The organism is Corynebacterium sp. LaCa54 (assembly GCF_046717495.1).
Lineage (GTDB): Bacteria > Actinomycetota > Actinomycetes > Mycobacteriales > Mycobacteriaceae > Corynebacterium > Corynebacterium kefirresidentii.
In genome coordinates this window covers 1-57,671 of the sequence record NZ_CP177115.1, presented here as the reverse complement: position 1 = coordinate 57,671, position 57,671 = coordinate 1, and the positions used below count along the sequence as shown (strand labels likewise).

Below are 57,671 nucleotides of genomic sequence, written 5' to 3'. Positions count from 1 at the left end.
TGCGCGGCTTCATGGAAATGCAGACCACCCCGCGCGGACAGATCTTCGCGGGCAATACCGTGTTGGCACAGTCGACGCAGAACCCAGACGAGACCTACTCGCGCTCCTACCCCATTGATTCACCGGCCTTTGGCAACTTGACCGGCTACCTGTCGAGCCAATTTGGTGCCTCGGAACTAGAGTCCTCCCAAAATGACATCCTCAATGGCACCGATGATTCATTGATGAAGCAAAACTGGCTCGATGCTCTGGCCGATAAGCCGAAGCAGGGCGCAAATGTAGAGGTCACCATCGATCCTGCACTCCAGCAGGCTGCCTATGATCAGCTTGTGGGCCCGGGTTACGAGGGCTCTGCGGTTGCCATTCAGCCTTCCACCGGCAAGATTCTGGCTATGGCCTCCAACCCTGGCTATAACCCGAATGATCTGATGGGCGATTCCGCTGAAGATGTTTGGGCCAGCCTGCAAGAGCAGGAGGGGCAGCCGCTGGTCAACCACGCCGGTGCAGAAACGCTACCTCCCGGTTCAATTTTCAAGATCATCACCGCCGCGGCCGGTCTGAACAACGGTTTTAATCCTTCCTCCACCTTGACCGGTTCCAATGTCATTACCTTGCCAGACACGGTGACGGAGCTGACTAACTATGCCAACCAAAAGTGCAACGGCCAAGATGCGGTGACCCTGCAGACCGCCTTTGCACTATCGTGCAATACCGCTTTTGTGGAGATGTCGGAGCAGCTTGGCGCAGATGAGTTGCGCAAGTATGCCAAGGCCTTTGGCGTGGGAGAAAACTATGACCTGGGCGTCTCCACCTCCGCCGGTACCTTGGGCGATTTGCCGGATGGGGCGGCCACGGCGCAGTCCGCCATTGGTCAGCGCGATGTCACCATGACCGCGCTGCAAGCCGCTGTTATGGCGGGCACCGTGGCCAATAAGGGCACCCGCATGCAGCCTTACCTGGTCAATCGCATTACCGACTCCCAGATGAAGGACATCCGCACCACCAAACCAAAGAAGGCGGACCAGGCGGTTAACGAGGAAACTGCGGCTACGCTTACTGATTTGATGTATGCCTCGGAGCGTTCCTCCGCTGGATATGATGGCAATGGCTTTGCTTCCAAGACCGGTACCGCTGAGCATGGCGAGGGCCTAGCCCCGCACGTGTGGTACGTTGCCTTCGATCCGGAGCGGGATATCGCAGTGGGCGTCGTGGTAAAAAATGGTGGTAACTTAGGTGAGTCCGCGACGGGCGGCAAGGTTTCCGGCCCAATTGGCCGCGCTATCCTGCGCGCATACCAGGGGGAGCAGTAATGAATAGCGCCGAGAATAAGGAACATCTCCAGGCACTGATTGGCAGCGACTACGAGCTGCAGTGGGTAATCGGCCACGGCGGAATGTCCACCGTGTGGTTGGCCGATGACACCCGCAATGATCGGGAGGTCGCACTCAAGGTTCTACGCCCGGAATTTTCCGATAACCAAGAGTTCCTCTCGCGTTTCCGCAACGAGGCGAAATCGGCCGAATCTATTCAGTCCGAGAACGTGGTAGCTACCTATGACTACCGCGAGCTGGAAGACAACGGCCGCAAATTCTGTTTCATGGCCTTGGAATACGTCCGTGGCGAATCCCTTGCAGACCTGCTGGCGCGCGAAAATACGCTCCAGGAGGAGCTGGCTCTCGACGTCCTCGAGCAGGCTGCACATGGCCTGTCCATCATTCACCGCATGGAGCTCGTGCACCGCGATATTAAGCCCGGCAACTTGCTCATTACGCAAAATGGCCAGGTCAAGATCACGGACTTTGGCATTGCCAAGGCGGCCGCAGCCGTGCCGCTTACTCGCACCGGCATGGTGGTAGGCACCGCACAGTATGTGTCCCCCGAGCAAGCACAGGGAAAGGATGTCACGCCGGCTTCCGACGTCTATTCGCTCGGCGTCGTTGGCTATGAAATGCTCGCCGGCAAGCGTCCCTTTACCGGAGATTCCTCCGTGTCCATCGCCCTGGCGCATATCAATCAGGAGCCGGATCCGCTATCGACAAATATCAGCGCCCCGGCGCGCGAGCTCATTCGCATTGCGTTGCGCAAGGATCCGGCCACCCGCTACGCCGATGGCAACGAGTTCACTCTAGCCATCTCCGCAGTCCGCTTGGGCAAGCGCCCGCCGCAGCCCAAGTCTGCTCCACTAACGCAGCGCGCACCAGAACCATCGCCGTCCGCCTCGACGGAGATGCTGGGCAACGTCGCCCAACCCACCACGATCCATCCGGCAGCGGGAACCGCTCCAGTTAAGGAATCGAAGGGTGGCTCCTCCTTTCTGAAGGGCCTGGGCATCACCTTGCTCCTCGCGGCCTTGGCCGGCGGTGGTTACCTTGCCTACCAGCAGCTAAGCGATAGCGAGGGAACGAGCGCACCCTCCAGCACGCCGGAAACCTCGGTGGTTACGGAGTACCGCGATCCCACCACCACCCACCAAGACACCCCGGACGAAGATACGGAAGAGGCCCCAGCACCGGTGACGGTGACAGAGACCGAGCCGCAGGAGACGGAGCAAGAAGAGACTCCGCGTACTACTCACCGTGAGACACCCACGCGCCACTCGCCCACCCACCAACAGCAGCCCCCGGCCCTACCGACGCAACAGAATCCGCAGGATACGCACGTTGAAAACACACCTGAGCTGGATACTCCAGTAAACTCGCAGGCTAATGAGCTCCCCGGAGACTTGGCTGATTTACTGACACAGGAGGGTGACTAAGCGATGGTCAATGACCGCTATCGGAGAGGCGAGATCATCGGCGCCGGCGGCATGTCTGAGGTCTATGCTGCCGAAGACACTGTCCTAGGCCGCCAGGTTGCGGTAAAGATGCTCCGCCCGGAAATGGCGCGCGACGTCAATTTCCGGGAGCGTTTTTACCGCGAGGCCCAGAACTCGGGCAAGTTGAATCACCCCAATATCGTGGCGGTTTATGACACCGGGGAAACCGAGCTGGATGGCATGACCATCCCGTATATCGTCATGGAGCGGGTCAATGGACGCACCCTGCGCGATATCATTCGCGAGGATGGAGCACTATCCGCCCAGGAAGCGGCGGATATCCTCAAACCGGTAGCGGATGCACTGCAAGCCTCGCACGAAGCCGGCATTATCCACCGCGATATCAAGCCGGCAAATATTATGCTCACCAACACCGGCCAGGTGAAGGTGATGGACTTCGGCATCGCTCGCGCCTTGGATGATTCCACCTCGGCGATGACGCAAACCTCCGCCGTTATCGGCACCGCCCAATATCTTTCTCCCGAGCAAGCCCGCGGTAAGAATGCGGATGCCCGTTCGGACGTCTATGCACTGGGCTGCGTGCTCTACGAGGCCCTTACCGATCAGACCCCATTTGAGGGCGAAACCCCGTTTGCGGTTGCTTATCAGCACGTACAGGAAGAGCCGACACCACCGTCGGAGCTCATCGCGGATCCTTCACTAACCCCCACCCAGCGCGTCAACATTGATTCGGTGGTGCTTACCGCAATGGCGAAGCACCCTGCGGATCGTTATCAATCCGCCTGGGAGATGGCCGGCGATTTGGAACGCCTGCGCAATGGACAGGTCACCGCGGCAGCGCGCATGCATGTTAATGAGGACGAGGTCGAGCAGCCTACCGAGATGGTGGGTGCCGCTGCGGCCCCCGCGGCAGCGCACCGCGCACCGATTCAATCCACCCGCCCCTCCGAAGAGGATGACAAGCAGGGCGGCGGCTGGATGAAGTGGTTGGCTGCCTTCTTGGCTGCCCTTCTAGTAGCTATCGTGGGCTACTTCGCATGGGATTTCTTCTCCAATGACAAGGAGGATCCCGAAAAGCCACGCCAGACCCAATCGGCCCGCGAAGACAAGATCACCGTGCCCGAGGTGGAAAACCGGCCGCGCAACGAGGTGGTTAAGGAACTCGAAGACATGGGCCTGCAGGTTACCGTCAATGAGGAAGCCAACCCGGATATCCCTCGCAATAATGCCATTCGCATCAACCCCGCCCCGGGTTCCGAGCTGCAAAAGAATGCCTCGGTAACGTTGACTGTGTCCTCCGGTAAGGAAATTACAGATGTCCCGGACATCACCGGCATGACCTTGGATGAAGCCTCCCAGGCCCTCGAAGAGGCCGGCTTGGCACTCAACTCCGACGTTTCGGAGGAAAACGATGAAACACCAGCCGGCCAAATCATCAAGCAGGATCCGGCCGGCGGCACGCAGCTGTCTAAGGGATCGAAGGTACGGGTGACGGTGTCTAAGGGCGTCGAAAAGAAGCGCGTGCCCAATGTTTCCGGCATGAATGTAGAAGATGCCCAAAGCCGCCTCGAATCCAATGACTTTGATGTAGACGTGCGCGAAGTCGATTCTTTGGAGCCGAAGGGCACGGTGCTGAGCGTATCCAATGAGGGCGCGGAGCTGGAAAAGGGCAAGCCGGTCACCGTTGAGGTCTCCAATGGCATGCTCTTTAAGGCTCCTGACCTGGTAAGACAGAGTCAGAAGCAGGCCGAAGATGAACTCCGCGCGGCTGGCTGGACTGGCCAGCTGGTGCCGGGCGAGCCCGTGCCTACCGGCGCTCTGGTGGATAACAATAAGATTGGCTGGGCCTCTGTGAATCCAGGCGATACCATGCGCAAGGATCAAAACATTGAGGTCCGCCTGTGGAATTTCGACCCCGCTGCACTTCTGCCGCAGCCATAGCTGCTGGTATCCTAAGGTCTCAGTACGAACTTAGATAAGAACTTAAATCTAGAAAAGGTATCTTATGCCGAAGTCAAAGATTTCTCAGAGCTCCTCCGTCCCTACCTCGAGCTCTGCTACCAACCGCACCCCCGTCAAGATCAATTCGGAGGGCACCCCGAAGTGGTACGTAGCCATCATGCTGGGCCTGATGGTCATCGGCTTGCTGTGGCTCGTGGTCAATTACCTCGCTGGCCAGGACATCCCATTCATGGCGGACCTCGGCGCTTGGAATTATGGCATCGGTTTTGGCTTGGCCATCATCGGCCTGCTGATGACCATGGGGTGGCGCTAAGCTAGACCTCCCAGCCTGTTCCCTCGCTCCCTGCTTCCTGTAGGTGGCGAGGGTTTTTCATATCTAGGAGCCACATGTCTCGCCACATTTTTGCTGCTGGCCTCATCATTTCTGTGGCCTACGCGGCCGTGCACATCGCGTTTGCCGACCCCACCCTACTCACCGGCGCCGCTCCCCTCCGCCTTTCCGTGCGCAACTACCTAGGCAATGTCCTGGGCTCGGGCATGGTGTGGGGAATCTTTAGCTACCTCATAGGCAAGAATTATTCGGGCCGGTGGCTCAAGGCACTCCTGGCCGGTACGGGAATTATCGTCTTGATGCTGGCCGTGCACTACGCCTTGCTCGTGGTCTTCGGTGTGTACAACTGGCGCGAGGCATTTGAGTACAACGCCCAGTGGTTTTTCCTGGCTCTCCTCTCTGGACCAGTATTGGGGCTGGCCGGCGCGGCCTCGGCCCAGTTCCGGTGGTTCGACTATCTCGCCGTCCTAGGCTTCCTCCTCGAGCCTGTCATAGCAGGACTCGTCCCAGGCAGTTCCTACTTGCCCCGCACCACGACCATCCCTGGGTACTTCGCCGCTGCGACTCTCTGGCTCATCGGCGCGGGCCTCTTTTTCTGGCAGCGCCGCCTTTCCACCCGCTGAGTGCTTCCTCGGCGGCCCACCATCCCGGCATGCCGTGCACGCCAGCGCCGGGAGCTGCGGAGCTGGAGGCCATAAATACTCCTGGAGCAAGGCGATGCGGATGGGCCGAAAGGCGTGGCCGCAGCAGAGTTTGCAGCCCAGTCATCGCGCCGCCGGCAATATCGCCACCGACCAGGTTAGGGTTCCACCGCTCCAACTCGGCCGGGCTAGTGGCGTGGGTAGCCAGGATGGTATCCCGAAAACCAGGGGCAAAGCGTTCGATCTGCGCAGTAATCAGCTCGGTTACCTCACCCGGATAGCGCTCCGCATAGCCGCGCGGGACGTGCGCATAAGTCCACAGCGTAAGCCCACGGGAAGGGTCGGCCACGTATTGTTGGCAGGCCAATACTAGGGGTCGCTCGGGCATTCGCCGCTTGCCGACGTCCCCCTCTGCCCTACAGATCTCCTCCACCGTGCCTCCCACATGCACGGTGCCGGCTTGGCCCACGCGCGGATCGACCCATGGGACGGGCTCACTGAGATGAAAGTCCACTTTGAAGACGGCGCTGCCATATCGCCAGCGCGCCAGGCTCCGGCGAACACGGCTGGGAAGCTCCAGCCCACGCAGCCCCAGGATCTGCTGCGGGGTGAGGTTCAGGATGGTCGCATCGGCCTGAGGCAGCTCCCGCAGATCGGTGACCTCGCATCCGGTGTGGAGGCGGGCGTGGTGGGAACGGAGGAGGTTTAAGAGGGCGTCGATAAGAGCTCCGGTGCCACCCTCCACCACGGGCCAGCCGCGGGTCATGCCCAACCCGCCAAAGAGCAGGCCGAATGCGGAGGTAAGTGGCCTAGTAGGCGAGGTAATCGCATGTACCGCGCTGCCTGCGAAGAGGGCGCGCGCCTGTGGCGTATCGAATGCCACCCGCCCGAGCTGACTGGCGGGCGCGATGCCGGCCGCGCCGAACTGTGCCAAGCGCACGGGGCGATCGGGCCAACGCACCAACGGCGTTAGTGCATTCGCCACATGCTCATCAATGTGCCGGACAATGTGTCCGTGCAACCGCGTCCACGCGCGAGCATCGGCTCCCAACTCCGCGGCCGTATCCGCCAAAGAACTCTGCAGGATTCCGGCCGGGGCTCCCTCTAGCGGATGGGCCATGGGATAGGGGGCGTTAAGCCACCGCAAACCATGGGATTCCAGATCGAGGGCGCGGAACGCCGGACTCGCCACGCCAAAAGGGTGCCCGGCCGCTCCGAGATCCACAATCGTGCCCGGAAAAATCTCCGCAGAGGAGGCTGCCGCACCACCGGCCCAGTCGGTCCGTTCGTAGATATCCACACTCCAGCCAGCCATGGCCAAACGCGCCGCGGCCGTGAGTCCATTCGGTCCTGCGCCGACGATCACAGCGCGAGGTTGATAATCCACAATGCTCCTTATGCAGGTCAGTACCCAAATTTATCAGTCTTGCTCACACAGTGGGTAGAAAGTTATCCACAGGCTGTGGAGAAAGCCTGTGAAATGTGAATTTCACACAATTATTAACACCCTGTGGATAACTGTTTTCACGGACTTCCACAGGCGGATTTTCTTACTTTCGCACGGCCTAGACCAGCTTGATCAGGGAAAACTCCGGAAAAGCGTTCGGTAAATTACAAAAATGTAGTTATCCACATTGTGGATAAACATTGTGGAATTCTTTCGCACATGCTTTCCGGTGATCAAAATTCACAGTTATCCCCAAAACCCAGCTTGTTGGGCCAAGAACGCGACGAGTATCGCGGCCACCACAACAACACCGCCCCAGCGAAGAGAGGAGCTTTTTCGATAGAGAAAAAGGCTCAACACAAGACCTGTGCACAACCCACCCAAGTGTCCCCATAGGGATACGCCATTGGCCAAGAAGGTATAGGCCACGTTCGCCACAACCAGGGCGATGGGCGCGCGGAGATCGAGTCCGCGTTGACGATAAGCACCTACCAGCATGACCATGAGCGCGAAGAGCGCACCGGAGGCGCCGACGGTGGGGGTATTGAAGTCGAATTTCAAGATCATGGCGGACGCACCTAGGCAAAAGGTGAAATAAGCGGCAAGATACAACCCGGTGCCAAGCGTCCGCTCCACTTCCCTGCCTATGAGCAAGAGCATGATCATATTCACCGCCAAGTGCCCCGCGTCTAGGTGCATGAACTCCGAAGACAGCGCAGTCTGGGGGCGGAAGGGATAATCCGGTCCCCACAGGCCCCAATCCGCTGCGAGCGGGGAATCATAGAAGGTGGCTCCTAGCGTGCGCGCCTGCACCGCGGTAATCAGCCAAGCGATGATGCACACGGCGGCAATGAGTGCGGTCGCTGGGGTAGCGCGGACATAGTTTCTCACCATGGTCATGAAGTTGTCAGTCCTTTAGGCGGGGATCTAGCTGTGGATAACTCGGGAAAACTGCAACGAGCCCGCCGCCGCACGAATAATGCGGTGACGGGCCCGAGGAAAAAGGCGATTACGCGATATCGATGGACTCGATAACAACGTCCTCGTGCGGACGGTCCATGCGGTCGGTATCCACCTTGGCGATCTTGGAGACGACCTCCTGGGAAGCAGCGTCAGTTACCTCGCCAAAGATGGTGTGGTGGTTGTTCAGGTGCGGGGTCGGCGCCACGGTGATGAAGAACTGGGAACCGTTGGTGCCTGGGCCGGCATTAGCCATGGCCAGCAGGAATGGGCGGTCGAACTGCAGCTCCGGGTGGAATTCATCCTGGAACTGGTATCCCGGGCCACCGCGGCCGGTGCCAGTCGGGTCGCCGCCCTGAATCATGAAGTTATCGATGATGCGGTGGAAGATTGCACCGTCATAGAACGGGCCGGACTGCTCGCCCTTTGCATTCTGGGAGGAGTAGTCCTTCTCGCCCTTGGCCAGGCCGATGAAGTTTTCAACGGTTACCGGTGCATGGTTACCGAAGAGATCGATAACAATGTCACCGTAGTTGGTATGCATCGTTGCAGTTGCGGTCTTCTGAGTCATGCCAGCCATTGTAAAGAATTTAACGCGTGCCTGCCGCGCATGACATAACGCTGTCAGCGATCGCGCTAGCCTGAAGGCATGATTCGCGCGCTTCTTTTTGATCTGGATGACACCTTGCTCGATCACACCGGCGCGGCCCGAGACGCGGTGGATCAGTGGTGCCGCAAGCTCGGCCTGCCCGAGGGCCAGCATGCGCGGTTCGCGGCCATTGAACGAAAATGGTTTCAAGCCTATGAGCGCGGCGAGGTCTCCCACCACGGCCAGCGCGCGGCGCGCTGCCGCGAATTCCTCGGCCGGAACATGAGCGATGCCGAGGCGCTGGCCGCCTATGACGGCTATCTTTCCGCCTACCGGGAGCAATGGCGCGCCTTTGCCGACGCCCTGCCCACCCTCACCTGGGCCCTCGAATCCGGTTTTCAGGTCGGCATACTCACCAACGGCGAGCGCGAAATGCAGCAGGCGAAGCTGGAGGCTACGGGCCTTGCGCTTGCCGACGTCCTCCTCATCCCCACCGTCGACCTCGGCTGCCCCAAACCACAACGGGAGGCCTACCTCGCTGCTTGCCGCCAGCTCGAAGTGACCCCCGCAAACACGCTCATGGTGGGCGATTCCCTGGCCAACGACGTACAGGGAGCTCGCACAGCGGGTCTGCATGCGCTCCACCTCGACCGTACCGGTAAGGGAGATCTCAGCTCGCTTAGTGCGCTGAGAGAGGTTCTCCCCCAAAGAGCCAGCTGACCACGATGGCGCCCGGATCGATAACGCCCTTGCTGCGATCTCCCAGGTAGGAGGCGCGGCCTTTCTTTGCCGCGAGATCCTCGGTGTCGAGGGCGCCGGCATGGGCAGCGTCGAAAAGCGCCTGCAAGGTCTCCGCATCCGGATCCTTCACACCTAGCTCGCGGGCTTTTTCTGCAGCCGGAATGAGGGCATCGAGCATGGTGCGATCACCACGCTGGGCGCCGCCAAGCTCGTGGATTAGGTCAGCCGCTGCGTTGAGCCCATCCGCCAGCGACTCCGCCCGAGCCAATTCATTAAAGAGCGTGCCGAATACGGCGCCGGAGGTACCACCGGCGAGGACGAGCAGACGCTTGGCCAGCCCGGTGAAGATCTCGGTATCCGTACCGCGCAGGGGAAGCTTGATGCCACCGAAGGCAGCCTCCATGTTCTGGCCAAAGTCGCCGCCGCCGGCCCGGCGGTCTAGCTCAGTAAGCGCTTCAAAAGAGGCTTGCAGGCGTTCCACAAAGGCGGTGAGCCACTGATTCTCTTCGCCCTCGGTAGAAAGTTCATCCTGGAAGGTGATGGTGGCGGGTTCCACCGCCTTCGCGCGGCCCAGGGTGTGCGGCCAGGCGGGGGCGGCAGTGGGGGCGTCGACAAGCTCGAGCAGCTCCGCATCTGCCTTGAGCAGAGTAAAGGAAGCACCGTGCATATTGACCGCGGTGACATAGGAACCCACCAACGACCGGGCTACGGTGACGCCACGCTGGGCCAACTGCGCGGCGGCCTCACCAAAGAGCAAACTCAGCTCCAGCGGGGTGGTGCCGCCTAGGCCGTTGACCAGGCACACCACTTCATCGCCTTGACCCAGCTCAAGGGCTGGCACGATCTTATCCAGGACCTGATTTACGATAGCGCTCGCGCTATCTACCTGCTCGGTGTGGGTGCCCGGCTCACCGTGAATGCCCACACCCACCTCCATCTGGCCGGCTGCAAGATCAAAGGTCTCGCGGCCGGTAGTCGGCATAAAACCGGCACCCAACGCCACGGACATGCTCCGAGAATTATCCGCGGCGCGCTGCCCTAATTCAGCAACCTTATCCACGTCATCGCCGCGGTAGGCAGCAGCTCCTGCGACCTTTTCCACCAGGATGGTCGCACCCGTACCGCGGCGACCGGGGCCGTCCTCATTGCCATCGGTGGCAATATCATCGGCCACCAGCACCGTGCGGGTGTCTACCGCCTCGGCGGCGTTGCGAGCGACGGTAAAGTTCATGACGTCTCCGGTGTAATTCTTCACCACATGGACTACTCCCCTGCCCTGGTCAGCCCACTGGGTGGCCTCGCTGACCTGGACCGCGTTCGGGGAGGTAAAGAGCAACCCCGGGCAGGCCGCTGCGAGCATGCCCTGGCCGACAAACCCGGCATGCATCGGTTCGTGACCGGAACCGCCACCGGAAATCACCGCCACTGCCGGATCACCGTCCGCGGTGCGCAGCGGCGTGGAGCGGCCAATGAAGCCAACGTCGTGCCAGCGAGCATCGGGGTGGTTGGCGATGAGCCCAGCGAGGGCGTCGGAGAGAAAAGTGTCTTGACTATTACGGAATGCGGAGTGGTTCATACTCCCAGGCTAGTGATGTTTCTTACCCGGAAGCTAGGAGGAGAAAAGAAACATATCGGTTCCATTCGGACACCCAGTGGATTCGCAGCTACTTTGCAGTTTGCGGAGGATACTAAAAGAACCACTAAGAAAGGATCCGCACATGGATTTCTTGTCCTCCCTCCACAACCTTATGGACGCAGGTTCCCTGCTCCAAAGCTTTGGACCTTATATTCTGCTCGGCGTCGCCGTGGTCATCTTCATCGAGTCCGGCGTGCTTTTCCCGTTCCTGCCGGGTGATTCTTTGCTCGTTACCGCGGCCATCCTGCGCCACGAACTCGACATCAACGCCTGGCTGCTCTTTGTCGTGGCCGCGGTGGCCGCCTTTGCCGGCGACCAAGTGGGCTTCTACTTGGGCCGCCGCTTTGGCCGCAAGCTTTTCAAGGACGATGCCCGCGTTCTGCGCACCGAACACCTCGATAGCGCGGAAGACTTCTTCCAGCGCCACGGCCCGGTGGCCCTTGTATTGGGCCGATTCGTACCAATCGTGCGCACTTTCGTCCCCTTCGCCGCCGGCACCGCGGAAATGGGCTACTCCTCCTTCTTGCGCTGGAATATCCTCGGTGGCATCGGCTGGGTAGGCTCCATGCTGCTGGTCGGCGTACTTCTGGGCGGTATCCCGGGCATTGCTCACTCCATCGACATCATCATGCTGATTGTGGTGGCAATTTCCGTGCTGCCGATGATCATCGGGTGGATCAACAAGCGCCGCAAGGCAAAGCGCGAAATCCCGGCCAGTTAAGGGCTAGTTGCCCATTTCCCAGCCGGGATTCTATGAGGTTAAGAGGACTTAGAGGGAATCACGTACCTCATCGCGAGCCAGCACCATATTGCGCAAGGAGGCCTCGGTCTCCTCGTAGCCGCGAGTCTTAAGGCCGCAGTCTGGATTAACCCACAGGCGCTCGACCGGCACGTGCTTGAGCGCAGCGCGGATGAGCTCGGCCATCTCCGCCACGGAGGGCACGCGTGGGGAGTGGATATCGTAGATGCCCGGGCCAATCTCGGAATGGAAGGTCTCGTCGATATCTTCGAGCAGTTCCATGCGGGAGCGGGCCGCCTCGATGGAGGTGACATCGGCATCGAGGCCGGCAACGGCATCGATGATTTGGCCGAACTCGGAGTAACACAGGTGGGTGTGGATCTGGGTGGTCGGCTTGGCCTCGAGTGCAACGAGGCGGAAGGAGCGCACGGCCCAGTCCAGGTAGGCCTTGCGGTCTTCCTCACGCAAAGGCAGCAGTTCACGCAAGGCGGGTTCATCGATCTGAATGATGTCGATGCCGGCCTCTTCCAAGTCCCGGACCTCATCCGCCAGCGCGACGCCGAGCTGGTCCGCAGAGATGGACTGGTGGACGTCATCGCGCACGAAGGACCAGGCCAGGATAGTCACCGGGCCGGTAAGCATGCCCTTGACGTGGTGCTCCGAGAGCGACTGGGCGTACTTGGACCACTCGGTGGTCATCGCAGCCGGGCGGGAGATGTCGCCTACGACTATTGGCGGGCGGGTGCAGCGGGAGCCATAAGACTGGACCCAGCCGTTTTCGGTGGTTACGAAACCATCGAGCAGCTCGGCAAAGTACTGGACCATATCATTGCGCTCTGGCTCGCCGTGTACAAGTACATCGAGGCCGAGGCGCTCTTGCAGCTCGATGACGGACTTGACCTCATCCTTGAGGGCGGCGTTGTAATCGGCGTCGGAAAGCTCGCCCTTGCGGTGCGCCGCACGCGCTTGGCGGATTTCCTTGGTCTGTGGGAATGAACCAATGGTGGTAGTCGGCAGCTGCGGCAAGCCGAGTTCCTTTTGCGCCTCGTTGCGCTCGGCAAAGGCAGGCTCGCGCTTGACCTCGCCGGCCGGCAGCTTCTCGATGCGCGCCTTCACCGCCACATTGTGGATACGTTCAGAGTCAGCACGGGTGCGCACCGCGCGGTCGCTGATGTTGTACGCCTCCGGCGCTTCCAGTGGGCCCTGGGAGAGGGCTACGACTTCCTTGACTTTCTCATTGGCAAAGGAGAACCAGGTGGCGACGTCGGCCGGCAGCTTGGTTTCTGCCTCCACGGTGTGCGGCACATGCTGCAGGGATACGGAGGTAGATACGGAGAGGGAATCGAGGCTTCCCTCGAGGTCCTCGTACTTGGAGCGCAGGTCACGTAGGTTGGCGGCCCAGACATTGCGGCCGTCGATAAGCCCGGCAACCACGTGAGAGTTCAGCTTCTTCACGCGCTCAAGGTAGCCCTCATCGAGAGCCAAGGTGCCCACGGAAAGATCCACCTGGACGGCCTCTGGCTTAAGCTCCGCCAGAACGTCAAGGCCCTTGCGCGCAGAGCCATACGGGGTGGTGAGGTAGACCTGCGGGCGGTTATCCGCACCCAAGATGGACTCATAGGCGCTCTTGATGTGGGCAGCAAGCTCCTCATCGGTGGCAACGGTCAGGTCCGCTACCAGGGCAGGCTCGGCCAGCTGTACCCACTTCACGCCGGATTTATCCAGCTCGGCCAGTACCTCCTGGTAGGCCTTGACGGCATCATCCAAGCGGTCGAGCGGGGACTTGGTCGCGCCCTCGGCCTGCTTGGACAGGGCCAGCAGGGTAACCGGGCCGACGAGGTATGGGCGCACGGTGTGGCCTGCTGCGCGGGCTTCTTCCACTAGCTTGATAACGCGCTGTGGGTGCGCCTTAAAGTCCTGGTCATCAGAAATTTCTGGGACGATGTAGTGGTAGTTGGTATCGAACCACTTAGTCATCTCTAGCGGCGCGGTGTCCTTATTGCCACGAGCCAAGGTGAACTCATCATCCAGGGTCTCGCCGGCTACGGCGCCCACGGTCAGTGCGGTCTCGAGCACCTGGTCGTAGTAAGCGACGTCGGCTGGAATGGCATAGTCCTCAGTAAGACCGAGGTCGCGCAAGCGGTTATAGGTATCCAGGCGCAGGGAATGAGCGGCAGACTCAAAGGTCTCTGCATCGATGCGGCCGGCCCAGTAGGATTCCAGCGCACGCTTGAGCTCGCGGTTAGTGCCGACGCGAGGGTAGCCCTCAATCGTCGCCTTGGGGAAATTAGTGTTCGTCATTGCTTACTCCGATTCGAGATAACAGGTCTTGAGTGATGTCGGGATTGTTGTGGGTATAGATATGGAGGCCTTCTGCGCCCCCGGCCACGATGGTGCGGGCCAATTGGGCGGTAAGCTCCATGCCGATTTCGTATTCCTCTTCTGGGGTTTTCGCTGCCGCGAGCCGAGTACGCACCCTTTCGGGTACGGGCAGCCCGGACAGCTGCCCCATTCGTTCCAACCGGCGCAGGCTGGTCATGGGCATAATCCCCGGAATGAGGGGGATTTTCACCCCGGCCAACTCCGCCCGTTGGGCGAAGCGGAGAAAATCCTCGGCATCAAAAAAGAGTTGGGTGATGGCGAAGTCCGCGCCGAGGCGCTGCTTATTGAGCAGGACGTCGAAGTCCTCGTCCTCGTTTTTGGATTCAGCATGGCCGCTGGGATAGCACGCCACACTTACAGCGAGTCGGCCGGCAGCAAAGCGGGCCGCTTGGTGGCTTTCCAATTCCCGGATGAGGCGAACCAGTTCATCGGCATGCTGGAGGTAGTGCTCTGGCATGCCCCCTTCGGGGAGGTCACCCCGCAGAGCCAGCAGGCCACGAACTCCGGCATCTACCAAGCGATTGATCCACCCGATGAGCTCGTCGCGCGTCCCGGCCGTGCACGCTAAGTGCGCCAGGGGGCGCATAGAGGTGTTATGCGAAATCTTCTCAATGAAGGCCGCGGTTCCCTCCAACCAACCGGAGCGCTGAGAGCTGGTCACAGCGATGTAATCGGGGTGATAACTTTCCAGGACTTCTAGTAAGCGGTCGATCTTGGCGGCATCGGCATCGTGGCGCGGCGGGATTACCTCGAAGGAAAGGGCGAGGCGCTCAGGCACATGGGATTCCTCTTCGCTTTCATAATCCAAGGGCGCGGAAGCCGAAAGTCGCGGGCTCATGGTCACCTCCTTTGCTGGTCGTCGTCGGTGCGTTGACAAAAACGTACCAAGCTGTTCAGTTTGCGCGGTAGCGATTGTGCAATGGTATTACCATTGCAAGCCTGCAAACTGCGAGGTTGGCGAAAAATTGGCTGAATAATAATCGTATATTCTGAACCAAGCGGTCTATTTCTGGCACGTTCCCCCTGCACGCCTTCGCGCTCACGGTGGTACACCACCCGACACGTCACTATGCTGGGTGAAAGCGAATTGATAAATCTGAGTTAAGGAGTGTTCCACCCCATGAACCCCACGACACTGAACGTGGCCTTCAAGACCGCATCGAACCTGTGGAGCCAGTTCAACAACTACCGCGAAGAAAAGTCCCGCGAAGCCTACACCGCCCTAGAGGAGGCCGCGCAGAAGATGGACGAGCGCGATAACGGCAGCTTCGCCGAGTCCCGCCGCCAGGCAGGCGCCGTCACCCGCGCCGCGCACTCCCGCCTCGAGCGCGCCCTGGATGAGTTCAACAACTACCGCGAGGACGCCACCGAGCGCCTTAGTGACGCCAAGGAAGAGGCCACCAAGAAGGCTAAGAAGGCCCGCAAGCAGGCCAAAAAGGATTCTCAGAAGGCGCAGAAGAACCTTAAGAAGAAGTCCGCCAAGGTAGCCAAGAAACAGAAGAAGCAGAAGTCCTCCAAGGGCTGGATCTTCGCCGGCATTATCGCTGTGCTTTCCGCCGCGGCCGGTGCCGCCTACTACTGGCTGCGCTCCAACGACAAGCCATCCCAGACCCCACCGCGCGTGGATGACTTCCAGTCCGCTTCCCACACCGCCCCTGAGTCCACCTTGGTCTACACCTCCACCAGCGAGAATGACACCCAGTCTGACCTCGTTGAGGAAGGCGCTGTACGCGATGAGGAACTGCTGGGTTCCATCGACGAGCAGCTGGCCAAGCACCGCGAAGAAGAAGCTCAGCCAGCCGATACCACCCGCATTACCGATGACCACCAAAACGAGGGCAAGCACCGCCTGTAGGTCAAAGAATAAATACGCTTTCCACCCCGCCGTGGGGGTATATTCAGCGTTGCCTAGATCTCATTTCTTTGCTTAGACAAAAATCTCTTGATTGAATTCCCACATTAGGGATCTTTCTACAAGGAGATGAACAATGAGCTTTGAGACCCTTACCGTCAAGCTCAAAGACGGCGCAACGTACTACTTCCCAGCGGGTGCGGTGTCTAAAGACCCTTCCTCTCGCGTGGATAACCTGCGCTTCGCCATCGATAACGGAACCACTTTCCACTCCGTAGACGAGGCCGGTATCGAGCGCGAGTTTAACGGTCACGACGTCCGCAATTACCACCTAGCCTAAGCGGCAGCCGCATCCCTTCCCACAGGTCACTGGCCTGTGCGGAGGGGATTTTCGCATGCGTACCCCGTGTGCACCACTGGCGACTATCGTGGATTCCATGGAACTTCGCGCAACCCAAGAATCTGACCGCACCTACCTCGCCCGCCTCAACTTCCTCACCGATACCTTCGGTGACGAGCACGGCGAGCTTTCCCCCGATTTTGCCGATGATTTTGCCTTCTACGTGGAAAATTGGGATCCCAACCAGGGCGGCTTCATCGCCTGGGAGGAGCTTGTCCCGGCCGGTGGCGTGTGGCTCAATTGGGGAACGGAGGACAACCACGGCTTTGGTTTTGTCGAGCCCGCCATTCCGGAGATCGCCATCGCGGTTGAGGCCCGCTATAAGGGACAGGGCATTGCCACCGCGCTTATCGACGCCGCTATTTCCCTCGCCCACACCCTGCATGCCCCCGGCATCTCGCTAGCCGTCCACCCCGATAACCCCCGCGCGAAGGGGCTCTATGAGCACCTCGGCTTTGAACACGTGGGCAGCCACGAGGGACACTTTGTGATGCTAAAACGCTTCTAAAGCGAGCGCAGGCGGGCGTGCGTAACGTAAATCGGCTCATTATCCACGGCCGTCTTAAATTCCTCGGTCAGCCCGGCCATAACCGCCTCGCGCGCCTCTTCACGAGTGCCGTGAAAGCTCATGACCTCGCCATCCACTGCGGCCTCGCCACGTTTGCGCACCACAACGTATTCTGCGCCCTCCGGCGCCGAAACTTTCTTCTCTGTGGAGGTAAAGGGATCGTTGTAGCGAACGTTGGCGGCCATGGTTAGTCTCCTAATGGTTTCGCGTAATAGTAATAATTCCCCACTTACTGTACTTAAAGTTTCCTCCCCGCGACCTTGCACTATCTGTCCGGACTTCCGAAGATCAGGACTTTTGTCCATCTAAACCCCATTTTTCGTCGACGGTTTTGCTGGTTTAGATGGACAAAAGGCGCGACATAAACGTATATCCACCCATTGCATTGAAAAAGTCCGGCGCCCTCCGAAGAGGAAGCCGGACTTCATGCTGTGGAGCATAGGAGAATCGAACTCCTGACCTTCTGCTTGCAAAGCAGATGCTCTACCAATTGAGCTAATGCCCCAGTGCCTACACACTTTACTACCGCAGCCGAAGCAACCACAAACCGCTTAAAACCTGAACCACTCAAATCACTTTGGACACTTTAGGCATGTCCTATCACTTTGGTTACATTCGAGCGCTAGGGTCATGGGCACATCATGTCCACTTTCCCTCATTTTTAGGAACACTATGCGCCGCATCCTCACCTCTGCACTCACCGTGCTTATTGCCGCCGCCATGCCAGCAGCCGCTCATGCACAGTTACCGCAAATCCCACGATTGCCTGCGTCTTCAAGCGCGGATATTCAAGGAGAAATCAACCATCGCCTCGAGGATGCCCGCGCACAGGTCGAAGACTTCAGCTCCCAGGCATTTCCACACTCTGCCCCCGGGAAGAAGGCACCCGCCGCCCCAGCTCCAAAGAAGCCGCAGCCGCGCAGCGAAGGTGGCGTCGACTGTGCCAATTGCGTAGCTATCACCTATGACGACGGCCCCGGTGCCGAGACCAACCGCCTACTGGACAAGCTCAAGGCAAAGAACGCGCACGCAAGCTTCATGGTGCTAGCCCCCAACGCATATCAGCATCCTGAGCTGCTCAAGCGCATGAAGGCCGAGGGCCACACCATCGGCAACCACACCAAGAGCCACCGCCAGCTCAACACCCTGTCCTATGACCAGGTATCCCAGGAAATCGACGCCGGCAATGCCGCCATCAAAAAGGCCACCGGCCAAGGCACGCGCTGGGTACGCCCGCCCTATGGCGCGACCAACGCCACCGTGGATCAGGCCACCCGCGATAAGGGCGTCTCCCAAGCGCTGTGGGACGTCGACACCGTGGATTGGAAGGACCGCAACTCCGACCATGTGTGCTCCGCGGCTGTGCAAGGCGCCCGCGCCGGCTCCATTGTGCTGATGCACGATATCCACCCCACCACCGTGGACGCCGCCGATTGCGTTATCGACGGCCTGCGCGCGAAGGGCCTCGAGCCCGTGAGCTTGGATCGCCTCCTGCGCACCCCTGTAGCAGGTAAGCGCTACTACGCTCGTGGTTAATGATTGATTTTGCCCTGACTGCCGACGCCGTCGCTCCCCAACTCCTCGGCTGCACCCTCACCCATGCCGGGGTAAGCATCCGCCTCACGGAGGTTGAGGCTTACCTCGGTGCCGAGGATTCCGCTGCACATACCTTCAATGGCAAGACCCCGCGCAATGCGGCCATGTTCGGTCCGCCGGGTAGGTTCTACGTCTATATTTCTTATGGTATCCACCGCAACGTCAATATCGTTTGCGCCCCTGATGGCACCGGCCAAGGCTGCCTGCTGCGCGGCGGCGAAATCATCGAGGGCGCCGATATCGCCTTCGCCCGCCGCGGCACCACCGATTTTCATAATCTCGCCCGCGGACCAGGCAACTTGGGTAAGGCCTTAGGCTTCACGCTGGAAGATAACCACCAACCAATTCAGATTATTGAGCGAACCTCCGAACCAGAATGGGTACGCGGACCGCGCATCGGCATCTCGAAAAACAAGGAAGCAGCCCTGCGGTTTTGGATCCCATTCGATAAAACCGTCTCGGGCCGCCGCGGCTATCCCAAGCAATAGCCTCGCAAGGCACACTGCCTAATAGCGCCCACCATAGCGCTCATCATTCTCAATGGCCTTTATGATCCGCCGATTGATCTGCAGCATCTGGCGGATCTGCGTGCGGGTCAGGTTATCCATTACGGACCTTCGCGCCTGCTTAGCGTGTCCAGGCGCGGTCTCGACTACCTTATCCCAGCCGCTATCCGTCAGCTGTGCCATGGTGGTGCGGCCGTCAGTCGGGCACGGCTGGCGCACGACCCACCCCTGCTTTTCTAGGCGCGTAACAACCTGGCTCAAGCGAGACAAAGATCCATTGGCGGTAATCGCCAAATCACGCATACGCATCTCGCGATTTTCCGCCTCAGATAGCCGAGAGAGCACCGTGTATTCAAAAAAGCTCAGGCCTGCGTCATCACGCAGCTGAGCATCCAAAATATTGGTCAAGCGAATATTTACGCTCATTAAGGACATAAATGATGCGAGCTCTTCATCATTTAGCCAGTAGTCATCGCGCTCGGTCATGGGATTTATTCTATCAACATGGCTTTAATTTTAAAGTGACTCGCCATTGTCCTTAATACAAAGGGCTTTAGTGCACAGAGGACGGATCGATCGGCCGCCGCCCTCTCGGCAGCTTTTCCACCACCAAACGATAGGAGTCCGTGACTAACTCCTCTACCAGCCGTTCGTGCAGATCTGCGTGTGGATAGACAGAAACCCAATGCCGCTTATTCATGTGGTAGCCCGGCGCAATGAATGGATACTGCTGCTGTAGCGCTTGGCAGTCCTCCGGCTCGGCCTTAATGATCATTTGCTGTTGACCGGTCACCGCTGTCAACAGCAAGAAAATTTTGCCGCGTACTTTAAATACGTCCCAGTCGGGACCAAAAGGATGCAGCACCTGCGAGCCGAGCATCTCTTCGGCGCGCTGCCGCGCAACCTTGTAGATGCCGCTCCCGTCCAACATCGCCCCCATTTCGTTGTTAGCAGTTCCACCTCAGGGCACCGAAGATTCATAGCCTGTCCACCCGATTGGGCGGGTTATGTTTATTTCCGTTCCCTCCGTCTGAAAGGACAGTAGAACTAGTCGCTGGCTTCGGTATGGCTTATTCCCGCCCCTGTCTGAAAATGATCCGGGGGTGATGCCGCCGAAGACAGTGACATACTCAAACAGCTCAATAGGAACCTGACCCAGCCCAGGTGGTATGAGGTCTCACAGTAATGTAGATGCCAGTACTAAGTATGTCCGACCACCCCCAGCGATGAAGCTCAAATAGTCCAACTTCTAATTCATCGCTAGGAGGAACACACCCATGGCCTATGACTTCGTCATTGGCGTGGACGTCGGCAAATACTTCCACCACGCCTGCGTCCTCGATCCCCAAGGCAGGCAAGTCCTGTCCAAACGCATCAATCAGCATGAAGGCTCGCTACGCAAGCTCTTCGGCCAATTCCTCGCCGACAACGCCTCGGTCCTTGTCATTGTCGATCAGCCCAACAACATCGGCCGATTAACCGTCGCAGTCGCCCAAGACATGGGGGGCAGACGATCGCTATCTACCAGGGCTTGCGATGCGACAGCTCTCTCGCATCCACGTCGGCAACTCAAAGACCGATGTACGCGACGCCTACGTTATCGCCCATGCCGGTCTTAACCTTCCGGACTCCCTGCGCAGCGTCGACCGCGTTGAGGAAGTCTTTACCCAGCCAAAAGTTCTCAACGGTATCGACGAAGACCTCGCCCGGGCCTACACACGCCTAATTAACCAGATGCGATCCGCGCTCGTGGGAACCTATCCTGCATTCGAACATGTCCTGCGCGGACAGATGATTCACCGAAAATGGATCCTCCACCTACTTGCAAAATACGGCGGCCCCACCAAGATTCGACGCATCGGTAAAACACGCCTAGCAGCCTTTGCGCGCAGTCACAAAGCGCGCAATCCCGAGCCTGTCATCGATGCCATGCTTGCTGCCATCCACGGACAGACCGTGTCCATTGCCGGCGCAGAATACGCCGAACTTGGCGTAGCAATGTCCGCCAAAGACGCACTGGCCAAACTCGAGCATCGCAAGGAAATCGAAGCACAGGTACTCAAGCTCATTCAAGACATTCCTCAAACCGAGATTCTTTTATCCATGCCCGGCATCGGCCCACGTAGCGCCGCGCAGATCCTCATGACTGTTGGCGATATGTCCGACCTCCCCGATGCAGCGCACCTAGCGTCCTATACAGGCCTATCACCACGGACAAATCAATCAGGAACGTCCATTATGCCGAATTCACCCAACCGCGCTGGCAACAAAAATTAAAGAACGCCCTATGGCAATCGTCTTTTGCATCGATCAGATTCCACGAGCGTTCCCGGCAATTCTATGAACGAAAACGCAAAGAAGGCAAAAGACACAACGCCGCAGTCGTCGCACTCGCACGCCGACGCCTCAACGCTCTCTTCTCCATGATGCGAAACGGCGAGCACTACCGAGACATCTCTACAGCTCAGGAGGCTGCAGCAGCCTAAAGCCAACAGACCCCCATCCAAGCCGATTGCACAGCAAGCCCAACCGGCTCCTCAAGGTACCCAAAACAACATCTACGAGACGAAGCAGAAACCCTTCACACCCCCAACAAGCCCACCCGCGGAGTTGACAACCTATATAGGAACACCCCCGACGAGGTGACGAGAATCCCCTCGTCGCTGTCGGACGGCGGTTTCCCGACCGGTGGCTCGGCCGCCGGCAAACCTCACCCGCGGCCGCCCGGGCCCTGTCCATGGCCAAGCCCGGTCTGGTGCCCCCGGCGCCAACGACTTCCGGTGCCGCCCCGGGACGGTGAATTGCCCGTCATCCTCATTCCCGGGACCCGGGAGGACGCCTACGCGAAATGGGCGGGCCGGGCTCTGCGCCTACACGTTCACCGACAACCCGCTCGTCGTCGATGGACACCCCGTCGAATGGGCTGTGTTCAGCGGCGACATCCGCCACAGCTCGAAAACACTTGATTCCGTCGTCGACCGGGTGCTGGCCGCGACCGGAGCCCCGGCGGTCAACCTCGTCGGGTATTCGCAGGGCAGCGGACCCCTGCCCCACCACTACATCCGGGAGCTGGGCGGGGACCGGGTCGTCGAACAGCTCATCGGTACCGGTGCCTCGAACCACGGGCCCCGGGCGCACAGCGCAGCCGATCGCTTTGACGTCCACCCCGAGATGCGCCACGGATACTCCCGAAACGCCGGCAAAACGAACGCGCTTGCCTGGGAACAGCAGATCTCCGGTTCCATGCTGCTGAATGAGCTGACCATCGGCGACATCACTCGACCGGGCGTGCGGTACACCTTCCTGGGCACGCGGCACGACAATGCCGTGCTCCCCCACTAAAACTCCTTCGTGCGGGAACCCGGCGTCACCAACATCACCGTCCAAGACGTGTGCCCCGCCCACCGCACCGAGCACTACGGCTTCAATTACGACCCTGTCGCCCAGGGCATCGTCGAGGACCCGCTGACCGGGACGGCGTGGCGGGACCACTGCACCGGTACCGGACCGGAGCGATGGTCCTCGACGGACGAGGATCAGGCGCCCGGGGAGCCTCCCGTCCGGCACGTCCACGACTCGGCGTAGCGGCCGCCCTTCGCCAGCAATTCATCGTGCGTGCCCCGTTCTGCGACCGTCCCGTCCTCCGAAAGCACGACGATGAGGTCGGCATCGCGGACGGTGTGCAGGCGATGGGCGACGACGATCACGGTGCGATCGCCGCGCAACGCTTCCATCGTGCCGACAATCGCCCGCTCAGTGGCCGCATCCAGCGAGGACGTCGGCTCGTCGAAAAGCACCACCGGGGAATCCTTCAGAAGCGCCCGGGCGATGGCGACGCGCTGCCGCTCGCCTCCCGACAGCAGCGTCCCCTCCTCCCCCACCGGGTTATCCCACCCGGAAGGCAGCAGCTCCACGATGCGGTCCACCCCGGATCGCCGGGCGGCCTCGCGCAAGCGGTCTCCGTCGCCGGGCCCGGAACCGAATCCGGGGTCGGCGAAGACCACGTTGTCCCGCACGGACGCGTCGAAGAGGAACGTCTCCTGGAACACCGGGGTCACCAGCGAGTTCACGCCGTCGGTGCCGATCCGAGGCAAGGGCACCCCGCCAATGAGGATCTCCCCCGAGTCCGGATCATGAAACCGCGACAGCAGCCGCATGACCGTCGTCTTGCCCGCCCCCGAAGGTCCCACTATGGCGACCAGCGCTCCCTGAGGCGCACGGAAGCTGACGCCGTCGAGGACCTTCTTCTCCCCGTACCCGAAGCTCACGCCGCGGAACTCCACGTCATGCCCGTCGGGCAGCTCCGGTGCGGCAGGCTCGGGAAGGACGGGGATCGCCCGCAGGTCACGCAGCGCAGCCAACGTGTTGCGGCCCGCGCCGAAACCGCCGGACAACGCTCCCGCCGTGGTGATCGGTCCGGTGAACTGGACGACCACAATGAGCATCGGCGCCAAATGCGCCGGTGACATCCCGCCCGTCGCGGCGACCGCCACGGCGACGACCACCGCCGCCGTGAACACCGCATGGACGACCGAGCCCAACCGTCCGATGGCCGCGCCTTGCGTCGACGTCGCCTTCGCGAACGCATCGTGTTGGGCCTGGATCGCCTCATCCACCATCGCGTCCGCCGCCGAACCGTCGCCCGCGGCGCGAATCACCTGCTGGCCGCGGGTGAACTCGATCAGCCTGCCGGAGACGGCAGCGACGGCGTCAGCATGCGCTTCGTCCGACTCCCCGCCGACCCGGCCAATGGCCCGGTAGGCGAAGAAGAGCACCGGCGCCGACGCGACGAGAACCAACCCGACGCGCCAATCCATCGCCAGAATTCCGAGAGCGATGACGGTCGGCGTAACCACAGCGGCGATGACGGGCCGCAGGATCACGTGCGGCACGGACGCCGCGAACGCCATGCCCGAAGACGCCATCTCCGAAAAGCGGCCGGCCGTGGACTTGGTGACGTAACCGAGTGGCAACGTCAGCACGCGTTCGCCCAGGGAACGCAGCAGGGACGACAGCACCGCTGCGGAATTCGCCCTGCCGACCGTCCCCGCGGCGAGGGACAGCACCGCATGGGCGGCCGCGAGGCCGGCGATGACGCCGGTGAAACGCCACGCCGTCGCATCATCTCCCTCGGCCAGAGCCGACAGCAGCGGCAGCAGCGCGACGAACGCCGCTCCCTGTGCCAGCGCGGCAAGCGCGGCCAACGCAATGAGCCACGCCAGCGTCATCTTCGAGTGCCGATCCGTCATCGACCACAAGTCCCGGATCATCGGTTCCCTGCCTTTTCATCGTCTGCTTCAGTGCCCCGCGGGGCGGATGGTTCGTCGTCGAGGGCGAACGCGCGCCACAGTTCCCGGTAGCGGCCACCGCGCGCAAGCAACTCGTCGTGGGTGCCCGCCTCCGCGACCGCTCCCCCATCGAGAACGAGGATGCGGTCAGCGTTGCGGATCGTGCTCAATCTGTGCGCAATCACGATCACCGTCCGCGAACGAGCCAAACGCTCGATTGCGGACTGAATGAGGGCCTCAGAAGCCGGATCCGCGTAAGCGGTTGCCTCGTCGAAGATGAGCACCGGCGCGTCCGTGACAATCGACCTCGCGATGGCCACGCGCTGCGCCTCACCACCGGAAAAGGTTACGTCGACGTTGACCACCGAATCCAGGCCCTTCGGCAGCGCCGCGATGACCGTATCGAGGTTCGCGAGCTTCGCGGCCGCCATGATTTCGCCGTCGGTGGCGTCTCTCCTGGCCAGCCGGATGTTCTCCCGCAAGGGCAGCGTGAGCAACTGCGGATCCTGAAACACCACCGACACCGAACGGTGCACGTCGCGCACGGCGATGTCGCGAAGATCGTCGCCGCCCAGCAGCACCGAGCCTTCGACAGGGTCGTGGAAACGCGCCAACAGCCGGGCGACGGTGGACTTTCCGGAACCGGAGGGTCCCACCAGCGCCGTGAGGGCCCCCGATTCGAACGTCGCGGACATCCCGTCGAGGATCCGCGGCCCATCCCCGTAGGAGAAGACCAAGTTCCGGACCTCGAGCGCGCCTCCGTGCACGGGCACCGGCTCGGCGGACTCGGTGATCGGCGGCGTGCCCAGCACCTCCGCGATGGACTTCAGGGCGGCGATCCCCGCGATGATGGGTTCGGAGTTCATAGCCACCCTCACGATCGCCGCGGAGAGTCCAAGGCCGAGAACCAGCCCGGCGACGAGACCCTCCGGTTTGCCGCCCGCGGTGTCCCTCAAAGCGAGGCCGGCGCCGCACACCACTGCGAGGACCGTGATCGGGGACGTCACCACGTCGATGAGCCCGAGATAGATGTTCGACTGCCGGGACCAGGCGGACCACGCGCGGACGAACGACGACGCCGCGGCATCGTAGCGGCCCGCGCCCTGGCTGGCGCGTCCGAAGGACTTCATCACCGGGATGCCGCGCACCAACTCGATGACCGCAGCCGTCACTTTTTCAGAGGCTCGCTCGTAGTCGCGCTGAAGACCGGCTCCGCGCGAAATCATCACGCCCATCAGGGCGAAGGTGACCAGCACCGGGACGACCGCCACCGCCGCGATCCGCCAATCGACCGCGACGAGCGCGATGAGGGAAAGCAGGGGAACCAGCACCGCCACCACGGTCTCGCCGACGGTGTGGCCCATGAGCTGGTGGACGGCCGCGACGTCCTTCTCAACCGACCCGATGATCCCCGACGAGCGCCGGGCGTCCAGCCAACCCAGCGGCAGCTTCCGGATATGGGCAACCAACCGGCGCCGGAGGTGGAGCTGCAGGTCGTTATCCGCCCGGTGCGAGAGCATGCCGGCGGCGCCGTCCGCAGCCATTCGCACCGTCGCGGCGACGACGATGACAACCACGGCCAACCACGTCCGATGCACCGGGGCCTCCGGGTACGTTATCGCGATGTCGATGATGCCGACCAGCGAAGCGACGGTAGCCACCGACGACAGGACGGACAACGCGACCACCGCACGCATCCGGGTCCGGATCGGGGCGAGCAGCGACCACGGGCCGACGGTCCCGTCCACGGCGCTCACTTCCCCGCCTCCCCGATCGCGCTTTTCTTCGCGAGAGTGCAGAAATACACCATGCCGGCGCGTGAGGCTCCGTCCAGCTTCAGCCCGTTGGCTTCGGCGAGGTCCTCGAGCTCGCTGCCCCGGAACACCCGGTGGCCCATCTTCGCCATGACGGCCATGTCGACCCGCTCGTTCACGTCGGGATCCTCGACGAATGTCTGCACGTAAGCGATGCCGCCGTCGGCGAGCAGCCCGGAGACCCTGCCGAGCGCGGCTCCCGCATCCTTCATTTGGTGGAGCGCGCCACACACCCAGATTTCACAGGCCCCGCCGGGCTCTCCCGCGAGCGGCGTGAGGATGTCGGCAACGTGGAATTCCGTCTGGGCCCCAAGCCCGTCGGCGGCGGCGCGTTCGCGGGCGATGCGGATCGCATTGGGCGACAGGTCGTAGCCGACGATGTTCGCCCTGCGATAGCGAGACTCAGCGGCGAGCGTGCGGGCGAGCCACCCGGTTCCGCAACCGAGGTCGAGGACCCGGGCCGGCGCATCCGGCCCGGGATCCAGCGCACGGAGCTTCCGGTACACGGCGGCGGCGTCCATCGGTTCGCGCGCATAGCGGCTTAGGAACCTCGGCTGGACCTTGTCCTCGTAGGCCGCGAGGAGCCTGCGGTTGTTCTGGACGATCTGGGCGATCGACTTCATCTGGTTCTGTCTCCGGGTGTGTGGGCCGCGTCCACGCGGCGGTTTCGGGTTAGATGCTCGGATTCGCGGGCCGTCATGCAGACTCCCCCGGCCTCGTTTTCACGGCGATGCCCCACGCCGCGAGCACGGCGATACCAAAGAACCAGGCCGCGCAGACCACCAGACCCGCAGCCCCGGTACCGTTGACGGCCTCGCCGGCCGCGGATACGGGGGTGTGCCCGGCGATTCCGCGCAGGAGGGGACGGAAGTGGTCGGCGGGCATGAGCACCGTGTTGACGAACATCGCAACGATTATCAACGGGATAAGGGCCACGGATCCCTGGGGGCTGGTGATGGAGAACGCGATGTACGTGCCGGTGCATGCGGCCGCCGCGGCAACCATCGCGCCGGTCACCGTGATCCTCCACCACCAGGACACCTCCAGGGGGCCGTCGGAAAGCAAGGCGGCCACCGCCGCGACGACGATCGTCATCGCCATGATCCGGATGAACTCGGCGATTATCCGTGCGGTCGGCACGGCCGCGTACGGTGCCGGCATTGTGATCAACCGCTCGTGGAGGCCATTGCTGCGTTCAACGAACACGGTGGACGATCCCGTGATGGCCAAGATGAACGCCCACGCCGTTACGACAAGGATGACCGCGTTCCGGAGTTCGAACTCTCCGGTGAGCTGCCTGACCAGGCTACCGAACATGCGGTTGACGATGAACAGGTACACGAGCGGAGCAATGAACGTCATGAACCAGAAGTCAGGGCGCCGCAGCCAAGTGTGGACGATGCGCCGCAGATGCACGAAAATGGCGTCGATCATGATTCGCTCCTCGAGGTGAACAGGCGGATGAACAGGACGATTCCGACGACCGTCGCGACACCGAGCCACAGGGCGGCCTCTTCCCCGGCGTGATTCGGGAAGGCGCCCGGGGACGCCGCCCTGATCACCTCGATCACCGGCGAAAAAGGCATGTGGCGCACGATGTCGCGCAGGGAGCCGTCCACAGCGGTCGTCGGAATGAACGCGGTGGAGAACATGAGCAGCAGCATTTCCAGCGCCTGGATCGATGAGGCCGTCGACACCGGAGCGGGCACCATCAGGATCACCCCGTCCGTGACCAGGGACAGGACCGCGGCAGCGAGCAGTGACCACAGGACTGTCCACGCGACGTCACCGAGAGCCATGTCGAGGCCACAGGCCCACGCGACGATCAGCAGCGCCGCGATCGACGCGGACATCCGCAGCACATCGGTGGCGAGCCTGCCGGCGACATAGCCGCCCGTGGCCCCGGGCAACACGCGCACACGGTCGACGAGCCCGGATTCGACGTCCTGTCCCACCGCCATCGCCGACGCCGCGGCGGTGAACATCGCCGCCTGGAACAGGCAGCCGCCGAGCACGAAACGCAGGTACCCGAAGCCGGATTGCCCTGCTGAGTACCCAAACACCGCGTACAGGCACAGCAGGAAGAGGGGAGGAACGACGAACATGGAGATCAGCGACGCGGTGTTGCGTCGCAACAGCAGCAGATCCCGACGGAGGAACGCCGCGACCGACGTCGCACTCATCGCGCCGCACCCCCCGCGTTCATCGATATGAACACCTCGTTAAGGGTGGGCGGCGACACGCTCAGCGAATCCGGCAACGCTTCCGAGGCCTCCATCGCCCGCGCCACCGCCTCGAGGACCTGCGGTCCGGGGGCGACGTCGAGGGACACCATCTTCCCCGCGACGCGGGCGCGGTCCAGACACGCTCCCCTTAGGCAGCGGGCGAATGCCTCCGCCCCGGCGGCGGTGGCGAAGGACACGCGGAGCACGTGCGACCCGAAGTCGCGACGCAATTCCTCCGGCGTTCCGCTGGCGACGATGCGGCGGTCCTTGAGCAGATGGACGTGGTCTGCCAGCGCCTCCGCCTCTTCCAGGTACTGGGTGGTCAGCACCAGGGTCATTCCGTCGTCCCGCAGTTGCCGGATGAAGCCCCACAACTCTTCGCGGCTGACCGGGTCCAGCCCCGTCGTGGGTTCGTCGAGGAACAGCAACCTGGGCACGACGCACAGCGACGCGGCGATGTCGAGGCGGCGCCGCATACCACCCGAATAGGCCGACGCCAACGTCGAGGCACTGTCCGCGAGCGAGAATTGCGCGAGCAGTTCCGTCGCGCGGGCGGCCGCGTCGGCGCGGTCGAGTCCGCGCAGACGCCCGAAGAACTCCAGGTTCTCCCGGCCGGTGAGGTTCTCGTCGATCGCCGCGAATTGGCCGGTGGTGGCAATGTCGGCGCGCACGCCCGCCGGATCCTCTTTCACATCGCGCGAGAAGATGCTCACCTCGCCGGAGTCTGCGGTGATGAGCGTCGACAGGATTCGGATGAGGGTGGTCTTGCCTGCGCCGTTGTGGCCGAGGAACGACACGATCGACCCGGCGGGCACGGTGAAACTCACGCCGTCGAGCACATGCTTGCGCATCCGGGCGCCGCGCTTTCCCTTACGCCCGCCGTCCGGCGGAGCACCTGCCCCGCCTTCGGGCGCGGTGCCGGCTTTGCCCGCAATCGGGTAGCTCTTCGTGAGGTCGCGGACGACGATCGCCGCACCCCGTTCAGCTTGATCCGTCATCGTTTCTCCTTTTCTTTGGTGTCGCAGTGGGCCGCTGCCGGCAGTGGCCCCGTTGTCAGGTTGTCATGCGGCGTTTCGATATGGATGCCCGCATCGCGGGCGAAGGCGAGGACCGGTTCGAGGAGCCGGGGGTGGCCGACGAGATCCCGGCACCCCGGCGCGACCGGCTTCCCCGTGACCGACGCAACGGTGGCGGCGGCAATGGCCGCGGTCATTTTGTAGGAACCCGGGCCAGTCGCCCGGACGACGGTTGTCTCGGCCGCCGACCCCGCATCGCCCGCGCCGGCGGAGGACAGTGCGACGACCAGCTCGGCGGGTTGCGGAGTGCCCTTCGCCCGCGCCTTCCGCGACGTCACGGCCGCCCCGAGACGGGCGAGCAGACCGGAGACGACGGGCATCGCGTACAGTCTCGACGTGCGGATCTTCTCCACCGACTCATCGGGGAGAGCATCGAAGGCGACGTGGTAGGAATATCCGAGGATCGAGGGGCACACCTCGCGTACGACGTCGATGTCCGGGCATTCGTAGCCGATTCCGCTTTGCGACGACACCAGGTTGCGCCGCACTTCGACGATGGCGCCGCCGAGCATCGCGCGGTATCCGCCGCGAATGGTCCGGAACATCGACTCGACGGACGCGGCCCCGGATTCCTGGTCGGCGCCAATTCGCAGATCGACCCGCACATCGCGGACCTCTTCGGCCCCCGCAGCGCGGGCCCCGAGCATCAACAGGGCCGTCGACAAGCCCGGGCACAGGCCGAACCCGGTGAGCACGGGAACCCCCTCCCGCCGAGCATCCCCGTCGAGGGCCATGATTGCGCGGCGGGCGTCGATCGAATCGTTGACGTCGATGTACCCGGTGCCTGAGTCGATGCAAGCACGGGCGAGTGAGTCTGCATGCACCTCGAACGGGCCGGTGCAGTTGACCACCCAATCGTGTTTGTGGAAGACCCTGCAGATCTCGTTGTGGCCGGCGGCGATCCTCAGCGGGAAGTGCCGCCCCGGGCCATCGTCCGGTTTCTGCCGGGAAGTGTAGGCCAGCTCAATCCCATCGACGACGCCGAGCATCCCCCGGACGAGCCGTCCGGTGACGCCGGTACCTCCGGCCACCAGCACTTTCACGGGTTCGCCCCCGTCGCGGTCCCGTGCTTCCCCGCCGTTTCGTCGGTCAGTCACTTTCTATCTCCTTTCCCCGGTCCCGCGACCGGTCGATTCCATCGGACGACGGGTCCACTGCCCTGTCATCCGTTTCCGGTGCCCGGCGCCGGCGTTCGATGTACTCCCCGATGAGAGCCCCAGTCAGCGCGGCATCCTCTCCGAGGACGAACGAATAGTGGTTTCCCGCGACGCCGGCAACGCAGAGGTCATCGACGAGGTGGTCCCGCCACTGGTCGTGGTTGTGGGCCTCGCCGTCATCGGGGAGAACGAACAACGCCTCCCTCACCCGCCCCTCGGGCCGGTACCGGGTACGGGCATCGATGAGCGAGCGCAGCGAGTTAAACTCCGTAGCCGTCACCCGGTCGCCGGAAAGCCCAAGGTCCTCCAGGAGCGTCGGTGCGACCGCCGCGGCCAGGGCACGCAGGCGAGCCCCCCGTTCCCCGTCGGTCTCGTCGACCCCGTCGAACTCCGCCCAGAGGCGGGAAACCGGCGTTCCGTGCGGGAGATTGGCGATCGAGGGCACCACCCGGGACAGCAGCCCCTTTTCGGATTCCGCGTCGAAATCCCCGACGTCGACCGCGATCCCCGGAGCCAGGCTGTCGAGAAATACCAGCGCGGGATCGAGATCGGCCAAACGGAGCACCATCTCGGCTGCGATAGTGCCGCCGAGGCTCCATCCGACGATCGCCGGGGCGGCACCGTCGACGAGCACCTCGCGGACCCGGCCCGAGTAGTGGGCCGCGATGTCGCCGATGCCGGTAGCGTGGGGGAATGGTCTCTCGAACTCCGCGAAGCCGACACCCCACACCTGCCCGCCACCGGGGATCGCGAGTGCCAGGTCTCGGTAGATGTCGACGGTGCCGAATCCGCCGTGGACGAGGAAGATCGGGCGCGCCTCATCGCCGCTGCGCAATAGGACCAGCGAACGGTCCGCGGCCGACGCGCCGGGGTCATCCGCGTCCCGCCGGTCGGTCGGCGTGGCCGTCGACTGGTCGACGAGCTCGGCCACGCCACGTGGCGTCGGCTTGGCCAGCGCTTCCGCGAGCGGCACCGACGCCCCGGTGATGTCCTGAATCCGCTGCATTAGCTTCACGAATCCCAGGGAGTCGTAGCCGAGGAGGAACAGGTCGTCGTCCGCGCCGGCTTCGGCGCCGCCGAGATCGGCCCGGACCATCCCGGTGATGACCGTCAGGTATCCGCGAGCTCGGCCCAACAGGTCCCCGGATGCGATCCTCGAGATCGCGCCCGACCTGTCGCGCTCCGCCGATGACGCGCCCGCGACGCCGTCGTCGATCGCCCCACCGCCGGAAGAAGTGCCCCCGACCGCCAGGCGCAGGTGCCGAACCTGGCCGACGCTCAGCGGCGCCGCTTCGGGGCAGCCCCCGGCGAAGCCCGACACCGACCTGATGTAGTGGTCGAAGATGTCCTCCACCAGTTCCGGTTTCAGAATCTGCTCGACGAAATCCCAGGCGACGTTGATACGCCCGTCGACCTCCATCACCTGGTTGTCCAACAGCACCTGCGGGGTCTGGGAGATGGCGTAATCGACGTCTCCCAGGACGTGGGCATCCCTGCCCGAGCCATCGCCTGCCGCGGAACCCTCGCCGAACAGCAACGAGGTGTACACGAACGGCGCTACGGCCTGTCCGACGGGCAGACCCCGGTGGCGCGCGATGGCGCCGAGCAACGACACCCCGGAGTACCCGGCCGCTATGTGCCCGAGCAGCCGGTCGCGCAGTTCCGCCGTCCACCAACGGAGATCATGGTCGGCGGCCGCTTTCACCGGCATCAGAATCACGCCGGTGAAATCACCGAAGACGCCGGCGACGTCGGCGATTTCGGGATCACGATTGTACGTGGTGATGTTGATGCCGACCGAATCCCCCCTCGACCACAGCGACAAGCTCGTCGCATAGCAGGCGAGAAGCAGTGCGGACACGCTGCCGTCGGCGGCGCTGGCCCGTTCCCGCAACAGTGCGGTTTCCGCAGCGGTGAATGTGTACGTCAGGCGACGCATCCGCGGCACATCCACGTCCGCGGCCGCACCGCTTGATGGAAGGGTGTTGCCGGGCGGGAATTCCTCGACCACCGTCCGAGTCAACGTCTCTTCGCCCCGCCCGACCGCCGAAGCTTCCCGGCGCTTCATCTCCAAGACGTACGTGCGGTAGTCGCCAGTGACAGGGGGAAGCTCCATTCCCCGGTACAGCTTGTCCAGGTCGTCGATGAAAATCCGCTGGCTCGCCCCATCTCCGATGATCATGTCCACGCTGAAGAACAGGCGGTGCCGCCCGTCCGGGAGCGCGAACGCCGACAGATGGAACAAGGGCCAGCTGCCCAGATCGAATACCTGGTGGCTCAGCTCATCGCGCTTGCGCCGCACCGCCTCGACCACGGTCGCCTCATCGGCGGCCCGGTAGTCGGCGACGTCAATGCGGTAGCGCGGAACCTCCGGCAGGATCCGCTGCGTGGCTTGTGCGGTGAACACGACGCGCAACATCGGATGCCTGCGGATTAGATTGTCGAGGGCTTCCTCCAGGCGGTCGATGTCGATACCTGGTTCTGTGACGGATTCGATGTAGTAGTGCTCGGTGACGCCGCCCAGCTCGAACCCGGAGTTCCGGCCAACGTAGTAGGCCTTCTGCATGTCGGTCAGGGGGAACGGCGCGTGGGGGTCGTCCCCGAATTGTTCCACCGGATCCTTCCCGTGGGCACTCGCGGAACATTCTCGGGCGCCTCCTGCGGCTGAACCGGCACCGACGGCGCAATCGAGGGAAGACATTGCCTCGGCGACGTCTTCAGACTCGGCCCTGGACTCCCGCATGGCTTCCGAGACAAGGCCGGCGATGTGCGCGATGGTCGGGTCGGCGATGACGTCGCGGAAACGGAGCCGGACTCCCGTCTTCTGCCGGATCGCGCGCATCATAACCTGGAATTGCAAGGAATCGCCGCCGCGGCGGAAGAAAGACTCTCCCGCGCCACACGTCGGATCCGCGGCACCCGTCGACGGGGCTTCCCCGAGGATCTCGTCGAAGACTCCGGACACCAACTCGATCGCCCCGGGGTCGGCGACGGAACCAGGCGCGCCCACGGCTCCGGCCCCGGCGGCCTCGCTATCGGCCGTTGCCCCGCCGCCCGCGGCGCCGACGTGCCTACGAATTTCCTCCTGATCCAGTTTCCCGTTGACGGTAACGGGCAGGTGCGCCACCGGCAGCAGGACCGTCGGTACCATGTACGCTGGCAAGCAGCGGGCAAGCTCGGCCCGGACGGCATCCCGCGAGCCGGTCATGTCGTCCGCCGGAACGTAGAGGCACGCCAGGAGTCCCCGATCGCCCGATTCGACGACCGCCGCCATCGACGCGGTCACCAGGCCGGACCGCTCGAGGACCGATTCGATTTCTCCAAGTTCGACGCGGAAGCCCGCGATTTTCACCTGACGATCGCGGCGGCCGAGAAATTCCACAAAACCCTCCGCATTGAACATGCCCACGTCTCCGGTCCGGTAGCAGCGCCCGATACCTGGGACATGCCCGAAGGCGGCAGCGGTCCGCTCCGGATCGGCCGCGTACCCCTGCGCGACCCCGAGACCGCTGATGTGGATTTCCCCCGGCACGCCAACGGGGCAATGCACCCCGTCGGGCGCGAGCACGTGGATGCCCTGGTTCGCCAGCGGGTACCCGTAGGGAATGCGGTTTTCCAGGCTGTCGCGTTGCAGCGGGCAGTGGATGGACCAAATGCTTCCTTCGGTCGCACCGCCGAGGCTATTGATCGACGCGTTCGGGAACATGGCCATGGCGCGTGCCGGAAGCCCCGCTGCGATGCGATCGCCGCTGAGCAATACGGTGCGCACATCCGGGAACACGTCGTCGTCCGCCGCCCGGACCAGGGCGAGCTCCAACAGGGCGGGCGCGGAGTTCCACAGCGTGACCCGCTCTTCCCGCAAGACGTCGAGGATTTCATCGGCGTCGCGTTCGTCTCCGACCATCGTCACCGTCGCGCCTGCCGCGAACGCACCGAACACGTCGTAGACCGACAGGTCGAATCCCAGCGACGACAATCCGATGATGCGATCGGCGGAGGTGACTCCATACCGCCGGTTCACGTCGAGGATGGTGTTGACGCAGTTGCGATGACTGATCCGCACACCCTTTGGACGGCCCGTGGTCCCCGAGGTGAAGATGACGTAGGCAAGGTCGTCAGGGGCAGTGCCGGGCGAAGAGTGAGCACCCGCGCTGCCCGCGCGGTCGCAGACTTCCGCGGCTGCGGGCTTGCCGACGCCCGCCACTCCGCTTTGGTCCAGTTCATCGATCATGCCGGTGTCCAGAATCGGGCCCGCCGCACCTGAGGCTTCCACGACGTATTCTTGTCGCTGGGTCGGCATGCCCGCGTCGACAGGCACGAATGCGGCTCCCGCACGCAATACGCCGACCATGTTGACGATGTCGTCGGGATGCTTGGTGTAGCGCACGATCACCGCATCCCCCGCCCCGACGCCGGAATCCGAGAGTTGGCGGGCGATGCGTCCGGCCCGGGCCCAGACCTCGGCGTAGGTGTACGAGATGCCCCGGGCAGCGAGGCGCACGGCCGGTGCGTCCGGAGTCGCCGCGCATGCGGCTTCGACAAGCGAAACCAGGGTGTCATCGTGGATCGGTCCCGCAGCGTCGTTGTAGCGGGCGACGGCCCCCTCCGTCTCCGCATGACGGATGGGCAGAGCCTCTCCACCCTCCGCCACCACGTCCAGGGCCTCCGCAACGGCCCCGAACATCGCATCTACCGCAGGGAAGTAATCGTCGACCACGTCCCACGACAACACCATCCCGCCCGATGCCGGCATCACCTGAATGTCGAGGCACACCTGCGCGGTTTGCGTGTAGACGCGTTCGATGACCGGGCTGCGCCCGCTTCCCCGCTCGCCGCCGAGGTAGCTGGTGAACACCACCGGAGCAGTGGCCTGGGACTGATTGGCCGCGTCCCGAAGGAATCGCTGTAGTACCTCCACACCGGAAACGCCGCGGTGGGACAGCCCTTCGCGGATGTCCAGGTCGATCACCTCCGCCAACCCGTCGATGGTCGCGGCTCTCCCGGCGTCGACGCCGACGAGCATCGATGAAGTGAAATCTCCCATCACCCTCGTGCCCGCAGCGAGGCCGCTGCGTTCGCTGACAGTCACATTGACCGTCAACGCGGATTCGGGCAGCCACCTGCAGACGACGGCGGCGTTGACGGCCATCACCAGCGACGACAGGGTAACTCCAATGCGGCGGGCACGTTCGCCGAGCTTGGCGGTGACCTCCGCGTCAAGCACCGTGCCCAAGCGCCGGGTCGACCAATCGTCGCCACCCTCCACGGCCGCCGGGAACTCCGGGCGCCGCGGCAGATCTGCGGCCTTCTTCTCCCAATAGGCGAGGTCCTCGGGCCGTTTCCCGTCGCGCCGGCGCGCGGAGATTGCCGCCACGGCATCCCCATATCTGGAAGCCGGAGCCGGCGACTCCCCGGCCAGCAGGGATTCGAGCTCGTCGAAGAACAGGTACACCGAACCCGCATCCATGACGATCATGTTGAAGTAGATGAACATCCTGCACCCGCCCGCATCTGCGAGCAGCCTCGCGGCGACCATGGGACCGTCCTCGTTCGACGATCGCGCCGCGGTTCGCATGTCCCGACGGATCTCCCCCACCGCCGCGTCGACATCGTCGCCGGACCCGACTACCTCGACGGTGGCGAGGCACGCGCCGGTCGGGCTCAAGACCCCGGCATCGACGTCGAGCCGATGGAACAGCACGTCGTGACGCCCGAAGACCGCCTGCACGGCCTCCTCCACCTGCGGCAGCGGATGGTCGTGCCGGGATTCCGCGTAGATGTACGTCGCTTGGCCGCCAAGCTCGATGTCCTCGTCCGCGCCGAGCAGATAGGCGGTCTGGATCGGATTGAGCGGGACCGCATCCGCGGGATCGGCCCCATTTTTGCCGGCCCCGCCGTCATCCGACTCATCCGTCGCCGCAGCGGGGTCGGCAGCGGCGCCTGCGGCAGATCCGGCATCAGCGCCACCCCGGGCCGCGTCGATGGTGGCCGCCAAATCAGCGACCGTGGCCCCGGGGTCCATCGCCGCGTAATCGATGCTGACCCCGTACTCATCCTCCAGCGCCAGCAACATCTGGAGGAAAGTCAGGGAGTTCGGGATGTGGTCGCGGAGTTTCACGTCCGCCGAATCCAGGTGCACGCCGATGGCGTCGGCGATGGACTCCGACAGCCGTTCGGGGGCGACTCGGACCCCGGTGCGGGTTCCTCCCACGGCGGTAGATGCGACGGCCGGCGCGATCGTTTCATTGGTCATGGTCATCGCCTCAGAGCAGAGCCTCGAGCTTGCGGCGGAGCTTCTTGCCGTTAGACGCGACGGGCAGCTCGTCGACCCACAGAACCCGGGAAGCGGGCACCCCGGCGACGCGCATCAGCTCGGTCATCGCGGAACGGGCCACCGCCTGTTCATCGATCGGAGTTTCATCCACGTCCGATTGCCCGACACCGGTCGCACCGTCGGCCGCACGATCGGTCGGGGTCTGCCTGGCCAGGAACACGGCGATCTCCTCTTCGCCCGTGGCTGGGTTGCTCCGGCCGAGAACGGCGACATCGCGGTCAAGCACATTCTCCAGCACGGCTTCCAAATCGGCCGAATAGTAGTTCCGGCCGTTGACGAAGATGATGTCCTTCTTCCGGCCGAGGACGAACAACTCGCCGTCGCGGAGAATGCCCATGTCCCCCGTGGCGAACGTCCCGTCATCGGTAAGCTCGTGCTCCACGATCCCCTCTGCCGTGATCGCGGCGCGGGTCATCGGAGCGCCGGCGATGTGGATTTCACCGACGGTGCCGTCGCCGAGGACCCCGCCCCCGTCATCGCGGATGGTCAACGAGATCCCCGGGACGGCCTTGCCCAAGGCGACGAACTCAGCTCCAGACTCGCTCTCGATGTCCTCGAAACGCTGCCCCATGGTGATGCCCTTCCGGTCAAGCCGCACCGTGGACAGACCCGAGTAGATGTCCCGGGTCGTGACCAGCAGGCAAGCTTCAGACATTCCGTAGGCGGAGGTCAGGGCATCCTCCCGGAGGCTCATGGCGGACATCGCCGCGAGGAACTTCCGGGCCAATGGAGCGTCGATGGGTTCAGAACCGCTCATCAGCTTCTGGACGTTGGAGAAGTCATAACCGTGGTCGGGCCCGAGGGGCCGGCGCTCGAGATGGCGCAGGAAGTGCTTGAACGCGAAGTTCGGGCACACGGTCACCGTCGGCCGGTGCCTGGTCACGGCCTCGAACCAACTCCGGGGATCGGCGATCACCTCGGAAACCGGCAGCAACACCTGGTCATACCCACGGAAAAGGGCGTAGACGTGGAAGCCGATCAGCGAAAGGTTGTGGGTCAAAGGCAGCCACGTGAGCATCTTGTTCTCGTACCGGTGCGCGTGGCGTGGGATCGTCGCGCGCAGACCGTTCAGCACGGACTCGTTGGTTACGATGACGCCCTTCGGCGATCCCGTGGAACCGGACGAAAACTGGATAAGGGCTTCGCCGCCCGTCCCACCCCGCACCGGGAACGCGGGGACCGCGCCGGCGCCCTCCCCGGAATCCACGTCCCCCGGCTGAGAGAAGTCCGATTCAGCATCACCCGGCATCGCCGCCCCCGGTTCCGCGGCGGCGTCATTGACTATGGACACGTCGAGCAGCCGGTCCTCGTCCACGACTACGGCACCGTTTGCGCCGGTGAGCAGCGTGTGACTGCGTTCATCGACCAGGATCGGGGCCCCGGGCATCATGTCCAAGAGCGTCCGCACCCTGTCGACGTCAGCCGGGCCCGACACCGGCGGCGCAAGCGCCGGAACCGCGCCGACGTAGACGCAGCCCCAGAACGCCCGGATGAGCCCGCGGTTCTCCGAAACCTGGAAGATTATGCGGTCGTCGGGGCCGATGCCGGCTTCGGCCAACCGAGTCGCAACCGCCACCGCCTCCGCATGGACCCGGCTGTACGGGACGAAGACGTCCCGCCGGTTCTCGACGAAGGTGATCCCCTTCTTCGTCTCATCGGCCTTGTCCCGAAGCACGTCGCTGATGGTCCGGATCGTGTTCACTGGTACCTCTTTCGGTTGTCGGCGCCATGCAGGTGCCGGGCGGACCGGGCCCGCATGGCGTGACCCGGAGGATGTGTCTGAAGGGTTGAAGGGGTGAAGCAACTGGGTGGGGCGCGTCTCCGCACAGGCTCGGAAACGCTCGCGGGCTCGGGGCCCGCCGGTTCCGGGTGCCCGTCAAGTCACTGCGGACACCAGGGCGGCAACGAAGGCCGCGGCGGACGCTGCGGCCGCGAAACCGTCACGCACTCGCCAGGGGTGATCGGTGCGGAAGGTACGCCGCGGATGGCGGCCGAAGTTGCGCATCGCCAGGGTCAGGGACAGCTTTTCGGCGCCGCGCACGGCGCTGACGAACAAGGGGAAGGCGATGCGCGCGGGCGTCGTCGCGCGAATGAAACCGGAGCGGAAAAACTGCCCTGGTCGCATCGAGCGCAATCTAATCGCCCATGTCAGCTGGGGGATTTCGCTGCGCAGGAACGCCGCGATGCTCACCCCGGAAATCGCTATGGTGCACCATGTGTAAGGCACCCGGAGGCGTTGCACCATGGCGTCGAAAAGCTCCTCGACGCGCATGCACGCGGAGACCAGGACCGTCCCCGCGAACACGGCCGTCAACAGCAGTCCGTGATGGATGCCGTGGCGGACGGCCTCCGCCGCATCCCCACCTCCGTAGAACTCGGAGCGCCACCCGATCAAGCCGAACAACACCCCGCTCAACAGGACGAGGAGGACCTTCCCTGCCGTCGCCCGAACGTCGCGTTCCGCGATCGCAGCGAGTGCGAGGAACGCGACCACCGTCAGCGCGACAACGGCGTCTCCGCCGGAGAGCAGCCCGGCGGCGACGACGAGCATCACCGCCGCGACAATCGTGATGGCGTTCAACCCTGCGCGTCTTCGAGGGGCGGATTCACTGGTCCAGGGGTTTTCATTCCCGGACGTCCCTGCGCCGGCCGCGGGCAGTGCGCGATCCCGCCGGGACGGCTCCGGGGCAGCCGGCACGTCGACCGCGGGACCAGACCAGGCGACCTTCCCTTCGGCGACGATGCTCGCCCGATCCGCCCACGTTCGCGCGGCACGGCGGTCGTGGCACGTGAACACAACGGTTCCGCCGGCCCCGGCGTATTCCGTCAGCGCATCCAGTACGATGCGCGAGCTCGGCGAATCCAGGTGCGCCAACGGCTCGTCGAGAAGCAGCAAACGGCGATTGGCCGCCGCCGCTAGGAAGATTCCCAACAGTCTTTTCTGTCCACCCGACAGGACGAACGGCGAGACAGGGTCAAGTGCCCGGGGGCACAAGGCTTCCCGCAGTTTCCTCAGCTCATCGGCGCCGAGTGGTCCGTGCGGGTCCGTGCCAGCCAGCGCGGAGGCGATTTCCGCGGCGACGGTCGCACGGGTGAACTGGTGCTCGGGGTTCTGGAACGCCCACGACGCGAAGGCGTCGGGGGCGCGCCGGGCGGACTCGCCGTCGATCCGTATGTCCGCTCCCGCCTTCATCTGGCCCGACAGCACCGCCAGCAAGGTGGACTTACCGGCTCCGTTGGCGCCGACTAGAGCATGGATCTCGCCCCGTTCCAGTGTCAGATCAGCCCCGTTCAGGATCCGCTCCCCGCCCCGGGCCACGTTGGCTCCGGTCAAGGCCAGCAGCGGAACGGCATCCGCCTCCGAATCCGGATCGGTGCCATTCCCGGCCCTCCGGGACTTTCGCCGCCGGTCCGGACCGGGACGGTCCGGCGCTCCCGTGCCCGGCGTACTGTCGTCCGGCGTTCCGGTGGTCGCGGCCGTCGTCGCAATGCCCTTCACCGCGATGCCCTCCGGCGCTCGTTGGGCGGCGACGCTCCCGTCCACATCAAGGATTGTCACCGTGTCGACCCACCCGTCAAACGGGCGGAGGTCGTGCTCGATGAGCAGGATGACGCGCCCCGGAGCCCGCAATTCACGGATAGCGGCGAACAGCGACCGGCGACCATCCTCGTCGACGTGGGCCGCGGGCTCGTCGAAGATCATGACCTCCGGCGCACTGGCCACCGCACCGGCGATGGCCATCCGCTGGCGTTGCCCGCCCGACAAAGCCCACGGATCCTTCTCCGCGAGCTCTGACAGCCCGAGCTCTGACAGGGCCGCGGCTGATCGCTTGGCGACGATGTCAGCTTCCACGAGGGAAAACTCGAGGGCCATGGATACGTCATCGACGACTCGAAGCGTGAGCACCTGCGTCGCTGGGTCTTGCCCGACGAAGGTGACCCGGTCCCCGTCCACGGGGCATTCGGTGCCGTCGGCATCGACGATATGCACGGATCCGGCATGGTCGATGGGGATGTGCGAGGGGATCAGTCCAGCGATGAGGTGGGCCAGGCTCGTCTTTCCGCATCCCACGGGTCCCGTAATGACGTTGATCGTGCCGAAATCGAAGGAGAGATCCACCATGTCAGGTGCCCATCGCCCATCGGCGTGCCGCACGCCCGCGCCACTGACCCGTAACCGGGCCGGGGCCGTCCCGCGTGTCGCACCGGCGCACACGGGCGCTCCGCCGGTCACCGGGTGACCTCGCGACTGCGAAGACCCTTTGCGACGGCAAAGCCCAGGACCAAAAACACCAGGCTCGATGCCAAGGCTACGCCGAAGCTGATCAGGGTCATGGGCGTGGTCGGCGAGTTGACGCCAACTGCGCGCGGGGCCATCGTTCCCATCATCGCGGAGAACAACATCGCCGACGCCACGAACTGGGGACGCGTCCACCGCCGGTACAGGGTGACCATGAACGGAAGCTCGATGAGCAATCCTTCCATGATCAGCGCCCCGATCGCGGCGACGCCGAACGGGGTGGTCGCCGCGGACACGACGCCCATGGCAAGGCACGCGATGAGGCTCGCGCCAGGCTTGCGGACGACGATGAGGGGAACGACGCACTGCAGAAACCACAACCCGAGCGTCGCCGCGACGAGATAAACGTGGGCGATGCCAGCGAACACCTGCAGGTAGGTCAGGGGCACGACGACGAGAGACCCCGCGACGCCGATCGCGGCGGCGACGAGCATATCGCGGGTGGATGGTCGGCCACCCGCTGCGACCGGTGCGACGTGTACCAACCGCCCGTCGTCCGTCTGCGACGCCACCGCGTCGCCGTCGCCCGTCCCGTCCGGGCCCGCGTCCCCGACTCCCCCTCCGGAGAGGGGTTCTCTGGTCGATCCACGTTTTCTGTTCATCGTCGCCGCCTCGCTTCCGTTGCCGATTCCCGATCGGGACCATAACTTGAAACAGTATTAGGTTAGGCAATCCTTATCAACTTATGCCAGACTCGAATTATTGACTTTGCCCCCGTTCCCCCCCATTTCGTTGTTAGCAGTTCCACCTCAGGGCACCGAAGATTCATAGCCTGTCCACCCGATTGGGCGGGTTATGTTTATTTCCGTTCCCTCCGTCTGAAAGGACAGTAGAACTAGTCGCTGGCTTCGGTATGGCTTATTCCCGCCCCTGTCTGAAAATGATCCGGGGGTGATGCCGCCGAAGACAGTGACATACTCAAACAGCTCAATAGGAACCTGACCCAGCCCAGGTGGTATGAGGTCTCACAGTAATGTAGATGCCAGTACTAAGTATGTCCGACCACCCCCAGCGATGAAGCTCAAATAGTCCAACTTCTAATTCATCGCTAGGAGGAACACACCCATGGCCTATGACTTCGTCATTGGCGTGGACGTCGGCAAATACTTCCACCACGCCTGCGTCCTCGATCCCCAAGGCAGGCAAGTCCTGTCCAAACGCATCAATCAGCATGAAGGCTCGCTACGCAAGCTCTTCGGCCAATTCCTCGCCGACAACGCCTCGGTCCTTGTCATTGTCGATCAGCCCAACAACATCGGCCGATTAACCGTCGCAGTCGCCCAAGACATGGGGGGCAGACGATCGCTATCTACCAGGGCTTGCGATGCGACAGCTCTCTCGCATCCACGTCGGCAACTCAAAGACCGATGTACGCGACGCCTACGTTATCGCCCATGCCGGTCTTAACCTTCCGGACTCCCTGCGCAGCGTCGACCGCGTTGAGGAAGTCTTTACCCAGCCAAAAGTTCTCAACGGTATCGACGAAGACCTCGCCCGGGCCTACACACGCCTAATTAACCAGATGCGATCCGCGCTCGTGGGAACCTATCCTGCATTCGAACATGTCCTGCGCGGACAGATGATTCACCGAAAATGGATCCTCCACCTACTTGCAAAATACGGCGGCCCCACCAAGATTCGACGCATCGGTAAAACACGCCTAGCAGCCTTTGCGCGCAGTCACAAAGCGCGCAATCCCGAGCCTGTCATCGATGCCATGCTTGCTGCCATCCACGGACAGACCGTGTCCATTGCCGGCGCAGAATACGCCGAACTTGGCGTAGCAATGTCCGCCAAAGACGCACTGGCCAAACTCGAGCATCGCAAGGAAATCGAAGCACAGGTACTCAAGCTCATTCAAGACATTCCTCAAACCGAGATTCTTTTATCCATGCCCGGCATCGGCCCACGTAGCGCCGCGCAGATCCTCATGACTGTTGGCGATATGTCCGACCTCCCCGATGCAGCGCACCTAGCGTCCTATACAGGCCTATCACCACGGACAAATCAATCAGGAACGTCCATTATGCCGAATTCACCCAACCGCGCTGGCAACAAAAATTAAAGAACGCCCTATGGCAATCGTCTTTTGCATCGATCAGATTCCACGAGCGTTCCCGGCAATTCTATGAACGAAAACGCAAAGAAGGCAAAAGACACAACGCCGCAGTCGTCGCACTCGCACGCCGACGCCTCAACGCTCTCTTCTCCATGATGCGAAACGGCGAGCACTACCGAGACATCTCTACAGCTCAGGAGGCTGCAGCAGCCTAAAGCCAACAGACCCCCATCCAAGCCGATTGCACAGCAAGCCCAACCGGCTCCTCAAGGTACCCAAAACAACATCTACGAGACGAAGCAGAAACCCTTCACACCCCCAACAAGCCCACCCACGGAGTTGACAACCTATATAGGAACACCCCCTTTTCGAGACTGGCTTAGCCGTTGTCTTCAACGATATCGTCCATCCAAAACTCGGTTTTCGTCGACGGTTTTGCTGGTCTATATGGACGAAAATGGTGATCCGAGTAAATCACTCGCCATTGTGTCACTTCTCAGAGTGCTTGAGAATGAGCGCAGAAATGAAAAATGTCCGGCCCCTCCGAAGAGGAAGCCGGACTACATGCTGTGGAGCATAGGAGAATCGAACTCCTGACCTTCTGCTTGCAAAGCAGATGCTCTACCAATTGAGCTAATGCCCCATTGTTCCGTGGTGGGCCTAGCTGGAATCGAACCAGCGACCTCATCGTTATCAGCGATGCGCTCTAACCGACTGAGCTATAGGCCCTTGTGCGGAACGAGAATTAACTCTACATACTATCCCCGGATTTACACAAATCGCCTGTTCAGCAGATATTTCCGGCAACTCAAAAGCGGGGAAAGATTCGCACGAAAGAAAGAAAAATACCGGCACCCGAAGGTGCCGGTATCTTCAACCGCAAGAGAGGCGCTAGCGGCTGTCTAGGTCGACCCGCAGGCCGCCAAAGACGTCCACGATGGCGTTGTAAATAACCGCCATCAGTGGTGCCAGCAACGTAAGGAGAACGGCGAAAATAACGCCGATGAGCGCGGAGGCGGAGATGACGACACCGAAGGTGACCTCGAATCCGCCGCCGACGCCGCCGACGAGGCTATTGAGCGATTCCCAAATCCCCACCTGGTTCAGGCCAATATAAAGCAGGCATACGGCCAGCATCCAGGCGATCAGTCCGACGAGTGACAGGGCCAGACCGACGCGGAACGCCGAGATAGGCGAGATTCGCGTAATCGTTACGTCTCGTCGTGCCATTAATTACTCCTCATCCTTGGAAGCATCGCCAGCCTTGTGCTCCTGCTGGACTTCATCCACGGTCTTTTCGCCCTTAGCCACAGCTTGAGCGTCTTCCTCACCATCTTCTTCGACGTTGCGGTCGATGGCAAGCAGTTCGACATCGTCGGCCAGGTTCACCAAGCGCACACCCATGGTCGCACGGGAGGACGGACGAATCTGGTCCACCTCGGTGCGGATGACGCCACCGGCGGAGGTAATGGCGAAGATTTCATCATCCTCATCCACAGAGATGGCGCCGATAAGCTTGCCGCGCTTCGGGGTGTACTTGAAGGTCATAACACCAAGGCCACCGCGGCCCTGCGTGGTGTATTCCTCGATAGCGGTGCGCTTGCCGTAGCCGCCGGAGGTGGCAACCAAGAGGAACTCGCCATCGTGGACTACCGACATGGACAGCAGCTGGTCATCGCCGCGGAAGCGCATGCCCTTCACACCAGCGGTAGCGCGGCCCATGGGGCGCAGCTGGTCGTCGTCCGCAGTAAAGCGGATGGCCTGCCCCTGCTCGGAGGTGAGCAGGATGTCATCGCCCTCGGAGACGAGCTGTGCACCAATGAGCGCATCGCCCTCGTTGAGGTTGATGGCGATAAGGCCAGCGGAACGCGCGGACTCATAATCGGTCAAACGGGACTTCTTCACGCGGCCCTGCTGGGTGGCGAGAACCAGGTAAGGAGCATCCTCGTAGGACTGGATCTGGATGACCTGCGCGATCTTTTCTTCCGGCTGGAATTCCAGCAGGTTAGCCACGTGTTGGCCGCGTGCGGCGCGACCGCCCTCTGGCAGCTCATAGGCCTTGAGGCGGTAAACACGGCCGAAGTTGGTAAAGAACAAGATCCAGTCGTGAGTGGAGCAGACGAAGAAGTTCTTGACAATATCGTCCTGCTTGAGCTCAGCGCCGCGTACGCCCTTGCCACCACGCTTTTGCGCCTTGTAGGAATCCACCTTGGTGCGCTTAGCGTAGCCCGTGGAAGTAATGGTGACTACAACGTTTTCGCGGGCGATAAGATCCTCATCGGTCACATCGCCGGTTGCCGGAATGATTTCGGTGCGGCGTTCATCGCCATACTTATCGACGATCTCTGCCAGCTCATCGTGGACAATCTGGCGCTGGCGCTCCTCGCGGGCGAGGATATCCTTCAGATCAGCGATCTCGCGCTCGATTTCCGCCAATTCATCGATGATCTTTTGGCGCTCCAGGGCAGCCAGCTTGCGTAGCTGCATGGCCAGGATGGCATCGGCCTGGATATCGTCGACGTCGAGAAGCTCCTTCAAGCCCTCGCGCGCTTCGTCCACGGTGGGCGAACGGCGAATAAGGGCGATGACCTCATCGAGCATGTCCAGTGCCTTGACCAAACCGCGCAAGATGTGGGCGCGCTTTTCGGCCTCATTCAGGCGGTACTGGGTGCGGCGAACGATGACCTCGATCTGGTGCTCCACGTAGTAGCGCAGCATCTGATCCAGGCGGAGAGTGCGCGGCACGCCATCGACAATGGAGAGCATGTTGGCACCGAAGGACGTCTGCAGCTGGGAATGCTTGTAGAGGTTATTGAGCACCACGCGGGCCACGGCGTCGCGCTTGAGGGTGACGACGATGCGCATGCCAACGCGGTCGGAGGACTCATCCTCAATCTTGGAAATACCCGCGATCTTGCCGCTGGCCACGGACTCCGCGATATTGGAGATGAGGTTATCCGGGTTGACCTGGAACGGCAGCTCGGTAATCACAATGGTCTGGCGGGATCCAGATTCCTCGATGGAGGTCACGCCGCGCATACGGATGGATCCGCGGCCGGTGGTGTAGGCATCCTTGATGCCCTGATCGCCCACGATGAGGCCCGCGGTGGGGAAATCCGGGCCCTTAACGCGTTCCATGCAGGCTTCCAGCGCAGCCTCTTCATCGGCGTCTGGATTATCCAGTAGCCAGTAGATGGCCTCAGCCAGCTCGTTGAGGTTATGCGGAGGGATATTGGTGGCCATACCCACGGCAATGCCGCCCGAACCGTTCATCAGCAGGTTTGGAACGCGGGACGGCAGTACGTCCGGCTCGCTGGTTTTGCCATCGTAGTTGGGCGAGAAATCAACGGTGTTTTCGCGGATATCGCGCACCATCTCCATGGCCAGCGGAGTGAGCTTACACTCCGTATAACGCATTGCTGCTGGGCCATCGTTACCGCGGGAGCCGAAGTTACCCTGCCCATCCACCAGTGGGTAGCGCATATTCCACGACTGGGCCAAGCGCACCAAGGTGTCATAGATGGCGGAGTCACCGTGCGGGTGGAACTGACCCATGGTGTCCGAGACCGGGCGGGCGGACTTTACGTAGCCGCGCTCCGGCCGGTAACCGGAATCGAACATCGCGTAGAGGATGCGGCGGTGCACCGGCTTTAGTCCATCGCGCACCTCCGGCAGGGCACGGCCGACGATGACGGACATGGCGTAGTCGATGTAGCTCGACTCCATCTCCTCATTAATGTCAATGGGAAATATGCGATCAAAAAGATCGTCGTTATTGTCACTCATAACGCCAGATTCTACCCTTTAGCGCCTTTCAGGGCCCGAATTGCCGCACGCATGGTATCACCGTGGTATCACTAAGGCATGGCAATGACATTGCGGCTTACGGCCGAACAAGACCACGCGCTCACCCTGCTGGCCTCGGCGCAGGGTACCTCCAAACATGAAGCGGTAGTGCGCGCCATCGTTGCGGCGGCAGCCCGCACGCTTGCCGACGCCCACGTGCAATCCACCGCCCGCGCCCTCCTCCCCGGCCGCGCTGAGCTGGAGGCGGAAATCCGCCGCGCCCGGCCCACGCAGTCCTAGGTGATCATGAGTACCGAACAGCTCTACCTTTTGGCACGCGAGTTTTGCGCGCGCTTTAACGTCCGCGTCACCAATTTTGCTGCTCTTGCGGCCGCTGCGGCGGCCAGCACTGCCAAGGTGGAAGGAATAGCCATCCACGATAGCCACCGCGATGCCGCCCGCGCTATGGCGGAGGTTTTAGCCCGCGTTCCGGCGCTGAGCGGGTATAACGCAGAGTTCGCAAAGTTCACCGTGCGCGTCTACCTTAGTGTTAAAGAAGTTGCCTAAGTTTTGGGAAGAGTGACCCAAGGAAGGAACTAGCACCATGTCCCACGTCAAGAAGATCGCCGTATCGAGCCTTACGGCCGTTGCCCTAGCTGCCACCGCCGTCACTGCTCCTACCGCTACTGCAGCTGAGGCGGATTCCTGGAAAGACGAGGTAAATCCGGAATTTGAACAGGGCCAGACTGGTGGTTCCTCTACCGGTTCTTCCCAGCTGGATCTCACGTTGATCATCACCGCAGCGGCCGCGGGCGTCACCGCCCTGGCCAGCGCCGTGGCCCTCTACTCCCCCAACGTGGATCTGGAAAAGGCAGCCCGCGATGCTGGCTTGGGCCAGATCGCCGATCAGATTGCTGCCATTCAGGCCAACCTCCCTGGCCTGCCGGGACAGCCGGCTTAACTCGCGTAAGGTGGTGCAGCATGGGACATCTTTCTGAACTTATGTCAGGTCCGCAGCGCACTGCGGTGATTAGCGATTGTGGCGAGCTGGTTGAGGGGGTCGTCGCCAAGCAATCGGGCATTACCGGCATGGCGCTGAAGGGCGCAGTCGCCGCCGCGAAGAAGGTCGACTCCGCCATCATCACCAAGGCGCTAGGCCGCGTGCTACCGGATGTCCTCGACGCTATGGACCCGCACTGGCAAGAGTTTGAAAACAGCTCTGAGCAGGATTTCGGTTCCTTCCTGGAGCCGCGCAGCGCCGAGGTCAGTGATGCCATCATGGCGGTAGCCGATAAGCATGCCGAGCAGGTCAACTCCCCCGCACTATCCAAGCCTTATAACTCCCTGCGCGCTAAGGCTTCGAAATTCCTCACCCCTGCGGTTCCGGATTTCGGCCGCGTGCTGCAGAAGCATATGTAGATTCCGGCAGTTGAATCGCCTTCTAAACGCCAGGTATAAGTGTGGAAGTGACTACTTCCGCAGCTAACCAGACCGAGTACCCCGCCGGCCAAGATCCCGCTCGCTGGCGGGTACTTATCGTTTTGCTCACGGCGCTTTTTATGTCGCTGCTGAGCGTATCCATTGTTAATGTGGCCCTGCCCTCTATTCAATCGGGTTTAGGGGCCTCTAATTCGGATGTGCAATGGGTGCTCTCCGGCTATGCGCTCACTTTCGGCGTCATCCTCGTGGCGGCCGGCCGCGCCGGAGATCTCGTCGGCCGCGGCGGCATCTTTCTAGCTGGCATCGCTATCTATTCCATCAGCGCCGCAGTCGCCGGTTTTGCCCCTAATGCTGAGGCACTCAATGCCGCCCGCTTTATCCAAGGCATAGGTGCTGGCCTGCTTAATCCCCAGGGCGTGGGCATGATCCAGCAGTACTTCCGCGGCCCCGAGCGGGCCCGCGCCTTCGGCTATTTTGGCTCCACGGTGGGCCTCGCCGTGGCCATTGGACCGGTACTTGGCGGCTTGCTCATACGCCTGGGTGGCGCGGACCTGGGCTGGCGGTTGACCATGCTGGTCAATTTCCCCGTCGGCCTTATTGCCATCATCTTGGGATTGATGTGGTTTCCGCGGCCGCTGTTTTCTCGTGTACGCGATGAAATGGGCAATAAACTGGGAATTTTCAAGACCCTAGCCACCCTTGATCCCATTGGTGCTGTGATCCTTGGCGCCGCCGTGTGGGCCATCCTCTTCCCCTTCATGGAGTCTTCTGGAACACCTGGCGTGTGGTGGCTGCTGCTCCTGGGCGCGTTTTTACTGGTGGCATGGGTGCTGTGGGAGCGACGACACAAGGCCACCGGTCATCCACCAATGGTGGATCTTAATATCTTTGCTACTGCGAGCTTTCGCAATGGCACCATCATCGCCACCTTGTGGTTTATGGGTATTACCAGCATTTGGGTGCTCGTCGCGCTCTACTTCCAAAGCGGTCTCGGGCACTCCGCCCTCGCTGCCGGATCCGTAGGCATTCCAGCCGCTTTGTTGAGCTCTATTTCTGCCACACTGGCCGGCCGGTCAGTGTCCGTCCACGGCCGCAAGGTCGTGGTTATCGGCATGATGGTGACCATCTCCGGGCTCGTTTCCACCATTGCGCTCATCTGGGCCACCGAGCAATGGGGCACCAGCGAATGGTGGATGGTCCTGTCGCTCTCCTTGGTGGGCGGCGGGCAAGGCTCGGTCATCTCCCCTAACCAGACGCTCACCTTGGCACATGTCCCTCAGGCCTACGCTGGATCGTCGGGCGCTGTCCTCCAGACCGGCCAGCGCATCGGCACGGCCATCGGTCTTGCCGTCATCACGGCCATAGTCTTTGCCACCTTGCACGGCACGAACGCGGACTGGCCGCTTTCCATCGTCGCCGGCTTCGGCGTCATCCTGTCCATGTGTCTTGCCTCCCTGGGATTCGCCGTAGCGGATCAGCGCAGCTCCCAGGCCTAGGGATCGCGCTTTAAAACGCCACAATTAAAGCCCACCGCAGAAATTCCACGGTGGGCTTTGTGCTGCGCTTTAGATATCCAGGAAGCGGACGTCCTTGGCGCGGCGGGTAATAAAGGAACGGCGGGCCGAGACATCGTCACCCATGAGGATGGAGAAGAGCTCATCGGCGCGCTGCGCGTCTTCCAAATCCACGCGGCGCAGGATGCGGGTGCTCGGGTCGAGCGTAGTTTCCCATAGCTCGGCGGCGTTCATCTCGCCCAGACCCTTGTAGCGCTGGATGCCGTCATCCTTGTTGATCTTGCGGTTTTGCTCCAGACCCTCGGCCAACAGCTTATCGCGCTCGTCGTCGGAAAAGGCATAGCCCGGAGTGCCCTTGGACCACTTGAGCTTGTACAGCGGCGGGTTAGCCAGGTACACGTGCCCGTCCTCAACCAACTGGGGCATGAAGCGGAAGAGCAGGGTCAATAGCAGCGTGGCAATGTGCTGGCCGTCGACGTCGGCATCGGCCATGAGCACGATCTTGTCGTAGCGCAGCTTCTTGATGTCGAATTCCTCGTGGATACCGGTACCCAGTGCAGTAATAATCGCCTGGACCTCAGCATTCTTGAGGACCTTATCCATGCGGGCCTTCTCCACGTTCAAGATCTTGCCGCGCAGAGGCAAGATGGCCTGGAACATGGAATCACGGCCGCCCTTAGCGGAACCACCTGCGGAGTCACCCTCCACGATGTAGAGCTCGGAAATCTTCGGGTCCTTGGAGCGGCAATCCGCGAGCTTGCCGGGCAGACCGCCCAGGTCGGTGGCAGATTTGCGGCGCACCATCTCGCGGGCCTTGCGGGCAGCCATGCGAGCATGTGCGGAGGACACGGCCTTATTGATAATGGCCTTTGCCTCAGCCGGATTGGCATCGAACCAGTCATTGACGTGCTCGTTCACCGCACGCTGGACAAAGCCCTTGATTTCGGAATTGCCCAGCTTGGTCTTGGTCTGGCCCTCGAACTGCGGATCGCCCACCTTGACGGAAATGACGGCGGCCAAGCCCTCGCGGCAGTCATCGCCGGAGAGGTTGCCATCCTTTTCCTTGATGAGCTTATGCTCCTTGGCATAGCGGTTCATCAGGGAGGTTAGGGCCGCGCGGAAGCCCTCTTCATGCGTGCCGCCCTCGTGGGTATTGATGGTATTAGCAAAAGTGTGCACGGACTGCTTATAGCCCTGGTTCCACTGCAGTGCTACTTCCACCTCATGATCTTCGCCCTTGGCATCGAAAGAAACGATAGTCGGGTGGATCGCGGTCTTGGACTTATTGAGGTACTTGACGTAATCGGTCAAGCCATCCGGGTAGTGGAAGGTGATCTTCTTGCGGCGCTTCTTTTCCGCCGCAGCTTCCGCCGCTTCACCGGATTCTTCGTTGAAAGTATCGCCAGCGTCCGGGGCATCATCGAAGGAGGTTTCATCCGCACTGGTCTCGCCGGATTCTGCATCGGCGATTTCTTCCAGCTCGATCTGCTCTTCGGTAACGCGCTCATCGATGAGCTCAATGGATAGGCCCTTATTCAGGAAGGCCATTTCCTGCAGGCGGCGAGCAATGATGTCGTAATCGTACTCGGTAGTTTCAAATACTTCCGGATCCGCCCAGAAGCGGATTTTGGTACCCGTGCCGCGGGCGTTGCCGCCCTCAACGAGATCATCCGGGACGGCGTTCTGGAAGTTTTGATACCAGTGCTTACCATCGCGTTTAATTTCCGCTTCTACGCGGGTAGAAAGCGCGTTCACCACGGAAATGCCGACGCCGTGCAGGCCGCCAGATACGGCGTAGGAGTCGGAGTCGAATTTACCGCCGGCGTGCAGCTGCGTCATGACCACTTGGACGGTAGGTGCGCCGGAGGCGTGCATTTCTACCGGGATACCACGGCCATTATCGATGACCTCGACGCCGCCATCTTCCAGCAGTTTGACGGTAACCTTATCGGCGTAGCCGGCCATAGCCTCATCGACGGAGTTATCAACGATCTCCCAAATGAGGTGGTGCAGGCCGCGCGAACCGGTCGAACCAATGTACATGCCGGGGCGCTTACGGACGGCCTCGAGGCCCTCCAGGATCGTAATTGACCCGGCATCATATGCGTGTTCTTCAGCCACGGATTCGTGCTCTCCTTTTGGCTATAGCTAATTCTAAGACTTTAACTATTCTACACGGATACCCCCTACTGAAAGACACCCCACACCCGTGAGAGATAGGAATCTGGCGCGCTCTGAGGTTATTTAGGATTTAAAGGTCGGATCCAAGTGCAACCTATTAGCCATACGTATCTTGCGATCCTTGTGGTTTCACCCACTGCCGCCCCTCATAATTTCGCTGCTGCTTGGGCCCATGAATGCGCAGCTCAACAATGACATCCGGGCCTAGGCGGTCAGAGATTTTCCGCAGGATTTGTCGCTGCAGATAGCGCAGCTCCGTAGCCCAGGTGGAGTTATCGCAGGACACATAGACAACCTTGTCCTTAATCCGTTGCGGCTGCGTATGGGCGGCGATGCGCTCGCCCACGAGATTCTCCCAATTACCCATCACCCAACCATTGGCCAAGTCGTGCTCCCAGCCGCGATTGACTACCTCGCGGCTGATTTGGGCTCCCAGGCTCGGCACCGCCAGCGTTCGCCGTTTCTTCCTGCCATCTGGTCCCGTAGGAATGCCCCGTTGATAGCCCATATACCCCTGCTTTTGTGCCTTCTCTAGAGAGGGCACCGGCATCTTCGGCACAAGGCGGGTTAGCTTCGGCGGGTTCTTGGAGGTGGACCGTACCAATTTAAAGTACTGGGTGACAGGATCAATGCGCTGCTTGCCGACGCCCCCTTGTTCCTCACTCATCCTTGTCACCATCCCCATCCTCAACGGCATCCTCAGCGCTGAGCTTGGAGATGCGGCCGGTATCGGTATCTTCCACGCTCACGCGGTAGCGCACGATGGGTTCCAAGTTCCCCGGTAGGTCCTCATCTACCGCCGCGGTAATGAGCACCTGCTCGGCCTCGGCGGCCAGGTGGACAAGCTGCTTGCGGCGCTTGGCGTCAAGCTCGGCAAATACATCATCCAAAATGAGCACCGGATCCGATCCTCCCTCTTGCCGCAGCAGATTAAACTCCGCCAGGCGCAGCGCAATGGCATAGGACCACGTCTCACCATGGCTGGCAAAGCCCTTGGCCGGCTGATCACCCAGATTAAGCACCAGATCGTCGCGGTGCGGGCCCACCAGGGAAATGCCGCGTTCAATCTCGCGCTGCCGGGCGGTGGCCAACTCGGTAAGCAAGACGGCCTCTAGTACCTCGCGATCCGAGGTATCGATAGTGGACTTATATTCCACCTGCGCCAGCCGCGATTCTGGTGCCAGGCCGGAATAAGCGGCGGGGATGTGGTCCAAGAGGGCGTCGACAAGCGCAAGGCGCGCGGCGATTACTTGGGCGCCGAGCCGGGCAAGCTGCGCATCCCAGGTATCCAAGGTAGCCAATGCGGCGGCACCGTCGCTATCGGAATAGCCGCGGCGCAGGCTGCCGGAGGCTGATTTCAGCAAGGCATTGCGCTGCTTGAGTACCTTGTCATAGTCGGCCTTTACACCCGCAAGGCGCGGAGTCCGCGAGGCAATGATGCTATCGAGATAAGCGCGCCGTCCGGCCGGCTCCCCGCGCACCAAGGCCAAATCCTCCGGGGAAAAGAGCACCGTTTTTACCACGCCCAGCAGCTCACGGGGGCTGCGCAGGCGCGTGCGATTGATCTGCGCTTGATTGGCCGCGTGGGGTTTAATCAGCAAATGGGTAGTGAGCTCGCGGCCCTGGTTCACCGCGGTAATAGACACCCGTGCACTATCGGCACCCTGCCGCACCAACGGTGCATCGTGAGATACGCGATGGGAGGAAAGATGGGCAGTATAACCAATGGCCTCGACGATATTGGTCTTGCCAAAGCCATTGCGCCCGACAAAAAGGGTGATCCCGGGCCCTAGCTGCACATTAAGTTCGGGCCATGAGCGAAAATCCCGAACATCGAGATCCCTGACGTACATTAGCCCGGCAGGCGAACCGGCATGAGCAGGTAGGTGAAGTTGGTCTTCGGCGTGGGGAAGTTGCCATCTTCATCGGCCTCAGGCAGCTCTTCCGGTTCTGGGATCATAATGGCTGGGCGGGAAGGCTCGGTGAAGCCGAAGACCACGCGGTCGGTGTTGATGACTGCCAAGCCATCTTTGAGGTAGCCCGGATTGAAGGCAATGAGAAACTCATCGCGGCCATGGAAAGCGCACGGCAAGGTCTCGGTCGCATTACCGGCATCCGCGCCGGCAGATAGGGTTACCTGCCCATCGGCGAATTCCATGCGAATCTGTGCATTACGATCCGTCAGCAAAGAAACGCGACGGATTGCTTCCTGCAGCGGTGCCACCTCAATGGAGGCAATATTGGTGTGATTCTTCGGCAGCAGCGGCTGCACATTGGGAAAGTCCGCATCCAGCATGCGCGTGGTGGTTTCGCGATTATCAGCGTGCAGACCAAAGAGGCCATCGGCACCAATATTGTCATCGGTGCCCACGGCAATCTCTACCGGAATGTTGAGATGCGGATCCAAGGAACGGCCGGTTTCCTGGAGGGTCTTAGCAGGTACCAATAGCTTGGCTTCGACATCCGGGGACTTCGGCTCCCATTCCAAGGTGCGCATGGCCAGACGGAAACGGTCCGTTGCCGTCATCTCAATGTCTTTGCCATGGATATCCATGTGCACACCGGTGAGCATAGGCAGAGTGTCATCCTTGCCGGCTGCGGCAGCGACCTGGTGGATGGCCTCGACGAAAAGCTGTGGCTGGATAGTGCCCGTAACCTCTGGCAATACCGGAAGCTGAGGGTAATCATCCAGTGGGATCAGTGGCAGCTCGAAGCGAGAGGAACCACAAGTAACCAGTGCCTTGGAATCTACCTGGGAGATCTCTACTTCCTTGTTGGGCAAAGAAGCAACGATATCGGAGAGGAGCTTGCCGGCTACCGCAATCTGTCCGGGCTCATCCACCATGCCGGCGATGCGGACGCGGGTAGAAACCTCATAATCGAAGCCGGTGAACTCAAGACCATTGTCATCCGCGGTGATCAACATCGCGCGAAGCACGGGCTGAGTGACCTTGGAAGGCAGGCTGCGAGCAACCCACGCTACGGCGTTGGCAAGGTCATCTTTGGCAACGCGAAATGACACGGCTTCATCCATGGTGCGAAGAGCTCCTCTGAGGCAAGTAGGAAATTTGTTACTTACAAAAGACTGGCTTCCAACTTACCGCATTGGGCGCGGTGCGCCACAACGTGTAATTCCATCTTTGCCCGCTCGATCCGCGCCTGGCCGGAGGCGGGGCGGGCCGAATTCCACACACCCTCTTTCTTCTATACAGATCAGAGAAATAATTTAGTAGTAGTAATAAGCGCTGTGGGATCTGTGGGTAACTAGGTAAATGACAAGTTCATGGCGCAGATCTGGGGTGTGGCAAATCTTGTGATCTTGCTGTGATCAATCGGGGTGAATTGTGGACAACTAGTGGGATCGCCGTTTTATCCACAGGTTTTGTCATTTGATCACTGATCTACACACAACACTGATCACAGGGTGGTTCTCCCAGCACAAGGCCTGTGGAATCAAAAACTGTGAGTAAGATCTATGAATTACAAAGATGAAATTACACAAGTGTGAATAACGCTGTGGATAACTTTTCTTGCAGATAAACGGCCCTTTTTAGAGGGTTTCGGGCCTTATTTGTGAAATTACAAGGGTGTGCCGGTGCGGCGTGGAGGATTCTGTCTAGCTTTCTAGCTGGTTTCAACCCCAAGTGACCCCGGCGAAATCTGGGAAACGGGAGCGGGAAAACAAAAGCGCCCTCCTTATATAAAGGAGAGCGCGGAGGCAGCACGCTAAGACTTAGGCGCGACTGCGATTCTTGATGCGTTGGGTAAGCGCCTGGATCTCGTCATAGGTATTGCGCTTTTCAGTCATCTCTTTGCGGATTTTGCGATCGGCATAAATGACGGTGGTGTGGTCCTTACCGCCGAACTGTTCACCGATCTTGGGCAGGGACAGCTCGGTAAGCTCGCGGCACAAATACATCGCCAGCTGGCGAGCATGCGCTACCGCGCGCTTCTTGCCGGCGCCGCGCAGAGTTTCTACATCAATATCGAAGAAGTCTGCCGTGACCTCCATGATTGAGGTAGCGGTGATCTGCCGATCAGCGGAATCCGGGGCCAAATCGCGCAATGCGATTTCCGCCATCTCTACGTTGATTGGCTCATCTACCAAAGAGGAATAGGCCGAAACGCGGATAAGTGCGCCTTCGAGCTCGCGAATGGAAGATTCAAAGCGCGAGGCAATGAGCTCAAGCACGGAGCGATCCACCTCGGTGCCGTCATTTGCCGCCTTCTTCATCAAAATCGCGATGCGCGTTTCCAGATCTGGTGGCTGAATATCGGTAATAAGACCGCCTTCAAAGCGCGTGCGGAGGCGATCCTCCAGCGTTGTCAGCTGCTTCGGCGGGCGGTCCGAAGACAAAATGATCTGCTTATTGGCTTGGTGCAGCGCATTGAAAGTATGGAAGAACTCTTCCTGGGTGGATTCTTTGCCCTCCAAGAACTGGATATCATCGACCATCAAGATGTCGAGATTGCGGTAGCGCCGTTTGAAGGATTCCTGGCGGTCATCACGCAGCGAATTAATATAGTCATTCGTAAATTCTTCCGAAGACACATATTTCACGCGCAAACCCGGGTGCAGCACCTGGGCGTAATTACCAGCGGCGTGCAAAAGGTGCGTTTTGCCTAGACCAGAGCCACCCCAGATGAATAGTGGGTTATATGCACGGGCGGGATTTTCGGCCACAGCAACGGCTGCCCCATTGGCAAAACGATTCGAAGAACCGATAACGAAGCTATCGAAGGTGTGCTTCGGATTCAGTGAAGTTTCACGGTTGGGATCATGTGCCGGAGCCTCGCGCGGGATGCGAGCGGAATTAGAGCTAGCGTCGGTGAAATTTCCCGCGGACTGCGCCTGCTGCTGGTTATAGTGCTGGGCAAGTTCATCCAAGCTGGCTGGGGCATGGCTGGATTGCCAGTTGTTTTGTGCGGGCGCTGGTTGTGTACCGGTATTAGAGTGTTGCGGGCGCGGAATGTAGTTCTGGGGAGGCTCCGTGTGCTGGGGTTGTTGCGCTTGCGGAGCCTGCTGCTGTTGCGGGGGAGCTGCCTGTGGAGAAGGCTCTGTGGCCGGTGGTTGTGGTTCTTGCGGAGTAGCCAAGGTAACCGCGAAGGAGCAGGGACGTCCGAGGTGTCGGGTTAAGGCCTTGGCGATGTACTCGCCCAATTCATTTTCGACCACATTTTTGGCATCGAGATTCTCGGCGGCGACGAGGGTGTAGCCCTCGACCATCATGATGGGGCGGACCAGTTGAAGGTAAAGGCGCTGTGAATGGGAAAAACTAGGGACCTCGGAATTGGGTTGCTCGGATTGTGCGAGCAGGTCATCAACGACCGCGCGCCAAATGGCATGCAGGTTCGCTTGTGGGTCAGTCAC

At 61.7% G+C, this 57,671-nt stretch carries 45 protein-coding genes, 3 tRNA genes and 2 pseudogenes (1 of these 50 running past the window's edge); 20 read left to right on the top strand and 30 right to left on the bottom strand.

Going from position 1 to position 57,671, the window contains the following annotated elements:
• The 5 genes from ACLI1M_RS00250 to ACLI1M_RS00230 all read left to right on the top strand — a co-directional run.
• Nucleotides 1-1,310, top strand: partial view of a penicillin-binding transpeptidase domain-containing protein gene (locus ACLI1M_RS00250; RefSeq protein WP_248099356.1) — the 3' portion only. It extends 121 nt beyond the left edge of the window; 1,310 of the gene's 1,431 nt are visible here — the last part of the coding sequence; the start codon falls outside the window, past its left edge; it ends in the stop codon at nucleotides 1,308-1,310.
• Complete coding sequence (locus ACLI1M_RS00245) at nucleotides 1,310-2,755, top strand: serine/threonine-protein kinase (protein WP_248099357.1); 1,446 nt, start codon at nucleotides 1,310-1,312, stop codon at nucleotides 2,753-2,755. Before ACLI1M_RS00250 ends, ACLI1M_RS00245 begins: the two co-directional genes overlap by 1 nt.
• 3 nt (nucleotides 2,756-2,758) lie before the next feature.
• Complete coding sequence (gene pknB, locus ACLI1M_RS00240; RefSeq protein ID WP_248099358.1) at nucleotides 2,759-4,717, top strand: Stk1 family PASTA domain-containing Ser/Thr kinase; 1,959 nt, start codon at nucleotides 2,759-2,761, stop codon at nucleotides 4,715-4,717.
• A 64-nt stretch (nucleotides 4,718-4,781) separates the two neighbouring features.
• Nucleotides 4,782-5,051, top strand: coding sequence for a cell division protein CrgA (crgA, locus tag ACLI1M_RS00235; RefSeq protein ID WP_005326260.1), 270 nt, complete (start codon nucleotides 4,782-4,784; stop codon nucleotides 5,049-5,051).
• Between the two features lie 74 nt (nucleotides 5,052-5,125).
• On the top strand, nucleotides 5,126-5,692 hold the full coding sequence (locus ACLI1M_RS00230; protein ID WP_411706592.1) for a hypothetical protein: 567 nt from the start codon (nucleotides 5,126-5,128) through the stop codon (nucleotides 5,690-5,692).
• Here the strand turns inward: ACLI1M_RS00230 and ACLI1M_RS00225 are convergent.
• The 3 genes from ACLI1M_RS00225 to ACLI1M_RS00215 form a co-directional block, all read right to left on the bottom strand.
• Nucleotides 5,643-7,097, bottom strand: a complete 1,455-nt coding sequence (locus ACLI1M_RS00225; protein WP_086589173.1) for a phytoene desaturase family protein — start codon at nucleotides 7,095-7,097, stop codon at nucleotides 5,643-5,645. The two genes, ACLI1M_RS00230 and ACLI1M_RS00225, sit on opposite strands and share 50 nt — an antisense overlap.
• A 306-nt stretch (nucleotides 7,098-7,403) precedes the next feature.
• Entirely contained in the window at nucleotides 7,404-8,057 is a 654-nt protein-coding gene (locus ACLI1M_RS00220) for a rhomboid family intramembrane serine protease (RefSeq protein ID WP_411706591.1), read from the bottom strand.
• Nucleotides 8,058-8,166: 109 nt separating this feature from the next.
• Nucleotides 8,167-8,697 carry a peptidylprolyl isomerase gene (locus ACLI1M_RS00215; protein WP_034656094.1) on the bottom strand — a complete coding sequence of 177 codons (531 nt, stop codon included), beginning with the start codon at nucleotides 8,695-8,697 and terminating at the stop codon, nucleotides 8,167-8,169.
• Nucleotides 8,698-8,766: 69 nt separating this feature from the next.
• On the opposite strand from ACLI1M_RS00215, the gene ACLI1M_RS00210 reads away from it, so the two are divergent.
• Nucleotides 8,767-9,426, top strand: a complete 660-nt coding sequence (locus ACLI1M_RS00210; protein WP_248099361.1) for an HAD family hydrolase — start codon at nucleotides 8,767-8,769, stop codon at nucleotides 9,424-9,426.
• On the opposite strand, the gene ACLI1M_RS00205 is transcribed toward ACLI1M_RS00210, so the two are convergent.
• Nucleotides 9,386-11,023 (bottom strand): dihydroxyacetone kinase family protein, encoded by a 1,638-nt coding sequence (locus ACLI1M_RS00205; RefSeq protein WP_411706590.1) that lies wholly within the window; start codon nucleotides 11,021-11,023, stop codon nucleotides 9,386-9,388. The two genes, ACLI1M_RS00210 and ACLI1M_RS00205, sit on opposite strands and share 41 nt — an antisense overlap.
• Nucleotides 11,024-11,165: 142 nt before the next feature.
• On the opposite strand from ACLI1M_RS00205, the gene ACLI1M_RS00200 reads away from it, so the two are divergent.
• The gene (locus tag ACLI1M_RS00200) at nucleotides 11,166-11,804 is read left to right on the top strand and encodes a DedA family protein (RefSeq protein ID WP_248099363.1); all 639 of its coding nucleotides are present in this window, start codon (nucleotides 11,166-11,168) and stop codon (nucleotides 11,802-11,804) included.
• A 48-nt stretch (nucleotides 11,805-11,852) separates the two neighbouring features.
• Here ACLI1M_RS00200 and metE read toward each other — a convergent pair whose 3' ends face one another.
• Nucleotides 11,853-14,123 carry a 5-methyltetrahydropteroyltriglutamate--homocysteine S-methyltransferase gene (metE, locus tag ACLI1M_RS00195; RefSeq protein ID WP_248099365.1) on the bottom strand — a complete coding sequence of 757 codons (2,271 nt, stop codon included), beginning with the start codon at nucleotides 14,121-14,123 and terminating at the stop codon, nucleotides 11,853-11,855.
• Entirely contained in the window at nucleotides 14,110-15,042 is a 933-nt protein-coding gene (locus ACLI1M_RS00190) for a methylenetetrahydrofolate reductase (protein ID WP_248099367.1), read from the bottom strand. Before ACLI1M_RS00190 ends, metE begins: the two co-directional genes overlap by 14 nt.
• 282 nt (nucleotides 15,043-15,324) lie before the next feature.
• Here ACLI1M_RS00190 and ACLI1M_RS00185 point away from each other — a divergent pair, with 282 nt between their 5' ends.
• The 3 genes from ACLI1M_RS00185 (at nucleotide 15,325) to ACLI1M_RS00175 (ending at nucleotide 16,964) form a co-directional block, all read left to right on the top strand.
• Entirely contained in the window at nucleotides 15,325-16,059 is a 735-nt protein-coding gene (locus tag ACLI1M_RS00185; protein WP_005329697.1) for a hypothetical protein, read from the top strand.
• Nucleotides 16,060-16,192: 133 nt separating this feature from the next.
• Complete coding sequence (locus ACLI1M_RS00180) at nucleotides 16,193-16,396, top strand: hypothetical protein (RefSeq protein ID WP_005329698.1); 204 nt, start codon at nucleotides 16,193-16,195, stop codon at nucleotides 16,394-16,396.
• A gap of 97 nt (nucleotides 16,397-16,493) precedes the next feature.
• Entirely contained in the window at nucleotides 16,494-16,964 is a 471-nt protein-coding gene (locus ACLI1M_RS00175; RefSeq protein ID WP_034668745.1) for a GNAT family N-acetyltransferase, read from the top strand.
• Here the strand turns inward: ACLI1M_RS00175 and ACLI1M_RS00170 are convergent.
• Nucleotides 16,961-17,209 (bottom strand): hypothetical protein, encoded by a 249-nt coding sequence (locus ACLI1M_RS00170; RefSeq protein WP_005329702.1) that lies wholly within the window; start codon nucleotides 17,207-17,209, stop codon nucleotides 16,961-16,963. The two genes, ACLI1M_RS00175 and ACLI1M_RS00170, sit on opposite strands and share 4 nt — an antisense overlap.
• A gap of 247 nt (nucleotides 17,210-17,456) precedes the next feature.
• Nucleotides 17,457-17,529, bottom strand: a tRNA-Ala gene (locus ACLI1M_RS00165).
• Nucleotides 17,530-17,696: 167 nt separating this feature from the next.
• Here ACLI1M_RS00165 and ACLI1M_RS00160 point away from each other — a divergent pair.
• Both ACLI1M_RS00160 and ACLI1M_RS00155 read left to right on the top strand, forming a co-directional pair.
• The gene (locus tag ACLI1M_RS00160; RefSeq protein ID WP_005329703.1) at nucleotides 17,697-18,560 is read left to right on the top strand and encodes a polysaccharide deacetylase family protein; all 864 of its coding nucleotides are present in this window, start codon (nucleotides 17,697-17,699) and stop codon (nucleotides 18,558-18,560) included.
• Nucleotides 18,560-19,108 carry a DNA-3-methyladenine glycosylase gene (locus ACLI1M_RS00155; protein WP_200436168.1) on the top strand — a complete coding sequence of 183 codons (549 nt, stop codon included), beginning with the start codon at nucleotides 18,560-18,562 and terminating at the stop codon, nucleotides 19,106-19,108. Before ACLI1M_RS00160 ends, ACLI1M_RS00155 begins: the two co-directional genes overlap by 1 nt.
• Before the next feature lie 18 nt (nucleotides 19,109-19,126).
• Here the strand turns inward: ACLI1M_RS00155 and ACLI1M_RS00150 are convergent, their stop codons facing one another.
• Together ACLI1M_RS00150 and ACLI1M_RS00145 are read right to left on the bottom strand one after the other, a co-directional pair.
• A complete protein-coding gene (locus ACLI1M_RS00150; protein WP_086589162.1) occupies nucleotides 19,127-19,612 on the bottom strand; it encodes a MarR family winged helix-turn-helix transcriptional regulator in 486 nt (161 codons plus the stop codon).
• A gap of 67 nt (nucleotides 19,613-19,679) precedes the next feature.
• On the bottom strand, nucleotides 19,680-20,057 hold the full coding sequence (locus ACLI1M_RS00145) for an MmcQ/YjbR family DNA-binding protein (RefSeq protein WP_200436167.1): 378 nt from the start codon (nucleotides 20,055-20,057) through the stop codon (nucleotides 19,680-19,682).
• A 346-nt stretch (nucleotides 20,058-20,403) separates the two neighbouring features.
• On the opposite strand from ACLI1M_RS00145, the pseudogene ACLI1M_RS00140 reads away from it, so the two are divergent.
• Both ACLI1M_RS00140 and ACLI1M_RS00135 read left to right on the top strand, forming a co-directional pair.
• A pseudogene (locus ACLI1M_RS00140) lies at nucleotides 20,404-21,612 on the top strand (IS110 family transposase).
• Between the two features lie 439 nt (nucleotides 21,613-22,051).
• Entirely contained in the window at nucleotides 22,052-22,468 is a 417-nt protein-coding gene (locus tag ACLI1M_RS00135) for an esterase/lipase family protein (RefSeq protein ID WP_248099370.1), read from the top strand.
• Nucleotides 22,469-22,662: 194 nt separating this feature from the next.
• Here the strand turns inward: ACLI1M_RS00135 and ACLI1M_RS00130 are convergent, their stop codons facing one another.
• From ACLI1M_RS00130 to ACLI1M_RS00080, 11 genes are all read right to left on the bottom strand, one after another.
• Nucleotides 22,663-24,396, bottom strand: a complete 1,734-nt coding sequence (locus tag ACLI1M_RS00130) for an ABC transporter ATP-binding protein (RefSeq protein WP_005325967.1) — start codon at nucleotides 24,394-24,396, stop codon at nucleotides 22,663-22,665.
• Complete coding sequence (locus tag ACLI1M_RS00125) at nucleotides 24,393-26,171, bottom strand: ABC transporter ATP-binding protein (protein WP_411706589.1); 1,779 nt, start codon at nucleotides 26,169-26,171, stop codon at nucleotides 24,393-24,395. The genes ACLI1M_RS00130 and ACLI1M_RS00125 overlap by 4 nt, the downstream gene beginning before the upstream one ends.
• Nucleotides 26,168-26,851, bottom strand: a complete 684-nt coding sequence (locus ACLI1M_RS00120) for a class I SAM-dependent methyltransferase (protein ID WP_248099372.1) — start codon at nucleotides 26,849-26,851, stop codon at nucleotides 26,168-26,170. The genes ACLI1M_RS00125 and ACLI1M_RS00120 overlap by 4 nt, the downstream gene beginning before the upstream one ends.
• Nucleotides 26,852-26,924: 73 nt before the next feature.
• On the bottom strand, nucleotides 26,925-27,662 hold the full coding sequence (locus ACLI1M_RS00115; RefSeq protein WP_005325972.1) for an ABC transporter permease: 738 nt from the start codon (nucleotides 27,660-27,662) through the stop codon (nucleotides 26,925-26,927).
• Complete coding sequence (locus ACLI1M_RS00110; protein WP_005325973.1) at nucleotides 27,659-28,411, bottom strand: ABC transporter permease; 753 nt, start codon at nucleotides 28,409-28,411, stop codon at nucleotides 27,659-27,661. The genes ACLI1M_RS00115 and ACLI1M_RS00110 overlap by 4 nt, the downstream gene beginning before the upstream one ends.
• Entirely contained in the window at nucleotides 28,408-29,451 is a 1,044-nt protein-coding gene (locus tag ACLI1M_RS00105) for an ATP-binding cassette domain-containing protein (RefSeq protein ID WP_248099374.1), read from the bottom strand. The genes ACLI1M_RS00110 and ACLI1M_RS00105 overlap by 4 nt, the downstream gene beginning before the upstream one ends.
• Nucleotides 29,448-30,626 carry a saccharopine dehydrogenase gene (locus ACLI1M_RS00100; RefSeq protein ID WP_239274615.1) on the bottom strand — a complete coding sequence of 393 codons (1,179 nt, stop codon included), beginning with the start codon at nucleotides 30,624-30,626 and terminating at the stop codon, nucleotides 29,448-29,450. The genes ACLI1M_RS00105 and ACLI1M_RS00100 overlap by 4 nt, the downstream gene beginning before the upstream one ends.
• Entirely contained in the window at nucleotides 30,619-36,939 is a 6,321-nt protein-coding gene (locus tag ACLI1M_RS00095) for a non-ribosomal peptide synthetase (RefSeq protein ID WP_239274614.1), read from the bottom strand. The genes ACLI1M_RS00100 and ACLI1M_RS00095 overlap by 8 nt, the downstream gene beginning before the upstream one ends.
• A gap of 10 nt (nucleotides 36,940-36,949) precedes the next feature.
• Entirely contained in the window at nucleotides 36,950-38,722 is a 1,773-nt protein-coding gene (locus ACLI1M_RS00090; protein ID WP_248099376.1) for an AMP-binding protein, read from the bottom strand.
• Between the two features lie 174 nt (nucleotides 38,723-38,896).
• On the bottom strand, nucleotides 38,897-41,143 hold the full coding sequence (locus ACLI1M_RS00085) for an ATP-binding cassette domain-containing protein (protein ID WP_248099378.1): 2,247 nt from the start codon (nucleotides 41,141-41,143) through the stop codon (nucleotides 38,897-38,899).
• A gap of 107 nt (nucleotides 41,144-41,250) precedes the next feature.
• The gene (locus tag ACLI1M_RS00080; RefSeq protein ID WP_236587136.1) at nucleotides 41,251-41,754 is read right to left on the bottom strand and encodes an ECF transporter S component; all 504 of its coding nucleotides are present in this window, start codon (nucleotides 41,752-41,754) and stop codon (nucleotides 41,251-41,253) included.
• 631 nt (nucleotides 41,755-42,385) lie between these two features.
• Here ACLI1M_RS00080 and ACLI1M_RS00075 point away from each other — a divergent pair.
• Nucleotides 42,386-43,594 (top strand): annotated as a pseudogene (locus tag ACLI1M_RS00075) (IS110 family transposase).
• A 355-nt stretch (nucleotides 43,595-43,949) separates the two neighbouring features.
• Here the strand turns inward: ACLI1M_RS00075 and ACLI1M_RS00070 are convergent.
• The 4 genes from ACLI1M_RS00070 to gyrA all read right to left on the bottom strand — a co-directional run bounded on the left by ACLI1M_RS00070 (nucleotide 43,950) and on the right by gyrA (nucleotide 47,165).
• Nucleotides 43,950-44,022: transfer RNA gene (locus ACLI1M_RS00070), tRNA-Ala, on the bottom strand.
• A 9-nt stretch (nucleotides 44,023-44,031) separates the two neighbouring features.
• A tRNA-Ile gene (locus ACLI1M_RS00065) sits at nucleotides 44,032-44,108 on the bottom strand.
• Nucleotides 44,109-44,270: 162 nt separating this feature from the next.
• A complete protein-coding gene (locus ACLI1M_RS00060) occupies nucleotides 44,271-44,609 on the bottom strand; it encodes a DUF3566 domain-containing protein (protein ID WP_239207722.1) in 339 nt (112 codons plus the stop codon).
• Nucleotides 44,610-44,612: 3 nt separating this feature from the next.
• A complete protein-coding gene (gene gyrA / locus ACLI1M_RS00055; protein ID WP_239207721.1) occupies nucleotides 44,613-47,165 on the bottom strand; it encodes a DNA gyrase subunit A in 2,553 nt (850 codons plus the stop codon).
• Between the two features lie 78 nt (nucleotides 47,166-47,243).
• Here gyrA and ACLI1M_RS00050 point away from each other — a divergent pair, with 78 nt between their 5' ends.
• From ACLI1M_RS00050 to ACLI1M_RS00030, 5 genes are read left to right on the top strand one after another with little or no spacing between them, the layout of a single operon-like run.
• Nucleotides 47,244-47,465: a CopG family transcriptional regulator gene (locus ACLI1M_RS00050; protein ID WP_086588404.1), complete on the top strand. Its 222-nt coding sequence runs from the start codon at nucleotides 47,244-47,246 to the stop codon at nucleotides 47,463-47,465.
• Between the two features lie 6 nt (nucleotides 47,466-47,471).
• Nucleotides 47,472-47,732, top strand: a complete 261-nt coding sequence (locus tag ACLI1M_RS00045; RefSeq protein WP_023020206.1) for a hypothetical protein — start codon at nucleotides 47,472-47,474, stop codon at nucleotides 47,730-47,732.
• A gap of 37 nt (nucleotides 47,733-47,769) precedes the next feature.
• A complete protein-coding gene (locus ACLI1M_RS00040) occupies nucleotides 47,770-48,126 on the top strand; it encodes a hypothetical protein (protein ID WP_023020205.1) in 357 nt (118 codons plus the stop codon).
• Nucleotides 48,127-48,146: 20 nt separating this feature from the next.
• On the top strand, nucleotides 48,147-48,584 hold the full coding sequence (locus ACLI1M_RS00035) for a DUF6918 family protein (protein ID WP_248100284.1): 438 nt from the start codon (nucleotides 48,147-48,149) through the stop codon (nucleotides 48,582-48,584).
• Between the two features lie 41 nt (nucleotides 48,585-48,625).
• Complete coding sequence (locus ACLI1M_RS00030) at nucleotides 48,626-50,101, top strand: MFS transporter (protein ID WP_248100282.1); 1,476 nt, start codon at nucleotides 48,626-48,628, stop codon at nucleotides 50,099-50,101.
• A gap of 69 nt (nucleotides 50,102-50,170) precedes the next feature.
• Here ACLI1M_RS00030 and gyrB read toward each other — a convergent pair whose 3' ends face one another.
• From gyrB to dnaA, 5 genes are all read right to left on the bottom strand, one after another.
• Entirely contained in the window at nucleotides 50,171-52,240 is a 2,070-nt protein-coding gene (gyrB, locus tag ACLI1M_RS00025) for a DNA topoisomerase (ATP-hydrolyzing) subunit B (RefSeq protein ID WP_023020202.1), read from the bottom strand.
• Between the two features lie 157 nt (nucleotides 52,241-52,397).
• Nucleotides 52,398-52,967, bottom strand: a complete 570-nt coding sequence (locus ACLI1M_RS00020; protein WP_200288483.1) for a DciA family protein — start codon at nucleotides 52,965-52,967, stop codon at nucleotides 52,398-52,400.
• Nucleotides 52,960-54,153 carry a DNA replication/repair protein RecF gene (recF, locus tag ACLI1M_RS00015; protein ID WP_248100280.1) on the bottom strand — a complete coding sequence of 398 codons (1,194 nt, stop codon included), beginning with the start codon at nucleotides 54,151-54,153 and terminating at the stop codon, nucleotides 52,960-52,962. Before recF ends, ACLI1M_RS00020 begins: the two co-directional genes overlap by 8 nt.
• Complete coding sequence (dnaN, locus tag ACLI1M_RS00010; RefSeq protein ID WP_248100278.1) at nucleotides 54,153-55,334, bottom strand: DNA polymerase III subunit beta; 1,182 nt, start codon at nucleotides 55,332-55,334, stop codon at nucleotides 54,153-54,155. The genes recF and dnaN overlap by 1 nt, the downstream gene beginning before the upstream one ends.
• Nucleotides 55,335-56,033: 699 nt before the next feature.
• On the bottom strand, nucleotides 56,034-57,671 hold the full coding sequence (gene dnaA, locus ACLI1M_RS00005) for a chromosomal replication initiator protein DnaA (protein WP_411706588.1): 1,638 nt from the start codon (nucleotides 57,669-57,671) through the stop codon (nucleotides 56,034-56,036).

Coding starts and splice junctions, on each gene's coding strand:
- metE (WP_248099365.1), bottom strand. CDS start 14,123: ATGACGAACACTAATTTCCCCAAGGCGACGATTGAGGGCTACCCTCGC.
- ACLI1M_RS00115 (WP_005325972.1), bottom strand. CDS start 27,662: ATGATCGACGCCATTTTCGTGCATCTGCGGCGCATCGTCCACACTTGG.
- pknB (WP_248099358.1), top strand. CDS start 2,759: ATGGTCAATGACCGCTATCGGAGAGGCGAGATCATCGGCGCCGGCGGC.
- ACLI1M_RS00035 (WP_248100284.1), top strand. CDS start 48,147: ATGGGACATCTTTCTGAACTTATGTCAGGTCCGCAGCGCACTGCGGTG.
- crgA (WP_005326260.1), top strand. CDS start 4,782: ATGCCGAAGTCAAAGATTTCTCAGAGCTCCTCCGTCCCTACCTCGAGC.
- ACLI1M_RS00175 (WP_034668745.1), top strand. CDS start 16,494: ATGGAACTTCGCGCAACCCAAGAATCTGACCGCACCTACCTCGCCCGC.
- ACLI1M_RS00245 (WP_248099357.1), top strand. CDS start 1,310: ATGAATAGCGCCGAGAATAAGGAACATCTCCAGGCACTGATTGGCAGC.
- ACLI1M_RS00040 (WP_023020205.1), top strand. CDS start 47,770: ATGTCCCACGTCAAGAAGATCGCCGTATCGAGCCTTACGGCCGTTGCC.
- ACLI1M_RS00145 (WP_200436167.1), bottom strand. CDS start 20,057: ATGTTGGACGGGAGCGGCATCTACAAGGTTGCGCGGCAGCGCGCCGAA.
- ACLI1M_RS00215 (WP_034656094.1), bottom strand. CDS start 8,697: ATGGCTGGCATGACTCAGAAGACCGCAACTGCAACGATGCATACCAAC.
- ACLI1M_RS00080 (WP_236587136.1), bottom strand. CDS start 41,754: ATGCTCGTCGCCGCCGCGATCGGCGTCGCGGGGTCTCTCGTCGTCGTG.
- ACLI1M_RS00060 (WP_239207722.1), bottom strand. CDS start 44,609: ATGGCACGACGAGACGTAACGATTACGCGAATCTCGCCTATCTCGGCG.
- ACLI1M_RS00170 (WP_005329702.1), bottom strand. CDS start 17,209: ATGGCCGCCAACGTTCGCTACAACGATCCCTTTACCTCCACAGAGAAG.
- ACLI1M_RS00120 (WP_248099372.1), bottom strand. CDS start 26,851: ATGAAGTCGATCGCCCAGATCGTCCAGAACAACCGCAGGCTCCTCGCG.
- ACLI1M_RS00230 (WP_411706592.1), top strand. CDS start 5,126: ATGTCTCGCCACATTTTTGCTGCTGGCCTCATCATTTCTGTGGCCTAC.
- gyrA (WP_239207721.1), bottom strand. CDS start 47,165: ATGAGTGACAATAACGACGATCTTTTTGATCGCATATTTCCCATTGAC.
- ACLI1M_RS00160 (WP_005329703.1), top strand. CDS start 17,697: ATGCGCCGCATCCTCACCTCTGCACTCACCGTGCTTATTGCCGCCGCC.
- ACLI1M_RS00050 (WP_086588404.1), top strand. CDS start 47,244: ATGGCAATGACATTGCGGCTTACGGCCGAACAAGACCACGCGCTCACC.
- ACLI1M_RS00045 (WP_023020206.1), top strand. CDS start 47,472: ATGAGTACCGAACAGCTCTACCTTTTGGCACGCGAGTTTTGCGCGCGC.
- ACLI1M_RS00105 (WP_248099374.1), bottom strand. CDS start 29,451: ATGACGGATCAAGCTGAACGGGGTGCGGCGATCGTCGTCCGCGACCTC.
- ACLI1M_RS00155 (WP_200436168.1), top strand. CDS start 18,560: ATGATTGATTTTGCCCTGACTGCCGACGCCGTCGCTCCCCAACTCCTC.
- ACLI1M_RS00150 (WP_086589162.1), bottom strand. CDS start 19,612: ATGACCGAGCGCGATGACTACTGGCTAAATGATGAAGAGCTCGCATCA.
- ACLI1M_RS00190 (WP_248099367.1), bottom strand. CDS start 15,042: ATGAGCCCGCGACTTTCGGCTTCCGCGCCCTTGGATTATGAAAGCGAA.
- ACLI1M_RS00180 (WP_005329698.1), top strand. CDS start 16,193: ATGAGCTTTGAGACCCTTACCGTCAAGCTCAAAGACGGCGCAACGTAC.
- ACLI1M_RS00205 (WP_411706590.1), bottom strand. CDS start 11,023: ATGAACCACTCCGCATTCCGTAATAGTCAAGACACTTTTCTCTCCGAC.
- recF (WP_248100280.1), bottom strand. CDS start 54,153: ATGTACGTCAGGGATCTCGATGTTCGGGATTTTCGCTCATGGCCCGAA.
- ACLI1M_RS00210 (WP_248099361.1), top strand. CDS start 8,767: ATGATTCGCGCGCTTCTTTTTGATCTGGATGACACCTTGCTCGATCAC.
- ACLI1M_RS00220 (WP_411706591.1), bottom strand. CDS start 8,057: ATGACCATGGTGAGAAACTATGTCCGCGCTACCCCAGCGACCGCACTC.
- ACLI1M_RS00095 (WP_239274614.1), bottom strand. CDS start 36,939: ATGACCAATGAAACGATCGCGCCGGCCGTCGCATCTACCGCCGTGGGA.
- dnaN (WP_248100278.1), bottom strand. CDS start 55,334: ATGGATGAAGCCGTGTCATTTCGCGTTGCCAAAGATGACCTTGCCAAC.
- ACLI1M_RS00020 (WP_200288483.1), bottom strand. CDS start 52,967: ATGAGTGAGGAACAAGGGGGCGTCGGCAAGCAGCGCATTGATCCTGTC.
- ACLI1M_RS00110 (WP_005325973.1), bottom strand. CDS start 28,411: ATGAGTGCGACGTCGGTCGCGGCGTTCCTCCGTCGGGATCTGCTGCTG.
- ACLI1M_RS00185 (WP_005329697.1), top strand. CDS start 15,325: ATGAACCCCACGACACTGAACGTGGCCTTCAAGACCGCATCGAACCTG.
- ACLI1M_RS00200 (WP_248099363.1), top strand. CDS start 11,166: ATGGATTTCTTGTCCTCCCTCCACAACCTTATGGACGCAGGTTCCCTG.
- ACLI1M_RS00085 (WP_248099378.1), bottom strand. CDS start 41,143: ATGGTGGATCTCTCCTTCGATTTCGGCACGATCAACGTCATTACGGGA.
- ACLI1M_RS00130 (WP_005325967.1), bottom strand. CDS start 24,396: ATGATCCGGGACTTGTGGTCGATGACGGATCGGCACTCGAAGATGACG.